The sequence below is a fragment of the Modestobacter sp. KNN46-3 genome, from assembly GCF_011039295.1.
The window spans coordinates 1-44914 of the sequence record NZ_JAAKGN010000021.1; the positions used below are offsets into that span (position 1 = coordinate 1).

Here is a 44914-nt window from a genome sequence, read left to right on the forward strand (position 1 = left end):
CCGTCGTCCTTGGCCACCGAGGTCGGCTGGTTCGCCAGGCCGGCCCGCCACAGCGCGGCGAAGATCCAGTCGCCGCTGCGGTCCCCGGTGAACACCCGGCCGGTGCGGTTCCCGCCGTGCGCCGCGGGGGCCAGGCCGACGACGCCGATCCGCGCGTCGGCGGGCCCCAGCCCCGGCACCGGCCGCCCCCAGTACTCCTCCGAGCGGAAGGAGGCCCGCTTCACCCGGGCCACCTCCTCGCGCCAGGTCACCAGCCGCGGACAGGCCCGGCAGCCGGAGACCCGTTCGTCCAGCACCGTCAGCTCGCGGCTGCCGGCGGCGGCGCGGACGACGCCTCCCGGACTGCGGGTGACGGGGAAGCCGTCGGCGTCGCGTGCCACCCGGACAGCACAGCACGCGACTGCGAAGCGCGCGCCGGCCGCCCCCACGGCATGATCGGGGGGTGGCGAAGAAGCAGAAGGTGAAGACCCCGTTGCTGTACAAGCTGCTCGGCCCGGCGATGGCCATCCCCGCTGGCATCGTGGTCAAGAAGCTCGCGGACACGACGTGGGAGAAGGTGCGCGGCTACCCGCCGCCGAAGAACCCGGCCGCCCCCGGCGTCAGCTGGCCCGACGCGCTGGCCTGGGCAGCGGTCTCCGGCGCGCTGTACGCCGCCGGCCGGCTGGTCGCCGCCGCCGGTGCCGCCACCGTCTACGAGAAGATCACCGGCAGCCTGCCGCCGGGCGTCAACGCCGACAGCGCCGCCTGAAGAAGGAAGGACCCCCTTGCCCCCCACCGCTCGCAAGCTCGCGGCGGGACCCTGCAAGGGGGCCGTACGGTCCTGACGCCGCAGGCGGCGTCAGGGCCGCGCGAGGCGGAGGGCGATGCCGTCGAGGATGTCGTGCTCGCTGACGACCACCTCGTCGAGGTCGAACGCGTCCATGACCACCCGCAGCACCAGGGCGCCGGCACCGATCACGTCGACCCGGCCCGGGTGCATCACCGGGGAGGCCGCCCGCCGCGCCCGGGTCGCGGTCAGCAGACCGGCCGACACCGAGCGGACGGCGCCCACCGGGATTCGTGACCCGTGGATGGCGACCGGGTCGTAGGCGGGCAGGCCCAGCGCCAGGGCGGCCACCGTGGTCACCGAGCCGGCCAGCCCGACGAGGGTGGCGGTCTCCCCCACCGGCACCTCGGCGGCGACCAGCTCCAGGGCCGCGCGCACGTCGGCCTCGGCGGCCTGCACCTCGTCCGGGGGCGGCGGGTCGCTGCGCAGGTGCCGCTCGGTGAGCCGGACACAGCCCACGTCCACCGACCGGGCGGCCCGCACCCCGCCGGCGTCCCCGAGCACGAACTCCGTCGAACCGCCCCCGATGTCGACGACCAGGTACGGCGGCCGCGGTGCCGCGGCACCGTGCACCCGTGCGGCGGCGGCCAGCGAGGCGGTGGCGCCGAGGAAGGAGAGCTCGGCCTCCTCCACCCCGGTCACCACGTCGGGCAGCTGGCCCAGGGTCGCGGTCACCATGGCCTCGAACTCGTCGCGGTTGGCGGCGTCCCGGCTGGCGCTGGTGGCCACCATCCGCACCCGCTCGGCACCCAGCTCACGGGCCTGGGCGGCGTACTCGGCGAGCACCCGGCGGGTGCGCTCGATGGCCTCGGGCGCCAACCGGCCGGTCGCGTCCACCCCCTGGCCGAGCCGCACGACCTCCATCCGGCGGAGCAGGTCGGTGTGCGCGCCCTCGACGGGGACGTCGGCGACCAGCAGCCGGATGGAGTTGGTGCCGCAGTCGATGGCGGCGACCCGGGTCATCGGACGTCCTCCGGGTCCTGGGGGGACGGCTGGGCGCACGGTCCGGCGGCCCACCACTCCCCCATCTCCGCGACGGCACGGTCGCCGATCGGGTTCACCCCGGGACCGGCGGCCAGAGCGTGGCCGGCCAGGGCGTGCAGGCACTTGACCCGGTCGGGCATGCCGCCGGCGCTGGCCCGGGTGGGCAGCACGTCACGGGAGTCGCGGGTGGCCAGGAAGGACTCGTGCGCCGCCCGGTAGCCCGCCGCGAGCTCCGGGTCGGTGGCCAGCTCCGCCTGCCAGTCCCGCATCCGGCCGGCCGACTCCAGCCGGCTGGCGGCCGCGGTCGCCCGCGGGCAGGTCAGGTAGTAGAGCGTGGGGAACGGGGTGCCGTCCTCCAGCCGGGGCGCGGTCTCCACGACGTCGGGCTGGCCGCAGGGGCAGCGGTGCGCGACGCCGACCAGCGCGCGCGGCGGCCGGCCCAGCTGACGGGCGATGACGGCGCGCTCGGCGTCGGTGACCGACGGCGAGACCGGCGCGGGGTCGGGACTGTGCACGTCCCTAGTCTGCGGGAGGGCCCGGATCGGTCTCCGAGGGGTTGCCGTCGGCTGCGGCGATCGAGCCGAGCAGCCCCTCGTACCAGGGCACGGGCGCGTTCCGCGCGGTGCTGCCGGCCGGGTCCTGGGCGGTGTCCCCGGGGTCGCCGGCGTCCCCGACGACGACCAGCCGGTCGCCGGGCAGCACCATGGTGAGCCGCTCCCGGGCCTGCTGGGCGATGTAGGCCGGATCGGCCTGCCGGTCCAGCTGGGCCTGCAGGTCGGCGGCGCGCTGGTCGAGCGCCTGCTGCTCGGCGGCCAGCTCGGCGAGCTCCTGCCGCCCGGCCACGTACTGGCGCAGCGGCCCGGCCAGGGTCAGCGCCAGCAGCAGCACCAGCGCCCCCAGCAGCACGGCCCGGCCGGTGAACCGCGGGCCGCGCCGAGGGGTGGTGCTGCGCGCCGGTCGCCGGGTGGTGCGGCGACCCGGCCGGTTGTCGGCCGCACCGCGGGCACCGGCCCGCACCGGCCGCGACGAGCTCCGGCGGCGGGTGCCACCGGGCCGGGCGCGGCGGGTGCGGGCGGTGCTCACGTCGTGCCCGGGCTCAGCTGCGGGCAGCCAGGCGCGGGAACGCGGCGGCGCCGGCGTAGCGCGCGGCGTCGTCCAGCTCCTCCTCGATCCGGAGCAGCTGGTTGTACTTGGCCACGCGCTCGCTGCGGGCCGGGGCACCGGTCTTGATCTGCCCGCAGTCGGTGGCGACGGCGAGGTCGGCGATCGTGGTGTCCTCGGTCTCGCCCGAGCGGTGGCTCATCATCGACCGGTAGCCGCCCCGGTGGGCCATGTTGACCGCGTCCAGGGTCTCGGTGAGCGTGCCGATCTGGTTCACCTTCACCAGCAGCGCGTTCGCCGCACCCCGGGCGATGCCGTCGGCGAGCCGGGTGGGGTTGGTGACGAAGAGGTCGTCGCCGACGATCTGGACGCGGTCGCCCAGCGCCTCGGTCATCGACACCCAGCCGTCCCAGTCCTCCTCGGAGAGCGGGTCCTCGATGGAGACGATCGGGTAGGCGTCGACCAGCCCGCGGTAGTACTCGATCAGGTCGTCGGAGCTGAGGGTCTTCCCCTCGAAGGCGTAGCCGGCGTCGCTGTGGAACTCGGTCGCCGCGACGTCCAGGGCGAAGGCGATGTCGGTGCCGACGGTGTAGCCGGCGGCCTGCACGGCCTCGACGATCAGGTCCAGGGCGTCCCGGTTGCTGGGCAGCGACGGGGCGAACCCGCCCTCGTCACCCAGACCGGTGGCCAGGCCGCGCTTCTTCAGCACCGACTTGAGGGCGTGGTAGGTCTCGGTGCCGACCTGCAGCGCCTCGGCGAAGGTCGCCGCGCCGATCGGGGCGATCATGAACTCCTGGACGTCGACGTTGCTGTCGGCGTGGGCGCCACCGTTGAGGATGTTCATCATCGGCACCGGGAGCAGGTGCGCCGAGGGGCCGCCGACGTAGCGGAACAGCGGCAGGCCGGCGGACTCCGCAGCGGCCTTGGCGACGGCGAGGGAGACGCCGAGGATCGCGTTGGCGCCGAGCCGGGACTTGTCGGGCGTGCCGTCGAGGTCGATCAGCCGCTGGTCGACCATCCGCTGCTCGGCGGCGTCGTACCCGACGAGCTCCGGGCCGATCACGTCCAGGACGCCGTCGACGGCCTGGGTCACGCCCTTGCCGCCGTAGCGGGTCCCGCCGTCCCGGAGCTCCACCGCCTCGAAGGCGCCGGTCGAGGCGCCGCTGGGCACGGCTGCCCGGGTGATCGTCCCGTCGTCGAGTGCCACCTCGACCTCGACGGTGGGGTTTCCGCGCGAGTCGAGGATCTCCCGCGCGCCTACTGCATCGATGCTGGCCACGGGCTGCAGCCTAGCCAGCTCCCGGGGCGCTGCGGCACACCCGCGCCGGGAGCAGCCGGGCAGACCGTCGGCGGACGCCTGGGACGATGGCCGGCGATGACTCCCCCGACCCCGCCCCGTCGGCACCGGCGCGCCGTCCGGCAGCTCCTCCTCGGGCTGGCCCCGGTGCTGCTGGTCGGGGTCGTCGTGCTGGTCGCGCTGGCGCTGCGGCTGTCCGACGTGCAGGCACCGCTGGCCGCCGCCGACCGCACCGCGACCGCGACGGTCACCGCGGCCGGGACCGCGCCCGAGGGCCGTGGGCTGGACGTCGCCTTCCGCGACGACTCCGGCCGGGAGCGGACCGGCACCCTGGAGCTGGACCAGCCGCTCGACGTGCCGGTCGGCGCCGAGCTGACGGTGCAGTACCCCTCGACTGCCCCCGCGGACGACCCGGTCCGGGTGCACACCGACGGGGACGCCGCGCACGCCGCGGTCGGGGACGTCGTCTTCGGCCTGGTCGCCGTGGTCGTGGTGCTGCTCGCCGTCGCCGCGCTGACCCAAGCCCGCCTGCTCACCCGGCCGCGGCTGCGGTCGCGGCCCGTCACCGCGGTGACCGCCACCCACGTCGTGGTGAACCTCGGTCTGCTGGTGCGCAGCTGGCTGGAGCTGGAGACGCCGGCCGGGCGGCGCTGGCTGCCCGTCCACTGGGCACCGGAGCTGGACCGGCTGCCCCCGGCCACCCGGGTCGAGGTGCGCGGGGACCCGGCCCGCGGCCGGTTGGTGCTGCCGGTGCTCGACGGTGCGGAGGTGTGGCCCTCGGGTCGGCTGCGCAGCCAGGAGCCGCGCGGGGAGATGCGGCAGGCGCCCGTCGTCCCCGACGCCGTCGAGGTGGGGATGGCCCGGCAGGCGCGGGCGGACGGCGTCGTGCCCTTCCTCGCCCCGGTGCTGGGCCTGCTGTGGGCCTACGTCGACAGCAGCGGCCTGGCGGGCTTCGTCGTGGCGACCGCGCTGTCGGCGGCGGTGCTGTTCTGGGTGCCCCAGTTGCTGGGCTCGGACCCGCAGGCCACCCGCCAGGGCTGAACGTCAGGCGAGTGGCTGCTCCCGGGACTCCTCGTCGAGCCGGGCCCGCTCGGCCAGCTCCGCCTCGCTGGGCCCGGTGAAGGCCCGGGAGCGTTCCCGCGCCTGCTCGCTCCCGGTGAACAGGCCGGCCTGCGCACCGGTCGGCCGGACGCCGTCGTCGACCGCGGCCGGTCGGCGCGGCGGCGCGACGTCCGGGCCGGCGACGCCCTCGTTGCGCACCTTCGGCAGCGCGGTGGGGTGCTCGCGCTGCAGCCACACCACCAGGCCCTCGCGCACGTGGCAGCGCAGGTCGAACAGGGTGGGGCCGTCCTTGGCGCTGACCAGCACCCGGACCCGCACCACGGCGCCGACGGCATCGGTCACCTGCAGCACCACGACCCGCTCGTCCCACAGCTCGTTGCCCACCACGAGCCGGTCGAGCTCGGCGCGCATCTCCTCCAGGGGCACCGTCCAGTCCACGTCCAGCTCGACCGACCCCAGGACGGCGGACTCCTTGCGGGTCCAGTTCTAGAAGGGCGTCGTGGTGAAGTGGGTGGAGGGCAGCACCAGCCGCCGGTCGTCCCAGACGTGCACCACGACGTAGGTCAGCGTGATCTCCTCGATCCGGCCCCACTCGTCCTCGACCACGACGACGTCGTCGACCCGGATGGCGTCGGTGAACGCCAGCTGCATCCCGGCGAACACGTTGGCCAGCGAGGTCTGGGCGGCGAGCCCGGCCACCACCGACAGCACCCCGGCGCTGGCCAGGATGCTGGTGCCGGCCGCCCGGGCCGCGGGGAAGGTCAGCAGCATGCCGGCGATCGCCAGCACCGCGATCACCGCCACGGTCAGTCGGCGGATCAGCGTGACCTGGGTGCGCACCCGCCGGGCGTGCCGGTTGTCGTCGACGTCGACGTCGTAGCGGGCCAGCGCCAGGTCCTCGACGACGAACGCGGCGACCGCGATCAGCCAGGCCACCACCCCGATGAGGACCAGCCCGAGGACCCGGACGACGACGTCGCGCCAGTCGCCCACCCCGGGCGCGGCGTCCAGCACCAGGGTGACCGCGAGCAGCACGAGGAGCACCCGCAGCGGCCGGCGCCCCCGCCGGGACAGGTCGGCCGCGACCGGCGAGGGCCCGGCGAAGCGGCGCACCAGCGCGCCGATGGCGACGGCGACCAGCCAGGCCACCAGCGCGGCACCGACGACCACCAGCAGCAGCAGCCAGGTGCTCCGGGGCAGCGCCGCGGTGACGACGTCGGCGGCGGCGAACGGGTGCAGGGGTGTCATCGGCACGCGGCGGGAGCTCCTTCGTCGACGGGGCGGGCGACCGGGCACCTCCTCGGCCGGTCGCCGTCCACGCTAGGGGCCGGGACGGGCACCGGCGTCGGGCGATGACCCGGACGGGGCAGGTCAGCCGTCGGCGCGGGCGTGCGCGGCGACGTCGAGCTCGTCGGCGTAGCGGCGGACGGCGGTGCGCAGCGCGTCCTCGGCGTCCCATCCGCGCTGCCGGGCGGCGACGACCAGCCCGAGCAGCTGCTCCCCCAGCTCGGCCGGGTCGGCGGCGGTCAGCTCGGCGGCCGGTGGGGTGGGCAGCCCGGCCCGCGCGGCCCGCCCGGCCAGGGCCGCGCCCCACGAGCCGGCCGGCTGCGAGCGGGACACCCCCTCGGTCGGCGAGCGGCGCTGTTTCTCGGTCGCCTTGATCTCGTCCCAGCCACGCTCCACGGCGGCGACGTCGCGCGGCCCGGCGTCGGCGAACACGTGCGGGTGCCGGCGGACCAGCTTGTCGACCAGGTCACCGGCCACGTCGTCGACGTCGAACCGCCGGCCGGGCTCCGCCTCGGCGGCGACCCGGGCGTGGAAGGCGACCTGGAGCAGCACGTCGCCCAGCTCTTCGCGCATCGCCACGGGGTCGTCGTCGACGATCGCGTCGTAGGCCTCGTGCGCCTCCTCCAGCAGGTAGCCGCGGAGCGTGGCGTGGGTCTGCTCGGCGTCCCAGGGGCAGCCGCCGGGTGAGCGCAGCCGGTCCATCACGCCGACGACGTCCAGCAGCCGCGCGCCGGGCGGCTCCGGCGCACCCTCGACCCGCGGGACGTCCTCCCAACCGGCGGCCTCCTCGGGGGCGGCCAGCAGGACGGCGCCGGGGCCTGCCGCGGCGGCCGCGGCCGGGTCGGCGACGTCGGTCACCGCGATCCCCCCCGCCCGCAGCGCCGCGGCGGTGGCGGCGGCGCCGGGCAGCGCGAGGACGGCGGGGGCGGCGGTGACCGCCCGCCAGCCGGCGGCGGCGAGCAGTCCGGGCAGGCGGGGGCTGACGGTGACGAGGAGCGCGACGGGCACCCGGTCAGTCTCCGGCAAGCCCCGCGGCGTCCTCGCCGGCGTCCTCGAGGAGCCGCACCACCCCGTCGTCCGCGGCGACCACCTGCCCGCCCTCCAGGGTGCCGAAGCGGGGGTTGACCACCAGGTCGAGGTCGTCCCGCACCCGGGCCACCAGTGCGGCGCCGGCCTCCGCCGCCTCGGCGGCAGCCTGGTCGGCCAGCTGCGGGCGCAGCTGCTCGAACGTCGGGACGGCGACGTCGCGGACGAAGCCGACCACCACCCCGCCGGCCTCCGGCAGCGCCAGGGTGAAGCCCTGTCCGGGGGGTGTGGCCGCGATCGGCTCGGCCAGCACCGCCGGCAGGTCCGCCGGTGCCCGGGGCTCGATCTGCGGCAGCGTGTTCGGCCCGGCGTACTGGGCGGCGACGGCCGGGTAGCCGGCCGGGTCGGCGGTCAGCTGGGACAGCACGGCGTCGGCGGTGGCCTGGTCGGGCACCGTCACCAGGCCGAGCCCGACCTGCGCGAGGCCGGGGGCAACCTGCTCGTAGCGCTCGCGCAGCGCCGCCTCGGAGGGCTCGACCAGCCCGGCGGCGACCGCGGCGCGCTGGCGGACCAGCTGCTGGCGGACGTTCTCCACCACGTCGGCCTCACTGGCGCCCTGCTGCTGGGCCACCTGGGCGAAGACCACCTCCGGGTCGGCGCCACCGAGCAGCTCGACGATCCGCGTCCGCACGTCGGCGTCGGACACCTCGACACCCCAGCGCCGGGCCACCTCGTCGTGCAGCTCCTCGCCCACCCGCAGGCTCAGCACCTGGCGGGTGAAGCCCACCTCGTCACCGGCGGCGTACGCGGCGATGTCGGGGTCGGCGAGCCGGGTGTCGACCGCCTCGTCCAGCTCGGCGACGGTCACCTGCTCGTCACCGACGTAGGCGGCGACGTCCGGGTCGGTGCGGCACCCGGCCAGGCTCCCCACGCCGGCGGCACCCACGAGCAGGACGGCGAGGAGTCTGCGGCGCGGCACGGCGCGAGCGTGCCACACCCGGTGTGACCCACGCCGCACCCCGCCGCGTCCAGCGTGCGCGGGGAGGTCAGGAGGCGACGGCGACGGGCTGTTCGAGGACCGAGGTCAGCAGCGCGTGCAGCTTCTCCAGCAGGGCGACGTCCCGCAGCGGCGTCCGCCGGTCCGGGCCCACCGGCACCTTGATCGACACGGTGCGCACCGCCTCCTTGTACGTGGCCCCCTCTGCCAGGCGGGACAGCTTCATCACCTGGGACTCGCGCAGGTCCACCGGCCCGACCCGGACGTTGCGCCCCTGCATCGACACCTCGGTGACCCCGAGGTGGCGCATGGCCGCACGGAAGCGGGCCACCGCCAGCAGGTTGAGCACCGGGGCCGGGGCCGCGCCGTAGCGGTCGGTGAGCTCGTCGAGCACGGCCTGCGCCTGGTCGTCGTCCTGGACGCTCGCGACCTTGCGGTAGGCCTCCATCCGCAGCCGCTCGCCGGGCACGTAGTCGTGCGGCAGGTGCGCGTCGACCGGCAGGTCGACCCGGACCTCGGCGGGCTCCACGGCCGGGGACTCCCCCGTCGCCTGGGCCCGGTAGTCGCTGACCGCCTCGCCGACCAACCGGACGTAGAGGTCGAACCCGACCCCGGCGATGTGCCCGGACTGCTCCCCGCCCAGCAGGTTGCCCGAGCCGCGGATCTCCAGGTCCTTCATCGCCACCGCCATGCCGGCCCCGAGGTCGGTGTTGTGCGCGATGGTGGTCAGCCGGTCGACCGAGGTCTCGGTGAGCGGCCGGGACGGGTCGTAGGTGAAGTAGGCGTAGGCCCGCTCCCGGCCACGGCCGACCCGGCCGCGGATCTGGTGCAGCTGGGAGAGGCCGAAGGTGTCGGCCCGGTCGACGATCAGGGTGTTGGCGTTGGGGATGTCCAGCCCGGACTCGACGATCGTGGTCGCGACCAGGACGTCGTACTCCTTCTCCCAGAAGCCGACCATGATCCGCTCGAGCTCGTGCTCCTTCATCTGGCCGTGGCCGACCGCCACCCGGGCCTCGGGCACCAGGTTGCGGATCTTCGCCGCCGCCTTGTCGATCGACTGCACCCGGTTGTGGATCACGAACACCTGGCCGTCGCGGAGCAGCTCGCGGCGGATCGCTGCGGCCATCTGCTTGTCCTCCCAGGCGCCGACGTAGGTCAGCACCGGGTGCCGCTCCTCCGGCGGCGTGAGGATCGTGGACATCTCGCGGATGCCGGTGAGGCTCATCTCCAGGGTGCGCGGGATCGGGGTGGCCGACATCGACAGCACGTCGACCGCCGTCCGCACGCTCTTCAGGTACTCCTTGTGCTCGACGCCGAAGCGCTGCTCCTCGTCGACGATGACCAGCCCCAGGTCCTTGAACCGGGTGGTGGGCTGCAGCAGCCGGTGGGTGCCGACCAGGACGTCGATCTCGCCGTCGGCCAGCTTGCGCAGCACCTCGTCGGACTCGGTCTTCGACTGGAACCGGGACAGCACCGCCACGGTCACCGGGAACTGGGCGAACCGCTCGGAGAAGGTCTTGAAGTGCTGGTTGGCCAGCAGCGTCGTCGGCACCAGGATGCCGACCTGCTTGCCGTCCTGCACCGCCTTGAACGCCGCCCGCACCGCGATCTCGGTCTTCCCGTAGCCGACGTCGCCGCAGATGATCCGGTCCATCGGCACCGGCTGGGACATGTCCGCCTTGACCTCGTCGATCGCGGCCAGCTGGTCGGGCGTCTCCTGGAACGGGAAGGCGTCCTCCAGCTCGCGCTGCCAGACGGTGTCCGGCCCGAAGGCGTGGCCCTTGCTCGCCATCCGGGCCGAGTACAGCCGGATGAGCTCCGCGGCGATCTGCTTGACCGCCTTGCGGGCCTGGTTCTTCGTCTTCTGCCAGTCCGCGCCGCCGAGCTTGGACAGCGCGGGCGCCTCGCCGCCGACGTAGCGGGTCAGCTGGTCCAGGGAGTCGGTGGGCACGAACAGCCGGTCCGGCGGCTGGTTCCGCTTGCCCGGCGCGTACTCGACGATCAGGTAGTCGCGCTGCCCGCCGTGCACGGTGCGGCTGACCATCTCCACGTAGCGGCCGACGCCGTGCTGCTCGTGCACCACCAGGTCGCCCGGCTGCAGCTGCACCAGGTCGACGGCGTTGCGCCGGCGGGCCGGCATCTTGGTGGCGTCCTTCATCGAGGTGCCGCGCTGGCCGGTGAGGTCGCCCTCGGTGACCAGCGCCAGGCCCACGGCCGGGAAGGTGAAGCCGGCGTCCAGGTTGCCCTGGGTGATCAGCGTCGGCCCCGCGGCGGGCGCGGTGTCTATGCCGGGCACCAGCCGGGCGCCCAGGTCGGCCTCGGTGAGCTGGTCGGCCGCGCGCTGGGCCGGTCCGGGGCCGGCGAAGGTCAGCGCGACCCGCCAGCCGTCGCGGCCCCAGCTGCGCAGCTGGTCGAAGGCGCGCGCCTGGTCGCCGTGGAAGCGTTCCACCCCGGTGGCGTCCAGGGTGACGTGCTGCTCGTCGTCGGGCTGGAGCGTGAAGGCGCCCGTCGTCCACCAGGGCAGGCCCCGGGCCCGGGCGGCGTCCTGCACGTCGGCGAGGTCCCGGAAGGAGGAGGCGCCCAGGTCGATCGGCGCCTGGCCGGCCTCGGCCGCGGTCTGCCAGGAGGCGGCGAGGAACTCCTCGGCGGTGCGCACCAGGTCCGCGGACCGGCTGCGCACCCGCTCGGGGTCGCAGACCAGCACGTGCGTGCCCGGGGCCACCAGGTCGGTCAGCAGCTGCATCTGGTGACCACCGATGAGCGCCGGGATCAGCGACTCCATGCCCTCGACGGCGATGCCCTCGGCCAGCTTGCCGGCCACCTCGGCCAGCTCCGGGTGGTCGACCCCCAGCTGGACGGCGCGGGCCCGGACGTCGGCGGTGAGCAGCAGCTCACGGCACGGCGGGGCCCACAGCCGGTCGGGCCGCTCGTCCAGCGAACGCTGGTCGGCGGCGGAGAAGTACCGCAGCTCGTCGACCTCGTCGCCCCAGAACTCGACCCGGACCGGGTGCGGCTCGGTGGGCGGGAAGACGTCGAGCAGGCCGCCGCGGACGGCGAACTCCCCGCGCTTCTCGACCAGCTCCACCCGGGTGTAGGCCGCCTCCGCCAGCGCCAGCGAGACCGCCTCGAGCTCGGCGCTCTGGCCCGGCGCCAGCTCCACCGGCACCAGGTCGCCCAGCCCGGGGGCCAGCGGCTGCAGCACGCTGCGCACCGGGGCGACCAGCACGTCGACCGTGCCGTTCTCCCCGGGGTGGGTCAGGTCGCGCAGCACGGCCAGCCGGCGGCCGACGGTGTCCGCGCGGGGGCTGAGCCGCTCGTGCGGCAGCGTCTCCCAGGCCGGGAACACCTCCACCCGCCGGTCGGGGAGGAAGCAGCGCAGCACCGCCGCCAGCGCGTCGGCGTCCCGCTCCCCCGCGGTGACCACCAGCACCGGCACGTCCGCGCCGGGCGCCCGGGCCGCCAGCGCGGCGGCCACCAGCGGCTGGACCGACGGCGGGGCGGTGACGGCCAGGTCGGCCGCGCCCGCCCTGCCCACCACCGAGGCAACGCCGGCGTCGGACAGGACGACGTCGAGCACGCCGCGCAAGCTCACGGGGGTCACTCCTGGTTCCGGGGGGCCGCACCCAGCGCGCCGGGTGCGCACGGGGGCCCTGTTCCCAGGTTAGTCCGCGTACTCGGGGTGCCGCGCGTCCCGGGACGGGCGACCGGACGCCGACGCCTCTCCCGGGCTCAGGAGCTGCGCATGCCGTTCCACGTGCGCACGTGGTGCCGGACCAGTTTGGCCAGCAGGTGCCCGCCGCGGTGCCCGGGCCCGATGTAGCAGCGCGGGATCGTGAACCTGTCCAGGGGGGAGTAGTCACCGATGACGCAGGCGTGGTCGTAGCCCGCCGCGCGAACGGCCTCCGCCGCGGCCGGACCCGCGCTGCCGTAGGGGTAGCAGAACCCGGTGACCTCGGCCTGGACCAGGTCTTCGAGCACCCGCTTGCTGCCCACGGTCTCCTCGTGGAGCGTGCGGGCGTCAGCAGTGCCGAGCCGGACGTGGCCGAGCGTGTGGCTGCCGATCTCGTGCCCGGCTGCGGCGACCGTGCGGACGTCGGCGGCGTCCAGCAGCGGGAACTGCGGACCGGTGTCCCAGTCGTTGGTGCCGCCCAGCCGGCCGGCGACGACGTAGACGGTCCCGGCCACGTCGTGGCGCGCGAGGACCGGCGCGGCGTGCTCGACGAAGTCCCGGTAGCCGTCGTCGAAGGTGAGGCCCACCAGCCCGGCGGACTCTCCCCGCGCGTGCGCCTCGACCAGGGTCGCGAGCGGCACACCACGCAACCCGAGCCGGCGCAGCAGCCGCAGGTGCCGGTCCAGGTGGTCGGGGTGCACCCGCAGCCGGAACGGGTCGGGCTCGGTCAACGGGCTGATCGAGTGGTACATCAGCACGGGGGGCAGCGGGAGGCGCGCGGAGGCAGGCGGTGCGCCGGCGCGCAGGCGGTCGGCCGCGGTCATCGGCCGACGCCGACCCGGCGGACCGGCGACGTGTCGCGTTCCGCCTGCCGGCTCTGAACCTCGATCACAGACAGGGCGCGGCGGAGGATCGTGCTGGAGGTGTGCGCCGTGTAAGGGAAGTAGCGCACCTCCACACCGACCGCGGCGAAGTCCGACTCCAGCCGACGTCCCTTCTCGGTGCCACGCCAGTCGTCGCCCTTGAAGATCACGTCGAAGCCGACCTCGCGCCAGGTGTCCAGCTTCTCGGGGAGCACCTCGGGGTGCACCCCGTCGACCATGCTCAGGTTGCGCACGATCTCCATCCGCTCGGTGAGCGGGACCACGGGGGCACGGCCCTTGGTCAGCACCAGCATCTCGTCGGAGACGACGCCGGCGATGAGCCGGTCGCAGTGCGCCGCAGCGTGCTTGAGGATGTTGAGGTGCCCGATGTGGAAGAGGTCGTAGGCACCCGGTGCGTAGCCGATGACAGTCACTGTGTTCCCCCTAGGTGATGGCGAGGACGACGCTACGGCGCGGCGAGCGCGGAGAGTGACGATTGCCAGGGTGGTTCACCCGGTCGGGGAGCGAGCTTCCCCCGATCGCGCAGCGGCGTCCTGACGGTCTGCAGGACGCTCGGCCCACGGCCGTCGACCCGTCGCCGAGCACGGCTCCGAGTCAGCCGCCGAAGGCCCGCACCAACCGGCCGATCGCCTCGTCGACCTCGGACATCGCCGTCTCGTAGGCCTTGCCGTCGCGCCCGTAGGGGTCGGCGATGTCGTCCTCCGGGCCGGCGGTGCGCCGGCCCCGGAACCGCGGCGCCGCCCGGACGAGCGCCGTCCACCGCTGCACGTCCGCACCGTCCAGCGCGGGGTCCAGGTCGACCACCGCCAGCTCCGCGAGCTCGACGAACTCACGCAGCGTGAAGGTGCGGCGTACCGCTGAGGGCTCCGCCGTGACCACCCGGGCCCGCTGGTCGCGGGTCATGGTGAGCACCAGGTCCGACTGTCGGACGATCGAGGGGGTGAGCTGGCGGGCGCGGGAGCCGGGCGACGGGACGTCGAGCAACTCGGCCATCGGCGCCGCCATCGGCTCCCCCACCCGGGCGTGCAAACCCGCGCTGGAGGCGGCCACGCCCGGGGTGTCCCGCCAGGCAGCGGTGAGCAGCGCCTCCGCCGCCGGGGAACGGCAGATGTTGCCGGTGCAGACCACCAGCACGGCCCACGGCCGGGGCGGGGCGGTCATCGGGCGCTGCGGCTCGGCACCCCGCGCGGCGCCGGCACCTCGTCGCGCGCCAGAACTCGGGTGGGCGACGCCTGCCGGGCCGCGGCGCTCGGCGGGACGGCCCGGGGACGGCGCCGCCAGGGCCGCCGGCGGGCCTGGCCCGGCAGCCGATCGGTCCGGTAGTCGTAGGCGGAGTCCTCGCGGTCCACCATGTTCAGCACGATCCCGAGCTGGTGCGCACCGACCTGGGTCAGTCCGGTCAGCGCCTCTGCCAGCTGGTGCCGGCGCACCAGCCGGGCATTGGCGACCACGAGGGTGCCGTCGACCAGCCGCGACAGGATCGCCGCGTCTGCCACGGGCAGCAGCGGCGGTGTGTCGATGACGACGAAGTCCCAGGCCGCCCGCTGCTGGGTCAGGAACCGGCCCATCGCCGGGGAGCTGAGCAGCTCACCGGGGTTCGGCGGGCAGGGCCCGGAGGCCAGGACCTGCAGCCCCGAGCTGCCCCAGTCCTGGACGACGTCCGCCAGCTCGGCCCCGCCCCGCAGCACGGTGGTCAGCCCGGCTGCGCCTTCCAGGCCCAGCACGGCCGCCTGGGTCGGACGGCGGAGGTCGGCGTCGACGAGGAGCACCCGGGCCCCGCCTTCGGCGAGCGCCGCTGCGAGGTTGGCGGTCACGGTGGACTTGCCCTCGCCGGGCACCGAGGAGGTCACCGCGATGACCGAGAGCCGTCGGTCACCGGGCTCCCGCTCGGCGGACACCTCGAGGAAGCCCAGGTTGGTGCGCAGCTGTCGGTAGAACTCCGCCTGCGGGTCCAGCGGAGCGGCCTCGACGACGACCGGCCGACCGTCCCCGGCGCGACGCCGGCCGATCAGCCCGAGCACCGGCAGCGGGGTCACCCGGGCCAGCGTGGCGACGTCCCGCACCCGGTTGTCGAGCGCCTCACGGGCGAAGGCGCAGCCGATGCCGAGCAGCAGCCCGACCAGCAGCCCGACCACGAGGGTGAGGACCACCTGCGGGGTGGCGGCGGAGGCCGGGGCCTCGGCGGGCGTCACGGTCGTCGCCTCGATGTTCGGTTCGCCGTCCGCGCCGTTGGGGGCCAGCGCCTCCACCTGGCGGCCGAGGGACTCGGCGACGGCGTTGGCGATCCGCGCCGCGCCGACCGCGGACCCGTCGGTCGCCGTGACCTCGACCAGCACCGTGTCGGTCGGGGCCTGCGCTGAGACCCGGGTCGCCAGGGCCGTGGCGGTGGTGCCCAGGTCCAGCTCGTCGACGACCGACTGCAGCACGGCCGGTGTCGTCGCGAGGGCGGCGAAGGAGGTGACCTGGTTCTGCGCATAGGTGGAGCCCTGCACCAGGTCGCTGGCCGAGCCGCCGAAGTCCAGGGAGAAGAAGACGCTGGCGCTGGCCCGGTAGGTGGGCGCCGAGGTGGACACCAGAGCTGCCGCGACCAGCACCCCGGCGAGCGACAGTCCGACCACCCAGCGCCAGCGCCTGCGTGCGGTGTCGATGTTCGCGCGGAGCCCCATCGCCGTCCTCTCTCGGTGGTGTCCGGGCCGACCGCCGTCCGCACCCGGACGGCGATCGGTCCCGCCCCGAGGCAGCGGCGCCCCGTGCAGCCAGTCTCACCGACCCGTCGGCCTCCGGTGGCCGGCCGGCGGGTGCCCCCACCCGAACGGGTCACGGCTGCCCCCGATCTGCCCGCGCAGGGGCGGTCTCCGGCCGCTGAGCAGGCACGATGGGCGCAACCCGATCGAGGAGACCGCCCCGTGGACCCCAGCGACCACCTCGCTGCCGTACTGCGGCGCTGGCACTGGGTGGCTGCCGCAGGACTGGTCGGCGCCCTGCTGTCGGTCGCCGTGGCGATGACCGCTGCCCCGCGGTTCGAGGCCCGGACGGTGCTCTTCGTGGGAGTGACCCGGGCCGTCGACAGCGGTGACCTCGCGACGGGATCCCTGGTCCGCCAGGAGGTGCTGCCCTCCCTGGTCCAGCTCACCCGCTCCGCCATCGTCCTGCAGCCGGTGATCGCAGAGCTCGACCTGCCGACGACGCCGGGAGCGCTCGCCCGGGACGTCTCGGTGACCGTCCCCGAGGACGCGGCGACCCTCACGGTCACGGTCTCCGCCGGCGACCCCGGGACCGCTCGCCGGGTCACCGCGGCCGTCGGGGCCTCACTCCAGGCGGCGGCGAGCGAGCTGACCGGCGGGAGCGGTCCCGCGGGCACGCTCTCCCTCACCACCGTCACGCCGGCCGTCGAGCCGCGGTTCGCCTCCTCCCCGGACACCAGGTACCGCGCCGCCCTCGGCCTGCTGGCCGGCAGCACGGCCGCCACCCTGGCCATCGGCCTCGGCTCGCTCGCCCGTCGCCCGGTCCGCGGACCGGGCGACCTGGGCCCGGTGCCCGTGCTGGGCCGGCTCGGTCACCGCAGGCGCCGTCCCTCCGCCGCGTCGGCGGCGCGGCGGCAGCGCGAGGTCGAGCGCCTCGGCTGGCTGGTGTCCGCCCCGCTGCCCCCCGGCGCCCGGTTGCTGGTCGCCGGCACCGCACGACCAGGTCCGGTGCACTCCGCTGCTCGAGGGCTGGCCGCTGAACTCGTGGCGGCGGGGGTGCCGGCCGTTGCCGCCGACGGTCCGGGCGATCTGGCCGGGGCAACCGCAGCGGACGCCGTCGTCGTCCTGCTCGACGTCCGCCAGGCCTCCCGCGATCGGTTCGACGAGGTCGCCGACCGGGTCGGCCGCTCCCCGGCCCGGCTGCTCGGCGTCGTCCTCGACGAGCTGCCCGGCCGCACACCCGGGCAGCTCGGCCGGCTCTGGGACGTGCTGCGCCCCGGCCCGGTCTGGCGCGCCGGTGGCGGCGGGCCGTCGACCGGGACGGCGTTCGCCCGGGCGACCGCCGTGGGCGCGCTGGCGCTGTGCGGACTCGATCCCGCGCTGCCCACCGGGGTCACGATGAGCTTCCTGGTCACCCTGCTGCTGCTGCCGGTCTGGCTGCCTGCGCTGCGGCAGTACCGGGGGGCCACCGCGCTGGGCGGGCTCACGCTGGTCGCCGTCGCCTCCGGTGCCCTGCTGGCCGCCCGGTCATCCCTCGACCACGCGATCGACGGCCGCGAGGCGCTGATCAGCTCGACGATGGTCCTCGGCGCCGCCGGCACGATCGGCCTCGTGGCCTGGGCCCGGACGGTCCTCCCACTGCCCTGGCTGGGCGCCGCGTTCGGCAGCGGCATGCTCGCCTCCGGGCTCGCCCGCGCGGCCGAGTCCCCCAACGCCTGGAAGTTCGAGCTCGCCCTCCCGCTGACCATCCTGGTGCTCTCCCTGGCCCTCGCCTCCGGGCGGCACGCGCTCGGCCTGGCCGGGCTACTCGTGCTGGCCGCCGTCGACATCACCCACGATGCCCGCAGCGCCTTCGCCTTCTGCGCGGCCGCGATGGCGCTGGTGGCCTGGCAGCTGCGCACCGACCGGCCGCCGGGCGCACCCGGACGCGCGGGCCGTCCGGTGCTCACCGCCGTCGCGCTGACCGTGCTGGGCGTGGGCGGCTACCAGGTGGCCACGCGGCTGCTCACCTCGGGCGCGCTCGGCGCCGAGGTGCAGGCCCGCTCGGTCACCCAGGTGCAGGAGAGCGGCTCGCTGCTGATCGGTGGGCGACCGGAGTGGACCGGCACCTGGGCGCTGATGCGCGACGAGCCGCTCGGCTTCGGGCTGGGCGTCGTCCCGACCGGCGGGGACGTGCTCACCGTCAAGGAGGGGTTCGCCGTGGCGCACGTCCCCAGCGCCGACAACTACATCGAGAACTACCTCCTGGCCGGCCGGTTCGAGCTGCACTCCATCGTCGCCGACCTGTGGACCAACCTCGGCGTCCCCGGCCTCCTCCTCGGGCTCGCCCTGGGGGTCGCGGTCGTCGCCGGCCTGACCGTCGCCCTCAGCCGCCGCCGGGCACCGGCGCTGCTGTGCTTCCTGGCCCTGCTCAGCCTGTGGGACCTGGCCTTCGGCCCGCTCCCCTCCAACATCCCCGAGGTGGCACTGACCGTGGGACTCCTCCTCCTGCCCGCCGTCGACCGCGCCCGGCCGCCGTCCCGTGAACCGGCCGGTGCCGCCGCCACGCCGCGGCCCGTCCTCGCGGCGGCACGCGCGTGACCAGCACCGGGCGACTCGTGGTCGCCTTCCCCGAGGGCCGCGGTGTCGCCCGCTGGGCGGAGCGGGACCGGGAGAGCCCCGTCCCCGGCGACTGGCCCTACGGGCTGGAGCACCTGCGCAGCGGCGACCGGGACGCCGAGGCGCTCGACCTGCCCGGACCCTCCCGCTGGCAGCGCGGGCTGCTCCGGCTGGGCCTGCCGGCGACCCGTCGCCGGGGGACGGCCGAGGTGGCCCTGAGCTGGGACGAGGTGACCGCCGCGCACCTGCTGGCCAGGCGCCCCGGCCGCCGGCTGTTCAGCGGGGTCATCTGGGCCACCGACCAGCTCGCGTGCGACCCGGCCTCCGCCGTCCTGGCCCGGCAGCGCCGGGTGCTGCGCGCGCTGGACGGGCTGTGGTGCCTCAGCCGCCCGCAGGTCGACGCGGTGCGCGACTGGATCGGCGCCGACGGCCCACCGGTGCACTTCCTCCCGTTCGGGATCGACGAGCAGTTCTACCGCTCGGACGCCCCGCCTCCCGCCGTGCCCCGCGTGGTCAGCGTGGGCGGGGACCGGGACCGGGACCCGGCCACCCTGTTCGCCGCGCTGGAGCTCGTCCGTCGCAGCCGGCCGGACGTGGAGTGCATCGTGCAGTCCCGCAGCACGCTGACCCCGCCGGCCGGCGTCCGGAAGGTCGACTTCATCCCGCACGCCCAGGCCCGCGACCTGTACGCCTCGGCCAGCCTGGTCGCCGTGGCCACGCGACCCAACCTGCACGCGTCGGGCATGACCGTCGCCCTGGAGGGGATGTCGGTCGGCCGCCCGGTCGTCGCCTGCGCCACGCCGGGGATGGCGGACTACGTACGTGACGGCGTGACCGGCCTCCTGGTGACACCGCAGCGCCCCGAGGAGATGGCCGCTGCCGTGCTCGAGCTGCTGGAGGACCGGGAGCGGGCCGCCGAGATGGGTCGGGCGGCGCGCCGGCGCGTGCTGGCCGGGTTCACCACCACGACGATGTGCCGCCACCTCACCGACCTGGTGGGCTGATCCGTGCCCCGACCCACCGGACACCCGCACGGGCGGGCCGGTCGCTCAGTCGCCGGTGAGCCAGCGGTCGGCGGCGAGCCGGCCGTCCACGGCCGGCAGGTCGGCCAGCACGGAGGCCGTGGAGCGCCCGGCCACCAGTGCACCGGCGAGCGCCGCAGCGACCTCGGCGGGCGACGCCCCGGGGGGCAGCACGGTGTGCCCGTGTTCGGACAGCCAGCTGCGCAGACCGGTCTCCTCGGTGGCGACCACCGCGACCCCGTGGGCCAGGGCCTCCACCAGCGGCAGGCCCACCTGCTCACGCCAGGTCGGCCGCGGCTGGGAGAGCAGCACCAGCACCGCCACCCGGCGCAGGGCCGCGTGCACCTCGGGACGCGGCGGGTCCACGACCAGCCGGACCCGGTCGTCGGCTCCCGCCAGCTCCCGGACCGCCGGCTCCAGCGGGCCCTTGCCGACGACGGTGATCCGCGCCGAGGGGTGCGCGCGGACGACGTGCGGCCAGGCCGCCAGCAGCAGCGGCACACCCTTGCGCTCGTCGAGGGCACCGAGGAACAGCACCTCGTCGGGCTCCCGGTCCGCCGCGGTGCAGCCGCACGGTGCCGGGAGCGCCGGCACGAGCCGCGTCGCCGTGCCGGCCAGCCGGTGCCCCAGGACGGACTCGTACAGCGCCTGCGCGTCGGCGGTGCCGAAGGCCAGCCGGTCCAGTCGACCGGCCACGAACCGGGACGCGCGCACCTCCGCCCAGCGGCGCACCCGGCTGCGCAGCCGTCCGCCCGGGGGCGGGCCGGTGAAGGGGTCCCGGTTCTCGATCGCGTAGCTGACCACCCGCACCGGTCGACGTCGCACGGCCGCCGCCGCACGCACCGTGAGGACCGCCAGCGCCGAGCGAGCCAGCCCCGACTGCATGAGCGGCTCGTTGACCTCGAGGACCGACACCCGCGAGCGCGCCAGCGTGACCGCCATGGACAACGCGCCACCGGGCACCAGGTCGAGGCCCTGCGCGAGCCCGGCGTCGAAGTCGTAGCGCCGGGTGCGGAACACGATGGTCGCCGGCACCTGCTCGTGCGCCCGTTCCAGGTGCGCCGTCCGGATGCTCTCGTACAGCCGGACGCAGTCGTACCGGGCCCGTCTCACGATCCGGGACACTATCGCCCTGGGCTGCACCCGCTCGCGCAGCCCAGCAGACAAGAGGAGCCCCACGCGTGACCCGTCCCCTGGTCGTGCTGCAGTCCTTCCCGACCCCACGGCCGACGACCAACCCGTACCTGGTCCTCCTCGCTGCCAGCATCACCGCCCAGCCCGGCGCCCGGCTGCGCACCTTCAGCTGGCGACGTGCGCTGCTGTCCCGGTACGACGTCTTCCACGTGCACTGGCCCGAGATCCTGGTGTCGGGCCACTCGCCGCTGAAGAAGGCCGTGCGCCAACTGCTGTTCGTGCTCCTGCTCCTGCGGCTGCGTCTGCTCCGCACCCCGCTGGTCCGCACCCTGCACAACCTCCACCTGCCGGAGGGGATCTCGCGTCGGGAGGTGGTGCTGCTGCGGCTGGCCGAGCGCTGGACGACGCTGTGGGTCAAGCTCAACGCGACCACGCCGGCCCCACCGGGGACCCGTTCGGTCACCATCGTCCACGGCCACTACCGGGACTGGTTCCTCCGCCACCCGGAGCCGGCGCCGCAGCCCGGCCACCTCGCCTTCGTCGGCCTGGTGCGCCGCTACAAGGGCGTGACCGGCCTGCTCGACGCGTTCGCGGAGACCACCACCGGACAACCGGGGTGGACGCTGCGGGTGGCCGGCCGGCCCTCGACCGACGAGCTGGCCGCCGAGCTGCACGAGGCCGCGGCCGCCGATCCCCGGGTCTCGCTCCACCTGGAGTTCCTCGACGACGCCGAGATGGTCCAGGAGATCGGCCGGGCCGAGCTCGTCGTGCTGCCCTACCGGGAGATGCACAACTCCGGTGGTGCACTGGCCGCCCTCTCCCTCGACCGCCCGGTCCTGGTCCCGGACAACGAGGTCAACCGCCTGCTCGCCGATGAGGTCGGCCCCGGCTGGGTCTTCCGCTACGACGGTCCGCTGACCGGGGAGGACCTGGTCGCCGCCGTCACCGCCCGGCGGGCAGGTGGTGCAGCAGCGCGCCCCGACCTCAGCGCGCGTGAGTGGTCGGCCGCCGGCCGTGCCCACCTGGACGCCTACCGCACCGCCCGGGCCGCCCGGTCCCGCCGCTGACCAGCGGTCAGACCGGTCGCGGCCGGCCGTACTCCTGGTAGACGTGCCCGGCCGCCCCGGCCACCATCCCGGCGCCGCGGGCCGCAGTGCGCAGGCCGCGGGCGCGGTGCCGGACCGATCCGGTCACCGCACCCAGCGCCCACCGGCCCAGGCCGGCCGTCAGCCGCGGCAGGCCCCCGCCGGTGCAGCTCAGTCGGACCCGCAGCCGGGCGGCCGCGGACCCGGCCAGCGCCAGGTGCACCCGACTGACCGAGTTGCCGGAGCTGAACGCCCGGCGCAGCACCCAGCTGCGGGTGGCCCGGTCCACCGGGACGACGTCGGTCACCACGGCCTCGTCGCACCAGACCATGGTCAGGCCACGCTGGGCGATGCCGCGCGTGAAGAGCGTGTCCTCTCCCCCGCTGGCGCCGAAGGCCACGTCGAACCGCAGACCCGTGGGTCGGAGCTGCCGGAGGTCGAGCAGCAGGTTGTTGGTGGCCGCCACGTCGATCGGGGTCCCGGTCGGGAGGCGCCGACGGACGAAGAAGCCGCCCTCGACGAGCCAGGGGTCCACCGGTCCGCTGAAGTCCGACACCACTGCGCCGGCGACCGCGGCAGCCCCGGTGCGCCGGTGCGTGCCCAGCAGCTGGGCCAGCCAGTCGTCCCGCGGGCGTTCGTCGTCGTCGATGAAGACCAGCACGTCCCGGTCGTGCGCCTCGGCCAGCACCCGGTTGCGGGCGGCGGCGATGCCGGGCTCGGGTTCGAGCACGTAGCGCACCACGGGGCAGCCGGCCGCGGCGACCACCGCACGCCCACTGCCCGCGGGGTCGTTGTCGACGACGAGGACCTCGGCCCGGTGGCCCGTCGCCGCGGCCCGGGCGGCCTGCTCGGCGAGCATCGGGAGCAGCGCGGCCAGGTCGGCCGGCCGACGGAACGTCAGCACCCCGATGGTGACGGTGCGCGGAGCCGCCGTGCTCATCGCCGGCGCCCGGCCTGCCCGAGCTGGGCTGCGATCTGGCGGCGGTAGCGCTCGGGGGCGAAGCGCAGTCGGGCCTCGGCGGAGTCGGCGACCGCGCGGCCGGCCCACCCGTCCCACTCCGCGACCACGCCCTGCACCGCGTCGGCCAGTGCGGCCGGGTCGTCGGGCGTCACGACCTGCACCGAGGTGAAGCCGGCGACGGCTTCCCGGAGGCCGTCCTGCGCGCTGACGACCAGCGGACGCGCGGCGAGCACGGCCTCCGCGGCCGTGTTGCCGAAGGACTCGTCGAGCACCGAGGGCACGAGCACGACGTCGGCAGCGGCGAGCTGGGGCCAGACGTCGGCGGAGAAGCCCCGGAGGTGCACCCGGTCGCCGAGCCCGGCCCGCTCGACCGTGGCGCGGAGCTCCTCCTCGAACCACTCGTAGCCGGGGAACACGGAGCCGACCAGGTCCAGGCAGGCGTCCACGCCTCTGGCCCGCAGCAGTTCCACGGCCGCGACCGCCACCTGAGGTCCCTTGCGCGGTGACAGCCGGCCGATGAACAGCAGGCGCACCGGGCCGACCAGGGTGGTCCGCGGCGGCAACGGCTCAGCCGGCCCGGGGACGCCGTTGTGCACGACGACCGCGCGGCCACGCACCCACGGCACGACCTCCTCCAGCACCCGCCGGGTCACGTCGCTGTTGACCACGACCTGATCGGCGAACGTCACCGGCAGGCTCAGCAACCGCCGCACCGGCAACGGCACCGAGCGCTCGGCCTCGTGCACGTGACAGGTCACCCGACGGCGCAGCAGCCGGGCGAGGGCGATCCAGGAGGGCAGGGTCAGCGTGTTGACGTAGACCCGGTCCGCGGCCCGGATCAGCCGCACCGCCGGCCACAGCCCGGCCACGGCGTCCCGACCGAGCCGCCAGGCGCCTGCCGGTCGCAGGGCGTCCTTGCGCAGCACCGGCATCCGACAGGTCACCACCTGGGCGCCACGGTCGGTGAGCTGCCGGACCAGCGGACCGTCGCCGGGCACGACCACGGTCACCGCCCGGCCGACCGCCAGCAGGCCGATCACCGACTCCAGGAGGACGCGGTCCGCCCCATAGAGCTCCGCTCCCGGGGTCACCACCAGGACCGGCAGCCGGCGGGCGCGACGCGCGGCCGGGGCCGGCCGGAGGAGGGTCACGGCAGCCAGGCCGACCCCGGCCAGCGCCCCGCGCAGCGCAGCCGTCGCCGGCCGCGGGGACTCGACCAGCTGGCGCCGGCCGCCGCGCAGCAGGATCTCCCAGCTGACCCGCGGCGTCGCCAGCAGCCAGCGGAGCACGGCGGCGCGACCGAGGTTGCGCACCGCGAACAGCAACCGGTTCCGACAGTTCCACCGGTAGTAGGCCGGTGACTTGCCCCGTCCTCGCTGTCCGTCCTGCGTGCCGCCCTCGTCGTGCACGGCCACCAGGTCCTCCCGGAGCACCAGCGAAGCGCCCGCCTCCAGGCAGCGGTGGCTGAGGTCGACGTCCTCCCAGTACAGGAAGTAGGACTCGGCGAAGCCCCCCACCCGCTCGAACAGGCCTGCGTGCACGATCAGGCAGGCGGCCGTGAGCCAGGGACGGGCACCGGGCACCGGCGGGGCGTCGGGCTGCCAGTCCACCCCGCGGGCGGCGCCGCGGATGCGGCCATCGGCCTCGTGCCACCACGAACCGCGGAACACCACCGCGCCGGTCGAGTCGAGGAGCCGCGGGCTGATCAGGGCCATCGGCTCACGGAGACTGTGCACCCGGAGTTCCTCCAGCACCGGCAGTGTGACCACGGCATCGGGGTTGAGGAAGAGGAAGGTGCTGCAGCCCAGTCGGCGTGCCGCTGCGGCGCCGGCGTTGCACGCCGGACCGAAGCCGCGGTTGTCCGGCAGCGCGACCAGCTCCCACCCGTGCCGGGTGGTGAGCGCCCGTACGGCCTCGGCCTCAGCGGCTGAGGAGTGGTTGTCCACGATGACGACGCGGACCGGCCGACCGGTCAGGTCCAGGGCACCCAGGTTGGCGTCGATGAGGGCGGCCGAGGCGTAGTTCACGACGACGACGCCCAGCACGCCGGCCGCACCCGGGGAGCCGGTCATCGGGCGCCCGCCACGTACGGCGCGGGCTCCGCCTGGGCAGCGGCCAGCCGACGACGGACGTACACCAGCGTGCCCAGCACCTGGAACAGCAGCACGCCGACGACCGACCCGACCACCGGCCCGACCGCCCCCCACCAGGAGGCGAAGACCCAGGACAGCCCGAGGTTCACCGGGAGCATCGCGACGATCATGTAGGCCTGGTAGCGCAGACCCGGCGCGTCGGTCAGGAACATGCCCATCGGGTACTTGACGGCCTGCAGCACCATCAGCACACCGAAGGCGATCACCAGCGCCGGCCCCAGGGTGATCACCCCGCCAGAGGCCAGGTCGGCGAGCCACGGCGAGGCCACCGCCACGACCAGGGTCATGACTGCCGCCAGGGCGCCGAACGCGGCGGCCATCGGCAACGGGGAGCTCTCCGCCCCGCGAGCACGCGCCCGCGCGAAGACCGGCCAGAGCGTGAAGCCGGCCGCGTTCACGACCGCCCAGATCGGCGTGAACATCTGCGATGCGAGGTTGTACTCCCCCAGCTCACCCGGACCGACGAGGTGGCTCAGCACGAGCCGGTCGGTCTGCATCGCCAGCGGCAGGGCGATCATCTGGACCAGCATCGGCCAGGCGACGTCGAAGACCCGGGCGCCACGGACAGAGCGCAGCCGGAACACGTCGCGCAGGGCGCGGCCCAGCGTCGGCCGCAGCTGCCTCGCCGCGATGACCGTGCAGACCACGGACAGGGCGAGGGTGACGGCGAACGGCACCGCGGCGATCAGCGAGCCGCCTGGCACCCCGGTGGCGAGGAAGAGGACCAGCGTCCCGAGCACCAGGGGGGTCTGCAGGCCGAGGACGGCGATCGCCACGTGGTTGCGGCCGAGCCCGGCCAGCACCCGCTGGCCGATGCCCACGGGCAGTCCCACGGCGATCAGCACGACGCAGGCCATGGCCACCAGCGGACCCGACCCCGGCAGGAGCCCCGAGCCGAGCAGGACCGGCCAGAGGCCCGCTGCGGTGATGCCGACCGCCACGGCGGTGAGCACCGCCGCCGAGCAGAGCAGGATGCGGACGGCGGTGACCACGACCCGCCGGAGGTGGTCGTCGGCGCGGACGTCGGGGGACGCGGCGACGGCGTTGACCACAGCGGCGGCCATGCCGAGGTCGGCGAAGGGCAGCAGGGTGCCGATGCCGACCAGCAGGCCGTACTGGGCGAAGGCCGCCAGGCCGTAGTTGTCGATGACCAGCCGGGTCACCAGGATGCCGAGCACCGCCGAGACCGGCAGCACCAGCATCCGCACACCGCCGCTGCGGAAGACCCCGCGCCAGACCGCCCGGGTGTCCTGCTCCGCCGAGGGCGCCCGTTCCGCTGTCCGTGGCGTCGGTGCGGCGACCGCGCTCACGCCGGTCCTCGCCCTTGGTGGCCCGCCGTGCCTGCCGGCCACGACGCGTCTCCGGACGGCGGGGAGGCATGGCGGCGGCGCACCGGACCAGCGTGCCACCGGGAGGACCGCCCGGCGGACGGCCACGGCCGGCGGCCACCCCAAGGGGTGACCGCCGGCCGTGGGCGGTGCAGCGGGGCCGAGTCAGCCCTGGGGCCGGGTGCCGGCTGCACCGGCCCAAACGTCGTCGACGCCCAGGGTGACCGGGACCTTCGTGGCCGAGCCGGACACGTAGGCCGCCACCCCGATGCCGCCGGCGCGCTGCAGGGCCTCGGTGGTGTCGGTCGCGGTGACCTGCCAGTCCGTCGGCTCGGGCGAGCCCTCGGTCCACGCCATCGCCTTCAGCGTGGTGGTGCCCACCCCGCTCGTGTCGAAGCGCACGTGCAGCACCGTCCCCGGGCTGTACGTCACGCCCGGCAGCGTCATTGCCCGCAGCGTGGTCTCGGCCCCGGACACCGCTCGCTGCAGCGACAACTGGACCCGGCCGTCGGGGGCGTAGCGGACCATCGCCCGGTAGTTGCTGTTGCCGACGTGCCGGGAGAGCACGTAGGCGTAGGTCCCGCCGCCGGTCGCCGCCGTGTCCAGCGAGAGGGACACCTCCACGGCCGTGTCGGTCTCCGACACCGCGTTCATCGTCGCCCAGGTCGACGACCCGGGGGTCGTCACCACCAACCGGCCGACGCCTTCGGAGACCGACGACGACGCCGCCGGGACCGACCATGGACCACCCGCGTCGGCCTCGCCCAGCCCGGCGGTCGAGGTCCGCTCGAAGGTGTCGAGAGCGAACGGCGCGCCGAGCTCCGGCTCCGGCTCGGGCTGCGGCTCGGGCTGCGGCTCGGGCTCGGGCTGCGGCTCGGGCTCGGGCTGCGGCTCGGGCTCCGGCTGCGGCTCGGGCTCGGGCTGCGGGGCCGGCTCCTGGGTCACCGGTGCCGTGACCGTCACCGGCTGGGTCACCGAGTGGGTGGCACCCGCGTCATCGGTGATCGTCAGGGTGACCTGGTAGGTGCCGGCTGCGACGTAGGTGTGCCCGGCGGTCGAGCCCGAGCCGGTCGCTCCGTCCCCGAACGCCCAGTCCCAGCGGACGACCGTGCCGTCGGCGTCGGTCGAGCGCGAACCGTCCACGGCGACCGTGAGGTCGGTGGGCACGGCGTCGAAGACGGCCGTCGGCTCGGCGTTCACCGGCTGCGCACCGTCCGGCGACGGCACCGTGCCCGCGTTGCCCACCCACACGTCGTCGAGGTCGAGCACGACCGGGGTGGCCGTGGCCGAACCGGAGACGTAGGCCGCCACCCCGACCGATCCCGACCGCTGCAGGGCCTCGGTGCCGTCGGTCGCGGTGACCTGCCAGTCCGCCGGCTCCGGGGTCCCGTCGACCCAGCCCTTGGCCTGCAGCGTGGTGCTGCCGGTCCCGCTGGTGTCGAAGCGCACCTGCAGCACGGTGCCCGGCGTGTAGGTGATCCCCGGCAGCGTCACGGTGCGCAGCGAGGTGTCCGCACCGTTCACCGCCCGGGCCACCGACAGCTGCACCCGGCCGTCGTTGACGAACCGCACCATCGCCCGGTAGTCGCTGTTCCCCACGTGGCGGGACAGCAGGTAGACGTAGGTCCCGCCACCGGTGGGCATCGAGTCCAGCGCCAGCGACATCTGCATCGCCACGTCGGTCTGGGACACCGCTCCCAGCGTCGCCCAGGTCGAGGACCCGGCGGACTTGACCGTCAGGTGACCCGTTCCCGCCGACACCGACGAGGACGCCGCCGGGACCGACCAAGCCCCACCGAGGTCGGCCGTCCCCAGCCCGGTCGCCGCCGAACGCTCGAAGGCGTCACGCGCGTGGACCGTCGGGGGCACCGGTGCAGCCACCGTGACCGTCTCCTCGGCGCTCGCCGTGGCGCCATCGTCGTCGGTCACCGTGAGCGTCACCGGGTAGCTGCCGGCCTCGGCGTAGGTGTGCGAGGCCGTGGCACCGGCGCCGGTGGAGCCGTCCCCGAAGTCCCAGTCCCAGCCGACGACCGTGCCGTCGTCGTCCCGGGAGGACGACGCGTCCAGCGACACCTCGAGCCCGGACACCTGCGAGGTGAAGGCCCCCGACGGCGGCGTGTTGGGCACCGGAGCGGTGACGGTCACCGAGCCGGCGCGCTGGGCGGTCGCCCCGTCGTCATCGGTCACCGTGAGGGTGACGGGGTAGGTGCCGGCCGCCGCGTACGTGTGGGCCACCGTCGCCCCGGTCACGCTGACGCCCTCGCCCAGGTCCCACGTGTAGGACGCGATGGTGCCGTCGGGGTCCGTGGAGCCCGACGCGTCGAAGGTCGCGGTCAGGTCCGCCGTGGTGCTGGTGAAGGACGCCGTCGGGGCGACGTTCGTGGTCTCCCCGGTGGACCCCAGCGTGAAGTGGTTCCGGACCCGGTCCGCGGTCAGCGCCGTCGGGTAGACGGCGACCTCGTCGAGCCGGCCGTTGAGGTACTGCGCCGTGTTGTTCCAGGTGCTGTCCCCACCGGCCCGCCAGTAGCCGCTGTAGCTCTGCGCGGAGGTGACGTCGCCACGGGAGGCGGCCAGCTCGCCGTCGACGTACACGGCCATGCCGGCCTTGCCCAGCGTCGCGACCACGTGGTGCCACTGACCGTCGTTGTACCCGGCCTTGCTGTTGACGGTCCGCTGGGCACCCGGGTACACCCCGAAGTACACCCGTCCGGAGCCGTCCAGGAAGACGTGCCGGTCGTAGCTGGTGCTGTTCCCGGTGTTCCTGTTGCCGAAGCCGACGAGCTTGCCGCCGCTCCTGGACGTGGTCTGGAACCAGGTCTCGATGCTGAAGGTCTGCGGGCCGGGGACCCGGGTCTGGGTGGCGAGCAGTCCGGTGCTCGTGCCGCTGAAGCGCGCGGCGGTGTCGGCATCGTTCTCGATCGCACCCGCCTGCGCGAGCGTCACCCCGCTGCCCAGTGTCGCGTCCATCGCACTGGCGTGGTCGTAGGCGGTGGAGCCCGAGGGCTCGCCGACCGGCCAGTGGTGCTGGGCGCCGTCGGCGAGCACGGTGTCGGCGTAGGGACGGCGCACCGCCGTGCCTGCTGCGACCTCGACGCTCGTCCAGGCGGTCGTCACCTGGTTGCCGGCCGGGTCGGTGACGGTGATCCGGTACCTGTGCGTCCCGGCGCTGAGCCCGGTGTCGGTGTAGGCCAGGGTCGGCCGCAGCCAGAACGTGCTGGCCTGCACCACCTCTCGCACCGGGGTGCTGGTGTCGCCGTCCCGGTACACCCGGTAGGTGAGGTTCTCGTTGTCCATGTCCCACGTGGTCTGCCAGCCGACGCGGGCGGTGCCCGGGCCGAGCGAGGTCACCGTGGGGATGAGCTGCTCGTTGCCACGGGGGCCGACCTCGTTCGGTGCGATCTCCGGGACGGCGAAGCGCACGAGCCCCTGCTGGGCGATCCCGTTGACCGTCGGGAACTCACCGGCGTAGACGACGTACTGGCTGTTCCCCGCGACGCTCCACGGGCCCTGGTTCTGCCCCGTGTAGGTGCCCATGGCCAGGTCGGGGAACCAGGTGAGCAGGCTCGGGGCCGGCTGCCCGGTGAAGTTGCCCGTCTCGGTGCCGACGGTCCCGGTCGCCGCCTTGCTGAACGCGATGGCCCGGTAGAAGCTCTGCGGGTCGGACTCGGGGAACCCGCCGATGTTGCTGCAGGCGTGCGGGTGACCGGCGATGTAGGAAGCGGTGCCCGAGGCCCACACGGAGTACGTGTCGCCGCGGCAGTCGTTGATCCACCGCACTGCGCCGGTGTCCGCGTCGGCGGCGACGACCCCCTCCAGGTTCCCCCGGCCGAAGGTGTAGCCGGCGGCGTAGACGGTGTCGCTGTCGACCGACAGGCTCATAATCGCCGCGGTGCTGCCGGTGTTGTCGACCACGGTGCCAGCGGCGAAGGGGAGCGCGGCACCGGTCGTGCCGTGGACCGCGCCGAGCCCCTGGGCCCGGGAGCCGGCCAGCGTGTCGAACGACCCGCCGACGACGACGCCGGGACCGCTCGGGGCCACGGCGAGGGCGTTCACCTGGCCGTTGGCTACGGGCGCCCAGGGCAGCAGCGCACCCGTCGGGTAGGAGAAGGCGGCCAGCCGGGTGCGGGCCGCGGAGCCCACGGACTCGAAGGTGCCGCCCACGTAGACGGTGGTGTCCGTCGCGGTGATGGCCCGGACCTGCGAGGGGAAGCCGGGCCGAAACGTGGTGTCCAGCGCACCGGTCGCGGTGTCGTAGGCCGCGAAGCGGTACCGCGGCTGGCCGTCGGCGGCGGTGAAGTCGCCGCCCACGAAGATGCGCGAGCCGTCGGGGGACGCCACCACGACCCGGGCCTGCGCGTTCAGGTCGGGCGCGAAGCTGGTGATCAGCTCACCGGTGCGGACGTCGTAGGCGAGCAGGTTGTTGCGGACGGTCTCCTGGGTGCCGCGGGGCGCGCCCGCGGGTCGGACGGACGTGAACTTGCCGGCGGCGTAGACGGTGTTCCCGACCACCACCTGCGACCAGACCACCCCGTCGATCTGCACGGTGGGCAGGGGGTCAGCGGTGACCGTCGCCGGCGTGGCCGGGTCCGCCGGGTCCAGCGGCGCCGAGTCCGCGTGCGCCGTGCCGGCGAGCAGTCCGCCGAGGGCCCCCGCGAGCAGGAGCAGACTGAGCAGCGAGGCCAGGATCGCCCTGGACGCCACCATCCGTGCAGACATCGTTTCCCCGCTCGTCCGATCGCTTGCCCGGCCAGTCATCCGGCCGACGTTCGGACACTAAGCGTGACGAAGTGCGGGATGACATCCCCCGTACCGGTGACGCAGCGTGCTCAACGGGTGAACGCGAGCCTCTTCATCACGCTGTGTCAGCGCCGGATCACGCGTGTGTGCGCCCGTGCGGCTCCACCACGCACCAGGCCCCCTCGACCGCAGGGGCGGTCGAGGGGGCCTGGCTGGACGGAGGACGTGGCGGGACGTCAGCTGGCCGCGCCGGTGAACACCGCGTAGGAGGCACCGGGAGCGTGCCCGACCTGCACCGTGACCGAGTCCCGGTCGCCGGTCGCCAGGGTGAAGACGTACACGCCGTCGGCACTCGCCCCCGGCCGGAGGGTCCCGGAGAAGGGCTCTTGCGAGGGGTCCTCGAGCGGTGAGGCCGGCGTCGCCTCCGGGCCGTGGAACAGGTTCACCACCACGGCGTCGAGCGACACGTCCGCCGACGAGTCGTTGGTGACCCGGACGGTCACCCGGACGGCCGGACCGGCGATGTTGCCCGGCCCGGTGGCCTGACCGTCGATGCCCTCGATCGAGGCGACCTCGATGGTCAGACCGTCCACGGGGACCGGCTCCTCCAGCGCGACCGCCGGCAGGTCCGGGGGGAGCTCCTGCGCGATCGTCACCGGGTCCGCAGCCGAGGCCGGGGGCCCACCGGCCGGAGCGGCCGTGTCGCTGGACGGGGCGCTCGGGTCGGTGGCGCCGGACGCCGGATCGGTGGCGCCGGGAGCCGGGCCGGCGGTCGTCGCGGCGGTGCTGCCGGCCACCGGCGACGTCACGTCACCCGGTGCCCTGCGGTCACCGAGCGCCAGGAACGCCGATGCGACCGCCACGACCACGACCAGGGCCGCCAGGAGGGACCAGGTCCGCCGCCGCGACCAGCGTGCGGCCCCGGAGGGGACGTCGGTGTTCACGCGCTCAACCTGCCCATCTCTCGATACCACTTGACCGACGCGACGGCGAGGTAGCCGGCCGTGCCGAGGAACATCAGTCCGTAGGCCGCCAGGAACACCTGCGGCGCACCGAGCAGGACGAACACCAGGCACAGCAGGCCGTAGTCGGTCGGCAGCACCAGGAGGGAGCGCAGCACGCTCGGCCGCTGCCCGGACGTCCGCGCAGCCCGGCTGGTCCCGCCGTGGGCGGCACGCAGTGCGTCGTTCAGCAGGGTGACGAAGAAGTGGACGACGTCGACCACGGAGAACGCCAAGGGCAGCAGCAGCCACACGGCGTCCACCGTCTCGGAGCGGTAGAGGCCGATCAGCAACGCGAGGTGCAGGCTGGCGATCTTGAGCGCGTCCACCATGTGGTCCAGCCACTCCCCGGCCGGGGAGCCACCGCCCCGCAGCCGGGCCAGCTGGCCGTCGGCGGAGTCGAAGGCGTACCCGAGCACCAGCAGCAGCGCGACCGTCAGGCCCATCGGCCAGGACGGCGGCACCAGGGCGAGCACGGCGATGCCGGTGAACGTGCACACGGCGCTGATCCCGGTGACCGCGTTCGGGGTGAGCCGGGCGTGGAAGGCCAGGGCCGCGAGCACCCGCCCCAGCCTCCGGTTCACGAACCGGGAGTAGGCGGGGGCGCCCTGCGCGCCCTTCTGCGCGCCGGCCAGCCGGCGGACCGTGTCGGCGACCGTGCCCTCCGGACGGGCCACCGCGGTCGGCACCGTCGTCACGACTGCGCCGTCCGTGCCGACGGGACGTCGCTCGACCCGGCCGCCGCGGGCCGCGCGGCCGGTCGGCCGGGTGCCCGGCGAGGCGCAGGGGCGCTGCCACCCCCAGGGGCGGAGGCGGGCTGGACCAGTGGCCACTCGCTGGTGCGGGTGCCGGCAGCCGGCCCGAGCCGCAGCCGCCGGCCGCTGGGGCGGGTCCGGGGGAACTCCCGGGCGGCCAGCGCGCGGCACAGCTCCTCGTAGCGGGACGCCACGTGGTCCCAGTCGTAGCGGGCGGCGAGCAGCCGTGCCCGCTTGCCCCGGCGGCGGAGCTTCTCGGGCTCGCGCTCGGCCTCGTGCAGTGCGGAGGTGACGTCGTCCGGCGTCCGGAAGTAGCGGCCGCTGGACTCCAGCACCTCCCGGTTGAAGGAGACGTCGTAGGCGATCGTCGCCGCGCCCGCGCCGAGCGCCCGCAGCAGGGAGGGGTTGGTCCCGCCCACGGAGTGCCCGTGCAGGTACGTCGCGCAGTGCACGTACAGCTGGTCGAGGAGCTCCTGGTCCCAGACGCCGCCGAGGAACCGCACCCGGTCGTCGGCGAGCGCGTGCACGCAGCGGGTGTAGTCGTCGGCGTAGGGCGCCGACCCCACCACCACGAGCGGCAGCTCGGCGTCGCTGCGCCGGTAGCCGTCGACGATCACGTCGACGTGGTTCTCCGGCTCGAAGCGGGCGACGACGAGGTGGTAGCCGCCCGGCGTCAGGTCCACGGCCGACAGCCGGTCGGACCCGGCGCCGTCGGTCTTCGGTGCGCCGTAGGCGATCTGCTCGGTCGGGGCCGCGAACTCGTCACGGTAGTAGTCGGCGATGCCCTGCGCGTCGGCGATCAGGGCGTCGGACCAGCGGACCGACAGCGCCTCGACGACGCGGTAGTACCGCTTGCCGATCCCACCCCACTTGGCGCGCTTCCACTCCAGGCCGTCGACGTGGGTGGCCACCGGGATGCAGGCCGCCCGCAGCAGCGGCAGCCAGGGCGCGTTGGCCGCGTTGAACACGATCGCGGCGTCGACCCGGTGGGTGAGCAGGTGCGCGACCGAGAGACCGGTGTGGCTCAGCGTCTCCAGCGACCGGCGGCGCAGCGCCGGCAGGTGCACCAGCCGCATGCCCAGGTGCGTCGCCGGCCGGGGTCCGCCGGTGGTGGTGCGGCAGTAGACGACGACGTCGTGGCCGGCCTCCACCAGGCGCCGGCCGACCTCCTCGACCGCGGTCTCGAAGCCGCCGTACCGCGCCGGCACGCCACGCGTCCCGACCAGGGCGATGCGAAGGGCGCCCGACCTCCTGGGTGGCATGGCCTCTGGCTCCGTTCCTCGGAGTCGGCGCCGGCCTCGGGACGAGGGAGCGGCGACCGACCGACCTGCACGTGCTGGACGAGCCGTGCCGGCCGTCCACCCTCGACCCTCCCCCGATCGCGGAGTGGCGTCGCGCTTCGCAGCAGTGCGGTCACCCGGAGGGAGGACGCCGGTGCTCGTCCGTGGCCGCCCGTTGCGCGGCCGCGGCTCAGTAGGCGCCGGATGCCGAGACGACGGCGCGTGCGGTCTTCCAGAGGATCTGCACGTCCAGGGCGAGCGACCAGTTCTCCACGTAGCGGAGGTCCAGCCGGACGGCCTCCTCCCACGGCAGGTCGCTGCGGCCGGAGATCTGCCACAGCCCGGTCAGGCCCGGCTTCACCAGCAGCCGGCGGCTGACCGAGGTGTCGTAGCGGGCGACCTCGTCGGGCAGCGGCGGACGCGGCCCGACGAGCGACATGCCGCCGGTGAGCACGTTGACCAGCTGGGGCAGCTCGTCGAGGGAGAGCCGGCGCATCCAGCGGCCGACCGGCGTCACCCGCGGGTCCTCCCGGATCTTGAACAGCAGCCCGTCGGCCTCGTTGCCGTCCGACAGGCCGGCGACCTGCTGGTCGGCGCCGACGACCATGCTGCGGAACTTGAGCATCGTGAAGTGCTGGCCACCGAGCCCCACCCGCTGCTGTCGGTAGAGGACCGGCCCGGGACCGGACAGCCGGACCGCGAGGGCGAGCCCGGCCAGGACCGGAGCGAGCAGCAGTAGCGCGACCGAGGCGACCGACCGGTCGAGGGCCGCCTTCAGCACCCGGCGCCAGCCCTCGAACCGGGGCTGCTCCACCGAGAGGAGGGGCAGCCCGTCGAAGGGCCGGATGTGCAGGCGCGGCCCGGCCACCTCGACCAGCCCGGGGGCCACGAGGAGCTCCAGCCCGGTGCCCTCGAGCTGCCAGGACAGGGCGCGCAGGTACTGGGACGCCGTCTCGCTGGCGGAGGTGACGGCGATCGTGTCGGCACCGACCCGGCCGGCGAGCTCGACGACGTCGTCCAGGCCCGCCACCGGCAGGTCGGTCACCCGCGCGACCCGGCTGCGGTCGTCCGGCGTCACGCAGACGCCGACGACGTCCAGTCCGGCGTGCCGGGTGCGGTGCAGCCGGTCGACCAGGTCCAGGACCGCGCCGCCGCGGCCGACGACCACGACGCGCTTGACGCAGCGCCCGGCCATCCGCTGGCGGTGCAGCACGCGCCGGGCGGCGTACCGCTCGACCAGTGTCGCGCCGGTGAGCGCCGGGACGGCGAGGACGACCAGCGCGCGGCTGAGGTCGAGCTGGGCGGCGTAGCTGACGAAGCCCATCCCGGCCAGCAGCAGCAGGCCGGCCCGGCCGACGCGACGGAACTCGTCGCTGCCCACCCCGAACCAGCGTTCCTCGTACGCGCCGGTGACCGCGAGCAGCGCCGGCCAGGCGACGACCAGGCTCAGCCCGGCCCAGAACAGGACGCTGCCCACGACCGGCCCGTCGTGGGCGAGGAGGACCACGGCCGCCGCGGACGCCGCGATCAGCGCCTCACCGAGGACCAGTCCGGCGCGGTGCCGCCGGGCCCAGCGGGCGGTGCCCCGGGCGCGCGCGGTGGTGTCCGGGACGCGCTCGACGGCCACGAGCGACGGGACCGCCGCCGACGACGGGTGACCGACGGTGTCGGTCGGTTCCGCACGTTCGAGCAGCATGGGGCCCCCAGTTCTCCGCAGTGATCACGCACAGTCCGCTGGCGACACGCAGGAGTGGCTGGTGGCCAGGGCAGAGCCCGGACCAGCCGCTGCACTGGTGACGCTCAGCAACCATCACAGGCGGTGACGATCAGGGGCAACGCGGACGGGGGTGCTTCACCCGTTGGGACCGGGACCACGGCCGCGACCACCCGTCCGGGCGACGGTGTGTACCGACGGTGGTCAGCTGCGGGGGTGGACGACGTTCTGCGCGGCCTCCAGGCCGCGCTCGAGCAGCAGCTCGGTGGCGTCGGCGGCCTCGCCGACGAACAGCTCGAGCGTCTTGCGCTCGGTCGCCGAGAAGTCCTTGAGGACGTAGTCGGCGGGGTCCTGCCGTCCGGGTGGGCGGCCGATCCCCGCCCGGACCCGCAGGTAGTCGCGGGTGCCGGTGGAGCGGGAGATGGAGCGCAGGCCGTTGTGCCCGCCCTCGCCGCCACCGCGCTTGAGCCGCACCACCTCGAAGTCGAGGTCGAGCTCGTCGTGCACGACGACCAGGTCGGTGGCGGGCAGGTGGTGGTAGTCGAGCAGCCCGCGGACCGGGCCGCCGGACTCGTTCATGTAGGTCGAGGGCACCGCCAGCACGACTCGCCGGTCGGCGAGCCGGCCCTCACCGGACAGCGACCGGGCGCGGGGCCCCTTGCCGGGTGACAACCGGACGCCGGCCCGGGCGGCCAGCTCGGCCAGCACCATCGCCCCGACGTTGTGCCGGTTGCCGGCGTAGCCGGGGCCGGGGTTGCCCAGCCCGACGACCAGGAACGGTCCCTCCGACACCGGGGGTGCGGGGGCGGGCGCGGGAGACGCCGCAGGGGCGCCGGCGGTGCCGGCGCCCCTGCGGGTCGTGCTCTCGGTCAGCGGACCGGTCAGGCGTCGCTGGACTTCTCGGCGGAGTCCATCGACTCGCCGCTGCCCTGGTCCTGCGGCTCCGGGACGACGTCGCCGTCGGCCTCGGACTCGTCGCGCTCGATGCCGGCCTCGGCCTCGGCCTCTTCCAGCTCGGCCTCCAGCTCGGCGGCGGACGGCGCACCCAGGAAGCCGATGACCAGCGCCTCCGGGTCGGTGATCAGCGTCGCGCCGGCCGGCAGCGGCAGGTCACTGGCGGTGATGCCGTTGCCCGCGGTGCGGCCGGTGATGTCGACCTCGATCGTCTCCGGCAGGTCGGTGGCGTCGGCCTCGACGAGGACGCTGTTCAGCTGGTGGTTGCTGATCGTGTCCGGGGCCGGCTCGCCGACGATCAGGACGCGGACCTCGACGGTGGTCTTCTCACCGCGGCGGACCAGCAGCAGGTCGACGTGCTCGTGGATGCGGGTGATCGGGTCCCGCTGGATCGCCTTGGTCAGCGCCAGCTGGTCCTTGCCGTCCATCTCGATGGTCAGCAGCACGTTGGTGCCGCCGTTGCGCAGGGCCGCGGCGAACTCGCGGGCCGGCAGCGACAGGTGGACGACGTCCTGGCCGTGCCCGTACAGGACGGCGGGGACGCGGCCCTCGCGACGGGTCCGGCGGGCACTGCCCTTGCCGAACTCGGTGCGGGGCTCGGCGGCGAGGCGGAATTCAGCCACGGTGGTGTGCTCCTCAACAGGTGGATCGGGTCTGTGTGCTCAGCGCACGAGCGCGGCACACCCCTGGAGGGCAGACGCACGTCGATCACGGAGTCGGAGAACCGCTCCCTCGCCGGGCAACCAGTCGAGCGTACCTGAGCGCCCGAGGCCGCGAGACAGGGACGCGGCCATGCGCGCCAACGCCACCAGCGGAGGGACCCCGGACCCATCGCCCGAAGGGCGTCTGCCGATCCCGGCGCGGCGCCGAAGGCTCCCGCCGGGACCGGCAGGTGGGTCCGTCCGCGACGCCGGCACGGGGCCCGGAGGGTCCCTGCCGACGACGCGGGAAACGGCTCAACTCACGTCGGGAACGCCTCCTGGCCGCGATGCGGCCCGAAGGGTCGCGATCCTACGAAGCCCCACCGAACAAGCTCGTCACCGAACCGTCCTCGAAGACCTCCTTGATCGCCCGGCCGAGCAGGGGGGCGATGGAGAGCACGGTCAGCTTGTCGAAGCGACGTTCGGCCTCGATGGGGAGCGTGTTGGTGATGATCACCTCGCTGACCCGGCTGTTCTTCAGGCGGTCGACCGCGGGGCCGGAGAGCACCCCGTGGGTGGCGGCGATGATGACGTCGGCGGCGCCGGCCTCGAACAGCGTCTCGGCGGCCTTGGCGATCGTGCCGCCGGTGTCGATCATGTCGTCGACCAGGATGCAGACGCGACCCTCGACGTCACCGACGACCCGGTTGGCGACGACCTCGTTGGGCCGGGTGACGTCGCGGGTCTTGTGGATGAAGGCCAGCGGGGTGCCGCCGAGCTTGTCGCTCCACCGCTCGGACACCCGGACGCGGCCGGAGTCGGGCGAGACGACGGTGAGGTCGCGGTCGCCCCACTTGCACTTGACCTCGTCGATGAGCAGGTCCATGGCGAACAGGTGGTCGACCGGGCCGTCGAAGAAGCCCTGGATCTGCGCGGTGTGCAGGTCGACGGTCATCAGCCGGTCGGCGCCGGCGGTCTTGAACATGTCGGCGACCAGCCGGGCGGAGATCGGTTCGCGGCCGCGGTGCTTCTTGTCCTGCCGGGCGTAGGGGAAGAACGGGGCGACCACGGTGATCCGCTTGGCCGAGGCGCGCTTCAGCGCGTCGACCATGATCAGCTGTTCCATCAGCCAGGTGTTGATGGGTGCGGTGTGGCTCTGCACCACGAAGGCGTCGCAGCCGCGCACCGACTCCTCGAACCGCACGAACAGCTCACCGTTGGCGAACTCGTAGGAGGAGGTGGGGGTGGGGGTGACGCCGAGGTGCCCGGCGATCTCCATCGTCAGCTCGGGGTAGGCCCGGCCGGAGAAGAGCATCAGGCTCTTGTTGGTGGTCTGCCTGATCGCGCTCATGATCGCCCCTGCTGGTCGTCGTCCGTCGCGGCCGGGGGCCGGTCCGCGGACTCGGTGGTTCGGGTGTCGGTGACTGCGGCCGCTGCGTCGTCAGCCGCTGCTGCGGCCTCTGCGCCGGGCGTGCCCGGACGGCGCCGCGCCACCCAGCCTCCCACATTGCGCTGGCGTGCCCGGGCGACGGCCATCGCCCCAGGCGGGACGTCGGTGGTGATCACGGACCCGGCGGCGGTGTAGGCCCCGTCGCCCACGGTGACCGGCGCCACGAGCATGGTGTCCGAGCCGATCCGCACGTGGTCACCCACCGTGGTGCGGTGCTTGGCGACGCCGTCGTAGTTGACGAACACCGTCGCCGCGCCGATGTTGCTGTGCTCGCCGATGGTCGCGTCGCCGACGTAGGACAGGTGGGGCACCTTGGACCCCTCGCCGACCTGGACGTTCTTCGTCTCGACGTAGGCGCCCACCTTTGCCCCGCGGCCCAGCCGGGTGCCCGGGCGGAGGTAGCTGAACGGGCCGACGGTCGCCGCCGGGCCGATCTCGGCCAGCTGGACGTGTGACCGGACGACCGACGCCCCCTCCCCCACCTCGGTGTCGACCAACGTGCTGTCCGGGCCGACGACCGCGCCGGCACCGACGGTGGTCGCGCCGAGCAGTTGCGTCCCGGGGTGCAGGACGACCTCCGCCGCCACCTCCACGGTCACGTCGACCCAGGTGGTCTGCGGGTCCACCACGACCACGCCGGCCCGCATGAGGTCGTCGAGGACCCGGTCGTTCATCGTGCGGCGCCGGGCGGCCAGCTCGCGCTGGTCGTTGCAGCCGAGGGTGTCGTCGGGGTCGGCCGCGCGGTGCCCGCCGACCGGGGCGCCGTCGGCCACCAGCAGGCCGAGGACGTCGGTCAGGTACTGCTCGCCCTGGTCGTTGGCGGCCCCGACCCTGGTCAGCGCCTCCCGGACGGCGGCGGCGTCGCCGACGTACACCCCGGCGTTGACCTCCCGGATCGCACGCTGGGTGTCGTCGGCGTCCCGCTCCTCGACGATCGCCCGCACCGCGCCGCCGGCGTCCCGGACGATCCGCCCGAGGCCGGTCGGGTCGGCCACCTCGGCGGTGAGCACGGTGAGCACGTCGCCGGCCTGCTGGTGCGCCCGGACCAGGGCGGTCAGCGTCTCCTCGCGCAGCAGCGGCGCGTCCCCGTTGAGGATCAGCACCGCACCGGTCACCTCCGTGAGCGCGTCCAGCGCGACCGCCGCCGCGTGCCCGGAGCCCAGCTGCTCCTCCTGCACGACCGGCAGCGCCCCCGGCGCGACCGCGCTGAGGTGCTCGGCCACCGCCTCCCGACCGGATCCGACGACGACGACGGTCTGGGCGGCCCGCAGCGGGGCGGCCGCCGCCAGCACGTGCCCCAGCAGCGAGCGGCCACCGATCGGGTGCAGCACCTTGGGCATGCGCGAGCGCATCCGCGTGCCCTGCCCGGCGGCGAGGACGACGACGGCGCCGACGGCGCCGTCCGTGGTGGGGGTGTCCTGCAGGGTCACGGAACGAACTCCTCGCGATGGCGACGGTTGGCGGCGCGCGTCGGCGCTGACTGGCTGGGGGACTCGGACTCGAACCGAGACTGCACGGCTCCAAAGGCCGGCGGGCTGCCGATTACCCCATCCCCCATCAACCGGCCCGCCGGGGCAGAACCGCGGCGGCCCACCCTGAGCCTAGGGCCGACGTCGGGAGCGGGCACCCAGGCCCGCCCTCCGGGACGTCGGACGGTGGCCGGACGGACCCGGTCGGGCGGGGATCAGCCCACCAGGCGGGCGCCGTGGACCGGGCCGTGCACGGCCCGCACGGTCCGGAACACCCCGGCACCGGCGAGCTCATCGGCCAGCCGGACGGCGCCGTCCTCGTCCTCGGCCAACGCGGCCACCGTCGGGCCGGAGCCGCTGACCAGCGCCGCCCGGGCCCCGGCCTCGGTCGCGACCCGCATCGCCCGGTCCAGCTCCGGGCGCAGCCGGAGCGCCGGCGCCTGGAGGTCGTTGTGCAGCGCGGCCGCCAGCGCCGACGCCGGACCGCTGTGCAGCGCGGCGAGCACCGGCCCGGTGGCGGCCATCAGCCCGCCGTCCGGCAGGGTCCCGGCTGCCCGCTGGGCGTCCAGCTCGCCGTACACGGTGGGGGTCGACAGCCCCTCCCCGGCGATCCCGAGCACCCAGTCCCAGCGCCGGCGGGCCAGCACCGGCGTCAGCCGCTCGCCGCGCCCGGTGCCCAGCGCCACCCCGCCGAGCAGGCTGAAGGGGACGTCGCTGCCCAGCACTGCGGCGAGCGCAGCCAGGTCGCCGCGAGTCGCCCGGGTCCCCCACAGTGCGTCGAGCGCCACCAGCGTCGCCGCGGCGTCGGCGCTGCCGCCGGCCAGCCCGGCCGCGGCCGGGATCGACTTGTCGACGGTCAGGTGGGCATCGGCGGCCACCCCGGCGTGCCGAGCGAGCAGCTCGGCGGCCTGCCAGACCAGGTTGCGCTGGTCGGTGGGCACGCTCGCCGGGCCTCCACTGCTCCCCGTCCCCTCGCCGCGGACGCTGAGCGAGAGCCCCTCGGCGCGGCGGACGGTGACCGTGTCGAACAGCGACACGGCGAGGAAGACCGTCTCCAGCTCGTGGAAGCCGTCGGCCCGCAGCGGCCCCACGCCGAGGTGCACGTTGACCTTCGCCGGCGCCCGCGCCGTGATGGCGCCGTTGCCGGCGAGCCGGCCGGGGCCGCCTGCGGTCGCGTTGCTCATCGGGTCATCCTGCCCGCCGGTCCACCGTCGCCGACCGGTGCACCTCGCCTCCCGGCCGCGGCACGCGCTACCGCCCCTCCGCGGTGACCGGGTCGGTGGCCGCGAGCCGGGCGAAGTCGGTGACCGACAGCTGCTCCCCCCGCGTGGTCGGGTCGATGCCGGCGGCGCGCAGCCGGGCCTCGGCGGCGGCCGGGCTGCCGGCCCAGCGAGCCAGCGCCGCCCGCAGGCCCTTGCGCCGGGTGGCGAAGGCCGCGTCGATGACGGCGAAGGTGGCCGCCCGGTCGCCGTCCGGCGCCGGTCGGCGGGTCAGCGCGACCAGTCCGGAGTCGACGTTGGGCACCGGCCAGAAGACCGGCCGCGGGACGTTGCCGGCCCGCCGGACGTCGGCGTACCAGGCGGCCTTGACGCTGGGCACCCCGTAGGCGGGCGTGCCGGGTGCGGCGGCGAGCCGGTCGGCGACCTCGGCCTGCACCAGCACCAGCGAGGTGCGGATGGTGGGCACCAGCTCCAGCAGGTGCAGCAGCACCGGGACGGCGATGTTGTAGGGCAGGTTGGCCACCAGGGCCGTGGGCGGGGGCCCGGGCAGCTCCTGCACCCGGAGGGCGTCCGCGGTCACCACGGTGAGCCGCCCCGCCACGTCCGGGGCCCGCTGGGCGACGGTCACCGGCAGCTGGTCGGCCAGCCGGGGGTCGATCTCCACGGCGGTCACGTGTGCGCAGGCGGGCAGCAGCCCCAGGGTCAGCGACCCGAGGCCCGGCCCGACCTCGCACACGACGTCGTCCTCGTGCAGGCCGGCGGTCCGGACGATCTTGCGGATCGTGTTGGCGTCGTGCAGGAAGTTCTGCCCGAGGGTCTTGGTCGGTCGCAGGTCCAGCTGCTGGGCCAGCTCGCGGATCGCGGCCGCACCGAGCAAGGCCGTCACGACCGGCCTCGCTGCAGGGGCCCGCCGCGAGCCTGCGCGCGGCGGGGCTCCGGCCCCGTCGCAGGGTCCCGACCCGAGCTCGCGAGGGCCGGGGGGCGACGGGGTCCTTCGACCTGCATCAGCCGAACAGGCGAGGGCCGCAGTGCGGCCACTGCCCTGCGCCGGAACGGGCGTACAGCATCTGCGCCCGCATGGTCTGCTCCTCGGCCGACGCGGCGGCCGGGTCACCGCTGCCCCCGACGGCGGACCAGGTGCTCGTGGAGAACTGGTACATGCCGCGGTACTTGCCGGTGCCGCTCACCGCGGTGGGCCGGCCACCGGACTCGCAGGCGGCCAGCGCGGCCCAGTTCAGGCCGTCGGCGCTGACCACGGCGGCCGGTGCCGCCGGCTTCTCCTTGGTGCCGACGGCCACCTGCTGGTCGACCGCCGGGGTGCTGACCTCGACGCCCAGCTGCTCGCGGCCGGTCTCGACCCCATCGGTGACGGTGACCCGCCAGGTGACCGTCTGCGCGCCCTCGACCCCCTGCTGGGTGACCGTGCGCTGCCCCTGGAAGGCGTTCGGGTCCGGCGTCTCGACGGTCGCGTAGTCCAGCGGCTGGACCTCGGTCACGTCGGTGACGACGACCCGGGTGACCCGCAGGACCATCGCGTCCAGCAGGGGCTGCTGCGGGTAGATCGAGGTGCGGTCGGTGGCCGACAGGGCGATGCCCTGCTCGGCCAGCAGGTCACCGGCGGTCGCCGCGGTGGTGGTGACCACGCGCTGCTGGCCGTCCGCGATCAGCGTGACGTCCTTGTTGGTGGTGATGGCGAGGTCCATGCCGTCCAGCGGCAGGCGCTGGCTGCGGCTGGCGGAGAGCACCAGCTCGTCGGTGCGGTACCCGAGCTCGGCCAGCGCGCCGTCGACCGAGAGGGCCGTCGTGTAGACGTCGGTGCGCACCCCGTCGACGGTCAGCGTCAGCGGGCGGGCGCGGTTGAGCACGATCGTGGCGCCGTCGCCGATGGCGTCGCCGGGGTCGGGCAGGACGACGTCCTGCGAGGCGGGCTCCAGGCCCTCGTCCGCCAGCACCTCAGCGGCCGTGCCGGCATAGGTGCGCACCTCGCGCGACTGGCCGTCGACGGTCAGGGTCACCGTCTTCTGGGCAGCGAAGTAGGCAGCGGAACCGCCCACCAGGCCCAGCAGGACCAGGACGAAGAGAATCGACTTCAGCGATCGGTGCACAACACATCCACGGGTCACGGGGCCCGGGCAGGGGAACGAGGGCGACAGCCGACGGACCTCACCCGGAGGGCGGCGCCCATCACCGTGCGGCCCGACGAGCTCCGGGTCCGGGAGCGGTCACCCGGGCAGGAACGAGCGCCCAGGTGTTCCCCACCCCGGCTTGTCGGTCACGGCACGATAACGAACGCCTGACGGAAGAGAACGGTGCGGGATCAAGAAACCACCATGTCGACTCAGCCCTCCGCAGGCGCGCCGACACGGTGAGTGAGAAACGCGCCATCAGCGCGCCAAGCCACCCGGGTCGACGCCGTGCGCAAGGCCACAGCCGGCCGTGCGCCCGGAACGCCTCAGGCCAGCGCGGGCGAGGCCTGCCGCACGGGGCGCAACCAGGTCACCAGGAAGCCGGCCACCACCAGTCCGGCGATGATCGCGGAGAACCCGCCCGCGACGAGGGCCACCGGCAGCAGCCCGGCGCCGTCGGAGGTCACCTGGTCGCCGAGGTCGATCGCGGCGCGGAGCAGCAGCGCCCCCAGCGGGAGCAGGGCGAGCACGCTGGCCGCGGCGACCGACAGGTGCGCGGTCCAGGTGCGCTGCGCCTCGTCGACCGGCACGTCGGCGCCCTCGGCGGGGAGCGGGCGCAGCCACACCCGCAGCAGGGCGGCCTCGGCCAGCAGCCATCCGGCCAGCGGCACCGCCGTCGCCGTCGCCACGACCGGCGACGCCAGGTCGTCGACCTGGAGCAGGGCGGTGAGCACCACCCCGGCGACCGCGGCGCGCATGGTCCACAGCAGCCAGAGCGAGATCTGCTCCGACCGCCGCGGCCGGCGCGCCGGGCTGGCCGTCGCCCAGCGCGGCCGCGGCCGGGTCGCCTCGGCCAGCAGCACGCCGGCCAGCAGGCCCACGGCGAGGGCGGGCACCCAGAGGAAGACCGACGCCTCGGCGAACAGCACCACCGTGCTGACCACCAGCGCCAGGCCGAGCAGCAGCCCGAGGAGCCGCACCCGGTGGGCATGGGTGGCCTGGCGGGCGAGCTGCGCGGTCGCCTCCGGCGTCACCGGGACGAACTCGACACCGGCGGAGGCGACGGCCCGGCGACCGGACGCGAGTGACCAGCCCCGGGCCAGCATGGCGGCCGGGACCATCAAGGCGATGAAGAGCACGACGGCGATGAGGCGGCCCACTCCCCCAGTGTGCCCCGGTTCAGCTGGCCGGGGGGCGGCCCACCCGCCTCAGTCGTCCCAAGGGCCGAAGACGCGCTCCGCGGTGGCGGTGAGGGCGCCGCACAGCTGGTCCAGCGGCACCCCGGTGACCTCCGCGAGCGCCCGGACCGTGTGCGGTACCAGCCGGGCGGAGTTCGGGCGCCCGCGCAGCGGGGCCGGGGTCAGGAACGGGGCGTCGGTCTCGACCAGCAGCTGGTCCAGCGGGGTGAGCGCCGCCGCCTCGCGCAGGGCGCCGGCGCTGGAGAAGGTGACCGTGCCGGCGAAGGACA

Annotated in this window: 37 protein-coding genes and 1 tRNA gene; 5 read left to right on the forward strand and 33 right to left on the reverse strand. The window is 75.0% G+C overall.

Annotation, left to right across the window (positions count from 1 at the left end; all coding sequences use genetic code 11):
* The coding region (locus G5C62_RS07210; protein WP_346774115.1) for a uracil-DNA glycosylase family protein at window positions 1-380 on the reverse strand (380 nt) is incomplete at its 3' end.
* Between the two features lie 62 nt (window positions 381-442).
* Here G5C62_RS07210 and G5C62_RS07215 point away from each other — a divergent pair.
* Window positions 443-748, forward strand: coding sequence for a DUF4235 domain-containing protein (locus G5C62_RS07215; RefSeq protein WP_164700481.1), 306 nt, complete (start codon window positions 443-445; stop codon window positions 746-748).
* A 90-nt stretch (window positions 749-838) separates the two neighbouring features.
* Here the strand turns inward: G5C62_RS07215 and G5C62_RS07220 are convergent, their stop codons facing one another.
* From G5C62_RS07220 to eno, 4 genes are read right to left on the reverse strand one after another with little or no spacing between them, the layout of a single operon-like run.
* A complete protein-coding gene (locus G5C62_RS07220) occupies window positions 839-1789 on the reverse strand; it encodes a Ppx/GppA phosphatase family protein (protein WP_164700482.1) in 951 nt (316 codons plus the stop codon).
* Complete coding sequence (locus G5C62_RS07225) at window positions 1786-2325, reverse strand: DUF501 domain-containing protein (protein ID WP_206330511.1); 540 nt, start codon at window positions 2323-2325, stop codon at window positions 1786-1788. Before G5C62_RS07225 ends, G5C62_RS07220 begins: the two co-directional genes overlap by 4 nt.
* 4 nt (window positions 2326-2329) lie before the next feature.
* Window positions 2330-2893 carry a septum formation initiator family protein gene (locus G5C62_RS07230; protein ID WP_241175760.1) on the reverse strand — a complete coding sequence of 188 codons (564 nt, stop codon included), beginning with the start codon at window positions 2891-2893 and terminating at the stop codon, window positions 2330-2332.
* A gap of 13 nt (window positions 2894-2906) precedes the next feature.
* A complete protein-coding gene (gene eno, locus G5C62_RS07235) occupies window positions 2907-4190 on the reverse strand; it encodes a phosphopyruvate hydratase (protein ID WP_164700483.1) in 1284 nt (427 codons plus the stop codon).
* A 96-nt stretch (window positions 4191-4286) separates the two neighbouring features.
* Here eno and G5C62_RS07240 point away from each other — a divergent pair, with 96 nt between their 5' ends.
* Window positions 4287-5249: a hypothetical protein gene (locus G5C62_RS07240; RefSeq protein WP_164700484.1), complete on the forward strand. Its 963-nt coding sequence runs from the start codon at window positions 4287-4289 to the stop codon at window positions 5247-5249.
* 3 nt (window positions 5250-5252) lie between these two features.
* On the opposite strand, the gene G5C62_RS27475 is transcribed toward G5C62_RS07240, so the two are convergent.
* From G5C62_RS27475 to G5C62_RS07280, 9 genes are all read right to left on the reverse strand, one after another.
* Complete coding sequence (locus G5C62_RS27475) at window positions 5253-5696, reverse strand: hypothetical protein (RefSeq protein WP_206330512.1); 444 nt, start codon at window positions 5694-5696, stop codon at window positions 5253-5255.
* Between the two features lie 60 nt (window positions 5697-5756).
* On the reverse strand, window positions 5757-6518 hold the full coding sequence (locus tag G5C62_RS27480) for a mechanosensitive ion channel family protein (protein ID WP_241175763.1): 762 nt from the start codon (window positions 6516-6518) through the stop codon (window positions 5757-5759).
* 123 nt (window positions 6519-6641) lie between these two features.
* Complete coding sequence (locus tag G5C62_RS07250) at window positions 6642-7565, reverse strand: MazG family protein (protein ID WP_164700485.1); 924 nt, start codon at window positions 7563-7565, stop codon at window positions 6642-6644.
* 4 nt (window positions 7566-7569) lie between these two features.
* Window positions 7570-8562, reverse strand: a complete 993-nt coding sequence (locus tag G5C62_RS07255; protein WP_164700486.1) for a peptidylprolyl isomerase — start codon at window positions 8560-8562, stop codon at window positions 7570-7572.
* 67 nt (window positions 8563-8629) lie between these two features.
* Window positions 8630-12172, reverse strand: coding sequence for a transcription-repair coupling factor (gene mfd, locus G5C62_RS07260; protein ID WP_164700487.1), 3543 nt, complete (start codon window positions 12170-12172; stop codon window positions 8630-8632).
* A 137-nt stretch (window positions 12173-12309) separates the two neighbouring features.
* On the reverse strand, window positions 12310-13074 hold the full coding sequence (locus tag G5C62_RS07265; RefSeq protein ID WP_164700488.1) for a polysaccharide deacetylase family protein: 765 nt from the start codon (window positions 13072-13074) through the stop codon (window positions 12310-12312).
* Window positions 13071-13547, reverse strand: coding sequence for an adenylyltransferase/cytidyltransferase family protein (locus tag G5C62_RS07270; RefSeq protein ID WP_164700489.1), 477 nt, complete (start codon window positions 13545-13547; stop codon window positions 13071-13073). The genes G5C62_RS07265 and G5C62_RS07270 overlap by 4 nt, the downstream gene beginning before the upstream one ends.
* Before the next feature lie 181 nt (window positions 13548-13728).
* Window positions 13729-14295: a low molecular weight phosphatase family protein gene (locus G5C62_RS07275; RefSeq protein ID WP_164700490.1), complete on the reverse strand. Its 567-nt coding sequence runs from the start codon at window positions 14293-14295 to the stop codon at window positions 13729-13731.
* A complete protein-coding gene (locus tag G5C62_RS07280) occupies window positions 14292-15800 on the reverse strand; it encodes a polysaccharide biosynthesis tyrosine autokinase (protein ID WP_206330514.1) in 1509 nt (502 codons plus the stop codon). The genes G5C62_RS07275 and G5C62_RS07280 overlap by 4 nt, the downstream gene beginning before the upstream one ends.
* Window positions 15801-16040: 240 nt before the next feature.
* On the opposite strand from G5C62_RS07280, the gene G5C62_RS07290 reads away from it, so the two are divergent.
* Both G5C62_RS07290 and G5C62_RS07295 read left to right on the forward strand, forming a co-directional pair.
* Window positions 16041-18398 (forward strand): hypothetical protein, encoded by a 2358-nt coding sequence (locus G5C62_RS07290; RefSeq protein ID WP_164700491.1) that lies wholly within the window; start codon window positions 16041-16043, stop codon window positions 18396-18398.
* Window positions 18395-19420: a glycosyltransferase family 4 protein gene (locus G5C62_RS07295; RefSeq protein ID WP_206330515.1), complete on the forward strand. Its 1026-nt coding sequence runs from the start codon at window positions 18395-18397 to the stop codon at window positions 19418-19420. The genes G5C62_RS07290 and G5C62_RS07295 overlap by 4 nt, the downstream gene beginning before the upstream one ends.
* A 45-nt stretch (window positions 19421-19465) precedes the next feature.
* Here G5C62_RS07295 and G5C62_RS07300 read toward each other — a convergent pair whose 3' ends face one another.
* Window positions 19466-20551 (reverse strand): glycosyltransferase family 4 protein, encoded by a 1086-nt coding sequence (locus G5C62_RS07300; protein ID WP_206330516.1) that lies wholly within the window; start codon window positions 20549-20551, stop codon window positions 19466-19468.
* Window positions 20552-20619: 68 nt separating this feature from the next.
* On the opposite strand from G5C62_RS07300, the gene G5C62_RS07305 reads away from it, so the two are divergent.
* Entirely contained in the window at window positions 20620-21639 is a 1020-nt protein-coding gene (locus tag G5C62_RS07305; RefSeq protein ID WP_164700492.1) for a glycosyltransferase, read from the forward strand.
* Window positions 21640-21646: 7 nt separating this feature from the next.
* Here the strand turns inward: G5C62_RS07305 and G5C62_RS07310 are convergent, their stop codons facing one another.
* The 18 genes from G5C62_RS07310 to G5C62_RS07395 all read right to left on the reverse strand — a co-directional run.
* Window positions 21647-22597: a glycosyltransferase family 2 protein gene (locus tag G5C62_RS07310; protein WP_164700493.1), complete on the reverse strand. Its 951-nt coding sequence runs from the start codon at window positions 22595-22597 to the stop codon at window positions 21647-21649.
* On the reverse strand, window positions 22594-24690 hold the full coding sequence (locus G5C62_RS07315) for a glycosyltransferase (RefSeq protein WP_164700494.1): 2097 nt from the start codon (window positions 24688-24690) through the stop codon (window positions 22594-22596). Before G5C62_RS07315 ends, G5C62_RS07310 begins: the two co-directional genes overlap by 4 nt.
* Window positions 24687-26081 (reverse strand): oligosaccharide flippase family protein, encoded by a 1395-nt coding sequence (locus G5C62_RS07320; protein ID WP_164700495.1) that lies wholly within the window; start codon window positions 26079-26081, stop codon window positions 24687-24689. Before G5C62_RS07320 ends, G5C62_RS07315 begins: the two co-directional genes overlap by 4 nt.
* A gap of 183 nt (window positions 26082-26264) precedes the next feature.
* Entirely contained in the window at window positions 26265-30815 is a 4551-nt protein-coding gene (locus tag G5C62_RS07325) for a PKD domain-containing protein (RefSeq protein WP_164700496.1), read from the reverse strand.
* Between the two features lie 257 nt (window positions 30816-31072).
* Window positions 31073-31780, reverse strand: coding sequence for a hypothetical protein (locus G5C62_RS07330; protein WP_164700497.1), 708 nt, complete (start codon window positions 31778-31780; stop codon window positions 31073-31075).
* Window positions 31777-32535 carry a CDP-alcohol phosphatidyltransferase family protein gene (locus G5C62_RS07335; protein ID WP_206330517.1) on the reverse strand — a complete coding sequence of 253 codons (759 nt, stop codon included), beginning with the start codon at window positions 32533-32535 and terminating at the stop codon, window positions 31777-31779. Before G5C62_RS07335 ends, G5C62_RS07330 begins: the two co-directional genes overlap by 4 nt.
* On the reverse strand, window positions 32532-33800 hold the full coding sequence (locus tag G5C62_RS07340; RefSeq protein ID WP_241175761.1) for a glycosyltransferase: 1269 nt from the start codon (window positions 33798-33800) through the stop codon (window positions 32532-32534). Before G5C62_RS07340 ends, G5C62_RS07335 begins: the two co-directional genes overlap by 4 nt.
* Window positions 33801-34062: 262 nt before the next feature.
* Window positions 34063-35568, reverse strand: coding sequence for a sugar transferase (locus G5C62_RS07345; RefSeq protein WP_164700499.1), 1506 nt, complete (start codon window positions 35566-35568; stop codon window positions 34063-34065).
* Between the two features lie 222 nt (window positions 35569-35790).
* Window positions 35791-36378, reverse strand: a complete 588-nt coding sequence (gene pth, locus G5C62_RS07350) for an aminoacyl-tRNA hydrolase (protein WP_164700500.1) — start codon at window positions 36376-36378, stop codon at window positions 35791-35793.
* An 89-nt stretch (window positions 36379-36467) separates the two neighbouring features.
* Entirely contained in the window at window positions 36468-37163 is a 696-nt protein-coding gene (locus G5C62_RS07355) for a 50S ribosomal protein L25/general stress protein Ctc (RefSeq protein ID WP_036341023.1), read from the reverse strand.
* A gap of 388 nt (window positions 37164-37551) precedes the next feature.
* Window positions 37552-38532 (reverse strand): ribose-phosphate diphosphokinase, encoded by a 981-nt coding sequence (locus G5C62_RS07360; protein WP_036341020.1) that lies wholly within the window; start codon window positions 38530-38532, stop codon window positions 37552-37554.
* Window positions 38529-40061, reverse strand: a complete 1533-nt coding sequence (gene glmU / locus G5C62_RS07365) for a bifunctional UDP-N-acetylglucosamine diphosphorylase/glucosamine-1-phosphate N-acetyltransferase GlmU (protein ID WP_241175762.1) — start codon at window positions 40059-40061, stop codon at window positions 38529-38531. The genes G5C62_RS07360 and glmU overlap by 4 nt, the downstream gene beginning before the upstream one ends.
* A 51-nt stretch (window positions 40062-40112) precedes the next feature.
* Window positions 40113-40188: transfer RNA gene (locus tag G5C62_RS07370), tRNA-Gln, on the reverse strand.
* A 127-nt stretch (window positions 40189-40315) separates the two neighbouring features.
* Window positions 40316-41284 carry a 4-(cytidine 5'-diphospho)-2-C-methyl-D-erythritol kinase gene (locus tag G5C62_RS07375; RefSeq protein ID WP_052091654.1) on the reverse strand — a complete coding sequence of 323 codons (969 nt, stop codon included), beginning with the start codon at window positions 41282-41284 and terminating at the stop codon, window positions 40316-40318.
* 67 nt (window positions 41285-41351) lie between these two features.
* Complete coding sequence (gene rsmA / locus G5C62_RS07380) at window positions 41352-42206, reverse strand: 16S rRNA (adenine(1518)-N(6)/adenine(1519)-N(6))-dimethyltransferase RsmA (protein ID WP_036341014.1); 855 nt, start codon at window positions 42204-42206, stop codon at window positions 41352-41354.
* A 118-nt stretch (window positions 42207-42324) separates the two neighbouring features.
* Window positions 42325-43425 carry a resuscitation-promoting factor gene (locus G5C62_RS07385; RefSeq protein WP_036341011.1) on the reverse strand — a complete coding sequence of 367 codons (1101 nt, stop codon included), beginning with the start codon at window positions 43423-43425 and terminating at the stop codon, window positions 42325-42327.
* Window positions 43426-43772: 347 nt separating this feature from the next.
* Window positions 43773-44606, reverse strand: a complete 834-nt coding sequence (locus tag G5C62_RS07390) for a hypothetical protein (protein WP_052091653.1) — start codon at window positions 44604-44606, stop codon at window positions 43773-43775.
* Between the two features lie 48 nt (window positions 44607-44654).
* Window positions 44655-44914: TatD family hydrolase (locus G5C62_RS07395; protein WP_206330518.1), on the reverse strand; the 260-nt coding region annotated here is incomplete at its 5' end.

Excerpts from the sequence above, each read along its gene's own strand:
- G5C62_RS07220 (WP_164700482.1), bottom strand. The coding sequence starts at position 1,789 with ATGACCCGGGTCGCCGCCATCGACTGCGGCACCAACTCCATCCGGCTG.
- G5C62_RS07240 (WP_164700484.1), top strand. The coding sequence starts at position 4,287 with ATGACTCCCCCGACCCCGCCCCGTCGGCACCGGCGCGCCGTCCGGCAG.
- G5C62_RS27480 (WP_241175763.1), bottom strand. The coding sequence starts at position 6,518 with ATGACACCCCTGCACCCGTTCGCCGCCGCCGACGTCGTCACCGCGGCG.
- G5C62_RS07265 (WP_164700488.1), bottom strand. The coding sequence starts at position 13,074 with ATGACCGCGGCCGACCGCCTGCGCGCCGGCGCACCGCCTGCCTCCGCG.
- G5C62_RS07275 (WP_164700490.1), bottom strand. The coding sequence starts at position 14,295 with ATGACCGCCCCGCCCCGGCCGTGGGCCGTGCTGGTGGTCTGCACCGGC.
- G5C62_RS07280 (WP_206330514.1), bottom strand. The coding sequence starts at position 15,800 with ATGGGGCTCCGCGCGAACATCGACACCGCACGCAGGCGCTGGCGCTGG.
- G5C62_RS07310 (WP_164700493.1), bottom strand. The coding sequence starts at position 22,597 with ATGAGCACGGCGGCTCCGCGCACCGTCACCATCGGGGTGCTGACGTTC.
- G5C62_RS07315 (WP_164700494.1), bottom strand. The coding sequence starts at position 24,690 with ATGACCGGCTCCCCGGGTGCGGCCGGCGTGCTGGGCGTCGTCGTCGTG.
- G5C62_RS07325 (WP_164700496.1), bottom strand. The coding sequence starts at position 30,815 with ATGTCTGCACGGATGGTGGCGTCCAGGGCGATCCTGGCCTCGCTGCTC.
- G5C62_RS07345 (WP_164700499.1), bottom strand. The coding sequence starts at position 35,568 with ATGCTGCTCGAACGTGCGGAACCGACCGACACCGTCGGTCACCCGTCG.
- G5C62_RS07360 (WP_036341020.1), bottom strand. The coding sequence starts at position 38,532 with ATGAGCGCGATCAGGCAGACCACCAACAAGAGCCTGATGCTCTTCTCC.
- G5C62_RS07375 (WP_052091654.1), bottom strand. The coding sequence starts at position 41,284 with ATGAGCAACGCGACCGCAGGCGGCCCCGGCCGGCTCGCCGGCAACGGC.